Below are 46960 nucleotides of genomic sequence, written 5' to 3' on the forward strand. Positions count from 1 at the left end.
AAAATTACGATGATATTCTTTCAAAACGCAAGCGTACACCACTCATTACGTATGGTCATTATTTAAATGAACAAAAGAAAAAATACAAAAACGACCCGTTCAAAACGAGCAATTGGGCCTACGATGAGGAAAGTGATAGCTACACCTGTCCAAATCAGCAACCAGTTCAATTTAAATATCATTCGGTTCGCACGGATAAAACAGGATTCGAGCGTACGTTCAAAGTCTATGAGTGTGAGGACTGTACGGGCTGTCCACTTCTAAAAACTGTACGAAAGCGCAAGAAGGGAAAAATCGCCAACTCATGATTAATGAGAAATGGGAACAACAAAAAGAATATGTGAGAACGAAGCTTTCAGATGAAGAAACGGCTGCCATTTACCGCCAACGTAAAATGGACGTGGAGCCAGTTTTTGGATTCTTGAAGGCTAATTTAGGTTTCACTCGACTTTCAGTACGTGGAAAATTGAAAGTTGAAAACGAAATCGGCCTCGCATTAATGGCCGTGAATATACGAAAATATGCGGCAAGATGAGAAGGTCTTGTCCGCACATAACTGAAATCTAATGAAAAAAGTGAAATCGATGACACGATTTCACTTTTTTCATATAGAGAAGCTAGTTATGTCCCAGCCTCATTTCTTTATAGGGTCGTTTACTTCAATAAGGGAGCATTGTTTATTTATGGAATTATTTGGGTTTATGGGACATACCCTTCTACTAAAAGAGGAGTGATTGTGTGTTAAAAAAGATATTGATGATTGCTGGAATACTTATAGTAGGAATAACCATATTTAGTCTCTTAAATAAACCTTTAGAAGCCGATACTATTGTTGCAAATAAGGAGAACCAAAAGCCTTCAATTAGTAAAGAAGAAGATGAAGAAATATCAACAATGAAATTGGTAACCGAAAAGATTTATGAAAAATATGACACGTTGAAGTTTGTTGTGGGTACGTCTTCAAAGAAAGAGTTGAGAATTCAAGTTCAAGGGGACAAAAATGATTTTGATTCTATAAAAAATGACATTGAATTAATCGCCAAAGATGTAATTAATTCATCACCAATTAAAGAATTTAAAGTTATTGTCGAGTGGGTAGATATACCTGCTGTTAAAGGGAATATAAAAATAGAGAATAAAAACAAAGAACTGTCACTTTTAACACATACCTTGATGGTAGGCTTAAAACAATTCGATGTAATTGGGGATATTGGTACCGAATATCAAAAAAATATTACCATTCAAACATCATTAAAAGGAAACGGCGAAAAAGCACAGAAATCAGCTCTTGAAATTGAGGAGAAGGTAAATCAACTTTTAACATCAAAGGAACTAAGTTCAGTATCAAAAATTGAATCTTATAAGATAAGAATACTCAATACCGACGGTAAAGCTATAAATTAATTTTCAAACGGGGGGCATTTCTGCAACAGCAGCAGGAAAGCCTTTTGACTAACGAGCAGCTTTAGTTTAATATGGATAAGGAATTTGCAAAGTGGGAAACTAAAGGAAAAATGATAAGGTGGATGTTTTTGAATAAGATTATTGCCTTTCTAATTTGTTTTACTTTAGTAATTCCAACATCAGCTTACGCAAATCTTCCTACAAAGACTAAAGCAACAAGAGAGAATTTATTAGAGGATGCCGTGATAGATCTTTTACAACCACAAATGTATGAAGGTGTTCAAAAACATTATGGAACTACAAAACAAATAGCTTTCCATTGTTTAAGGGTTATTGAAATAAAAAAACTTGATCATCCTGGGTCTTGGCTATTTGAAGCTACTCTTGAAGGTGTAACTTATACAGGAGCCCATAACTCTCTTGATACTATTACAGTAACTGTTAAAAAGGATTGGGAAGACTTGAAATGGGTTTTAAAAGATTTTAAGGTCAGTTCAGTAAAGAAAAATCTAGAATGTAGAAGTCCAGCATAAACTTTATAAAAATGCTGCATTAATCCAAAGAGGATTAATGCTTTTTTGTGGAATTCTTGAACGGAAAATTGTGGAGTTTAATTTAACTACAGGGTTTTGTTTTATGAAAGTCAATTTGGAATTTAGTTTTAATCAGAGGGTAAGATACATACAAACTACTTCCAAAGGTGGCGATTACCACGAAAAAGTTAGTCTGGACAGTCACAATATATATAATGTTTACTGGATTATTTTCATCAACACAATTAGCAGTCGCAAGTTTTAAACCAACAATAAATGCACACGAAGTTTTATCCATTCAAGTAAACCGTTTAAACGGAGGGACTCGTAAATTTAAGTTTAGCGACGGATATGAAGAAGTAATTATAGGTAGGGTAGTAAAATGGATAAACACATCAAGTTCTACTGAAGGACCAACTGATTTAAAACTAGATAACACTCCCATCTCTAAATTAAAAATAAAAATGAAAAATGGGGAAGTTGCAACTATTGAACCTGCCTATAACTGTATATCTGAAAAACAAGCGAAAAAATGCACAATAGCAGATGGAGAGGTCATATATACCAAAAATAAAATGAAAGTTAGATTGAAATCATTAGAACTGTTTGATTGGATTTTAGTGGCATGGAAGTTTGAAAGTGTTGGTGCATCAAAAGATGAGTTGCTTGAAGAAACCTTATATACAAGATATTTTACCTATCTGGACAAATCTTATTTAGATTTTATTATGTGTCCTAAAATAGATAAAGTTGAAAGAATTAGTGGTGATACAAGGAGACATACCATCCATGCAAGTGCATTAAATTATAGTGCACATTACGGTGAAGAACCCTATGACAGAATTCATATTACATTGACCGATACTCCAGAAGATGGTGTTAATATAAACCAAGTTAAAATTGAAAAAGGTATTTCTGGAGAAGAAAGTCGTATCCAATGTAGACGAGAGGATTAAAGATTATTTTGCTAAACGGGTGCAAAAGCTTAACAATGGGGTTATCGAATGTGGCAGCTCTTATTCCGTAAAGGAGCAGGTTAAGAAAAAGTTGAAGTAATCTGGAGGACCAATGAATTGGAACCATTTTCTATAGGATTACTAATTATACTTACACCGTTAATCATATTAGGGGTTATTAAGGCTGATAGGGATATTAAGATTTTTGGTTATATGTTAATTCCAGCGTGCCTAGGTCAAGTATTAGCGATGGAATTTAACATTTCATATTTCTTTTTTATAGGATATGGCTTGTTTATTTTGATGTTCATATTTGGGACAATTAATATTTATAGAAAAGGAAATGAAACCTTAAGAGAAAGTCTTAGAAATGTTTTATGGGTATTGTTAATGGTTTTAGGAGGTTTTGCAATTCTTGTCCTTATACTAAAATTAATATAAGAAAAAATTGCAAAGGCTATTTCGCTGAATGTGAAACGGGTTTAGTAATATTATAACTATAAGAAATAATTTATTAAGCTAAAGGGTAGCGATTGCTGAACAAGCAGCAGTCGCCCCAGAATAGTTAACGATGTACAATAAGATACTATCAATGATTATAAAAGTAAGGAGGATATGGTTGCATACTTTATACACTTCAATTTCTTTTGAAACTTGGAGCATTTTGCTGTTCGTAGTAAGCACAATAATTCTAGGTGTAAATATATTAAAAAAACCTCAATTCAAAGGTATGTTGATTTTTTCATTAATCTTTTTCTATTGTCTTTCACTAATTGCATTTTCACATGGTAGAGTTTCTCAAGATGTAATGAAGTTAATTGATATTATACATGTAATCATATGGATTATTTGAAGTGGAACACTGGATTTCGATGCAGTAGCTCCTATTAATTCAACGGTATAAAATTTTCCTTTACTTAAATTGTTAACATCTGTAAAATTAAAACAAATTAAACAAATGCAATGAAGAGAAGAGTAGATAAACCTTATTCTTTCCAGAGAGCTCCGTTTTGCTGAAAAGGAGTAAGAATAGGTTATTGAACCAAGACTCTGAGCATCACATTGGAACCAATTGGGGATGGTGTGGCGGGTGCTCCCGTTACAGAGCTAAGGTATAAAATTGTACCTGATAAGATCAATATGGCGACATATTAATAAACTGGGGTGGCACCACGAAGATATAATCTCGTCCTCAAGACTTCATAGTCTTGGGGGTGGGATTTTTTTATTTTTGCATTTTTATAAAGGTGTTTGTCTTAACGAATAAGTATTGGGGGGAGTATATTGAATTTAAAGAATAGGCTTGCATCATGGAAATATCCATCAATCTTGTTAGTTGGAATTGGATTCTCAAATATCGGGGAATGGATCTATTTTATAGCCCTTAATTTAATTGTATTGGACATGACTGGTTCAGCTTTAGCTGTATCTGGTTTATACATCATTAAGCCATTAGCTACTTTATGTACGAACTTTTGGGCGGGAAGTCTAATAGATCGTTACAACAAAAGAAAGCTTATGGTTTTACTAGATATTATCAGGGCAATATTTATAGCCTTACTGCCATTATTTTCAGCAATATCTATAATCTATTTAATTGTATTTATTATTAATATAGCAAGTTCAATGTTTGGTCCAACCTCTATGACTTATATAACAAAATTAATTCCACAAGAACAACGGAAACAATTTAATTCTCTTCATAGCCTTATTACATCTGGTGCATTTTTAATAGGTCCAGCGGTAGCAGGAATGTTATTTTTAATTGGAACTCCAATATTTGCAATCTATATTAATGCTATTGCTTTACTCGTATCAGGTGTAATTACATTAGTTATGCCAGATATAGAGAAACAATCAACTTTCTCTTCTTCTAATAATAAAATCTCGTTGAAAGTAATTAGAAAGGATTTGTCAGCAGTATTTGAGTATAGCAGAGGGAACAAATATGTTATGATGATTTACTTATTGTTTAGTGGTGTTATGGTCATAATGGCAAGTGCTGTGGATTCCCTTGAAGCAGCTTTTGCTAAGGATGTGCTATCTTTGGCGGATAGTGAGTATGGTTTCTTAGTAACAATTGCTGGAGCAGGTATTGCTTTTGGTGCTTTAATTAACTCGTTATTTGTAAATAAAATTCACACCTCTGTTTTAATAGGTCTTGGTACTCTCCTAGTTTCAACGGGGTATATAATATATGCATTTTCAAGTACATTCTCCGTTGCAGCGATAGGATTTTTTACTCTTGCTTTTTTTATCGCTTATGCTAACACAGGTTTTCTAACCTTTTATCAGAACAATATTCCTGTTGATGTAATGGGGAGAATTGGAAGTGTTTATAGTCTAATTCAAGCTACTTTAGTTATAATAGCAACCAGCATTATGGGGATTGCTGCCCAGATAGCCTCCATTCAAGTGGTTGTTATTATAGGTGTTTTAGTCATGATGAGTTTATCCATTTTATTATTAATTATTTCATTATTCCCTTCAAGAAGTCATATTTTCCAATCTGAACCGATTGGAACTAAGGAAGCGTGAGTCCAAGAAGGATTATTGATTATCTAAGTTGAATTTATTAAGCTAACAGGCAGTATGTACTAATTAAGGACGTGATTATTCGGAAGTTGTTGATAAAAAACTTGTTGAATCAGTTATTAGATACCTTTGCATAAATGGAGAAATAAACGGGGTTAGATTTGGACCAACCTTACAAATCCTGTTATCTGGTATAGACGAACATAGAAAGGGTATAAAAGGACAAATTTACTTAAATGTAGAATCAAGATGGTGTATCTATGATGAATTGCCTAATGATTTTCCTATAAAAGATACTGATGTTGAAGAAATGGATAGAATTAAGGAGTTAGAAATATTAAACGAATTAAGTTATTCAGAAATTGTTGAACTAGGGTTAGGAGATACTATTCCTCACTTGATTTTTTCTTTAAAAATGGGAAATCTCTATTCGTTCATGGACATGATGATCAATATGAATCATGCCAAATGGGAGTTGCCTTTCAAGAGGGGAATACATGGTTAGTGGTTGCTTGTCCAGACGATGAAATTGCTGTATGGTGTCCAGATTCTTTTATTAAAAAGTTATAAAGGTAATGGGGTTTTATTCAAGTAACGGGGACGAATGTTGTTAACACTATGGGATCAGCTGCAGCTGATCCTTCTTTTTTAAAGGATTGGATATTTAATAAACAAGCGGTGGGGGTTATCGAGGTAGATACTTCTAAATCGTAAAAGTTCTCGTAGGCAAACAGGCTTTCTTGTCGACACTTAGACATATAGATTCATTAAATTGGAGGAAAAAACGATGGCAGAAGTTTTGTTGTTACACCATGTTTTAAAAGTGAATGTTATTTAAGTATAGGGGGGGCGCGCGACAAGTTTCTGTGATAAGCGCTTCAAGCGTGAAAACACAGGGAATTTACTAGATGAATTCTAACTTTACAAGGGAGGGTAGGACTGAAGGAACCATGCTTCCCGAAACTATCCCATCAATGCTCCTGCGTGCGTTAGGATTAATAGGTCATAGGGTGCGAAGCACCATACCGCGATTCACCAAACAGACGAAAAGGCTTCAAACGCTTACCTATTGCAAACTAGAATGGGACGATCGTCAATGAGACGACCTTTCTCTTTTGGCTTTTACAAGGTTAATTGGAATTTTATGTTGAAATTGTTATATATAAAATTATGATGTACCTTTGAACCGTTTAGTTGAAAATACGAGGGGGATAAAAGTGAATAAAAGTATAATATTACTTTTTGTTCTAATGTTTTTAGCCGGTTGTGTGAGTTTTGGTATTGAAGAGGAAGAGTCCTTTGTATTTTCCTACACTCGTAACTCCATAGTAGATGAGAATAAAGAGAGGGTAAATAACTGGTTAAACAATGTAAAAAAAGAAGTGAAAATTCATAGTCTTGGTACAATAAATGGGTATGAATATTTTTATGCCAGAGGTTTTAATGATGTTTTAGTAACATACCTGTTAGAGAAAAAACAAGAAAATCAATTTAGTCTTCTTAGAGCAAATTTTAAAAAAGGAAATGAAGACGATGAGATTTTAATTGAAGTTAAGTATAACCCCTCGCTTTGTTGTGACGGTACAGTAATAGATGATAGTTATACTGGCAAAGGACTAATACAATAAAAATTTAATTTTTACAAACAGGTGGGAGTATGGAATAAGAACAGACACTGATCCAAGCTGGATTTGTGCCTTTTACTGTTGCCGTGCCAAGGCAAGCCGTTAAGTGCTAACTGGTGAAAGTCCAGTCTAGGTAAGAACCAAGTCGCCTAGTAGCTAACAGGTATTGAACAAGGACGTATCACTTAAAGGGGGAAGAAAAATGGGTTGGATAATCATTGCTTCTGTTGCATATCTTCCGATTATATATAGGATTCATAGACGGTTAGATTATTTAGAAAAAGAAGTGAAAAGGTTAAAAGGAGAAAAGGATTACTGAACGTAACGGCTACCTGTCTTATTTCAGAAACTGGAAGTTTACCTTAAGAAGAGAGTTTGAGAACAAGCACTAAAACTCAAACAACAAATATCAGGGGGGAAGTAATTGGATATACATATTAGAGAAGCTACCAAAAATGATTATGATGTGGTTCATCAAATACAAAAACAAGTTCACGCGATTCATACAAAGGGAAGACCAGACCATTATAAAATGACTGATACAACGTTAGACAAGGAGTATTTCAACAACTTGATAGATGGAGAAAATACAAAGGTATTCTTGCTAGAAGTAGACCAACCAATCGCTTATACAATAATTACTATAAAAAATACAAAGGAAAGACCCATTCTAATTCCAAAGAAAGTTGTCTATATGGACGATTTTGGTGTCGATATGAAGTACAGAGGAAAAGGCTTCGGGAAAATATTCTTTGCAAAAATATTAGAGTACGCAAAGGGTATAGAAGCAGATTCATTAGAATTAGGGGTGTGGGAGTTTAACGAAAATGCTATAAAATTTTATGAATCAATGAATTTAAAGACAAAAATGAGACAGATGGAAATAGATTTATAAAACTCTCCTTGTTCTATTATGGGGCTCTACTGCAAGATGAAGTAGAGCCTTTAATTTTTATAACACTAAAAAGAAAAATAATGTTAATGCTATTTCCATTAAGTAAAGATTAGTTGACTAGTAGAGAAGGGATTAAGAGAATATAAAAATTGTCCTATTGTCCGTATTAATCGTACTTATGGACACAGTGGTAACGACAAGTTGTTCTGAGGTAGATAAGAAAGGAGAAAATATCCTTATTGTGAGGAACACAAGGAAGAAATCACTCCAATCTAGGCACCAATTTACGGAAGAGATAACTGAAATCATACTCATTAAAAAAATTTAAAACGATGACTGTTTTTTTAAACATAAAACGTCTTTAAAATGACAGGAGGTTGAAGATGAAGGTTGCATTTTAATATCAATACATTGTGAAAATGAAGCCTATGCCGAGTTAGTCAACTTAAATTCAAAACTCGTTTATAGGTAGCGCTAAATAAACTGAGGGGTTCCTATCTCAATGAGATTGGCGCACATGAGGTGTTTGTAAAGGCATGTAAAAAATAACATAATATGGAGGCATGTAGATGGAAGCAAAAATTGTAACGAAGAAAGAACTAAAACTAATAGGCAAGAAAGTTGTCGCGCCTGTTTCAAATCTTGGTAAAGAAGTTCCTCAAGCACAAAACATAGTGAGAACCAGTGAAATTCCTTTTCGCATTGAACCAAAAGGAATTATGGGAATTGGAAGCGTAAGGGATATTGTTGAGGACACCGAAATACATACAATATATATTGGTTCAGAAGTAAGTCATATAACAGAAGTTCCTAAGGGTTTTGAAGAACTAACTATTCCCGAGCAAAAATATGTTTCCTATACGTATATGGGGCCGATGGTGGATTGCTGGAAGGTGTATGGTGAGCTGTTTAACTGGATTGAAAAATCAGGTTATCAGATAAACCTAGACTCCTATTCAATTGAACATTATGACGAAAACCACAACTGGGACGATAAGCATACTCATGATAATCATTTGCACATCTATATTCCTATCCAATAATTTGCATAAACTGCTCGAAAGAAGGACAGCCCTCTTTTGAGCATGTTTTGATACAGAAATAACCGGAGCACCCATAGCTTTGATAAATCAACATACACAAAATGCTTAATACGATATTCATAATTTCGAAAGTAAATGGAATTCTCCGCTTTTAATAATGTGGAATCGTAATGGGTGATTACAATTTTGAGCATTTTTTAAAATGGGAAGAAAACTGAGCTAATAGTAAGCTAAACCAGCTAATAGTAAAATTTATCAACTATCCTGCCCCATTTGTTGAAGGAAAAATAATAAGTTAGAAACATACAAGCAGTGATTAAAATATGTTTACTCTTAGCTTATTGGCTTTTTTAGATCATTAGCATCTTATGAATAGAAAGAATAGAATAAGAAAAATTGAGTGGAAAATTCCAATATGGTTTAACAAAATGTCTGACGAATGGGAGAGTGGGAATATGCAAGATAGACTTTTAATAGGAGATAAATTGATTCAATGGGGTTCTTTAAGAGAATCACAAGATAGAAAAGATGTTATATTAATAAAAAATGGAATTGTAAAGAATGTAGGCACAACATATGAAAAAATAAGTTACCTATCAAACGATGGGTTTGAGTTTATACAAAGAGAACAAGTCCTTACTTCTGATGTATTGGGGGATAGAAAAGGAATAACCGTTGTAGAGAAAAATTCCTTTAAACCAATATCTTATACAAGTTATTCAAATGGAAAGGTGGATATTAAAACTATATATTTCGATGAGAAGGTACAAATCACAAAAAAATCTCAAGAAAAGTACATATACTTAACAGATAAAGAAGTTTTTGATTCATTTTCAGTTGAAATGATTCTTAGAGTTTTACCTTTAGAAGTTGGTTATATGGCTTCTCTTAATGCATTTAAAACACCTATTGAATCAGAAATAAAAATAACCGTTGAAGTAGTCGGTAAAGAACTTATTAATAATGGAGAAGATATATTACTAGATTCATGGAAATTAAAGACATACTTTGGAGAAACATTTCAGTATTATTGGGTTAGTGAAAAGTCAAAAGAATTACTAAAACAATCGTCGCAAATTGAAGATGGTGTATTTTTGGAATTTATAAGATGAAAAAGAATTCTACAAAATTAGGTCTTTAAATCATGAATTGGAGATGCTGTATACAGTTTTTTGTTGAACTAATTAGTAGCATTTGTTTAATTGAAAAAGTGATCAGCGATGCATGTCTTGTTTTTATAGGTGCGTAGTGGGATAAAGACTCTTCGGTCATTATGCTTTGTAATTATGTAAAAGCCCTTGGGAGGAATAAAAACTTGAATATAGAAATATCGAGCTTTACTGATAGAACAATCAAAGCCATTGATGTTATGAAGTTATATAATGATGTAGGTTGGTGGGAGGAAAGACAAGAACAAGATATTGAAGATATGTTGAACAAAGTACAATCAGTGGGTGCGTGGCAAGACGATACTCTTATTGGTTTTGCAAGAGCTGTTACAGATGGGAAATTTAGAGCGTATATTGAAGATGTGGTTATACATAGTTCATATCGTAAGGAAGGTATAGGTGAAAAGCTGGTATCAAAATTGTTAGATGAGCTTTCCCATATTGATATAATTAGTTTGTTTTGTGAAGAATATTTAATACCTTTTTATGAAATAAACAGTTTTAAATACAGCAAAACACAACTTGTAATGCATAGAAAATAATTGTTTCCACAATATCCTCTCTTGAACTTTATGAAAATAAACTTCTCTAACTGATAAAAAAGGAAATACCAAAGAAGGTCTACCTCAATTCGTTTTTTTAAAATGGAACATTGGTGTTTTTTACAATAAGTAACTTAGATTAATGATAATCACACAATTGTTAATTTTTCCTAATTAATAGTTCAATGCTTTTATTCAAGTATTATTAATCGTACAAGATAGGTTCGGAATTTTGTTCTGAGGGTTGTTCATTTGGCGATAAAAACATAAATGAGCGGGTAGAGAAAGAAGTATTGAAGAAAAAGGGATACACTGAATCAATTATTTTTAAGTTGCAAAAAGCACTCTCATCCAAAATAAACGGATGTAGAGTGCTTGTCTTTTTTATTCTATTTGATAAATAACTCTTATTCTTCCTCAATCTTAAATCTTTGAACGTCTTTTTCAAGGGCTTCACTAAACTCTCTTAATTGCTCAGCTGAACTCGTTACAATACCAAATGCGGTGACTTGTTCTTCTGAGGAAGAGCTAACTTGTTCACATGCAGCGGCTGACTGCTGGGACATGGCGGCTATTCCGTGAACATAGGTGATGACTTCATTCTTGCTTTCATAAATATTATTGATTTCTTTTCCAATTTGTTCAATGGAATTGGAAATGTTCGTAAACACATCTGAAATTGTATGGAAGGAGCCTACACTTTCAGTTACGATTTTACTTTGATTTTTCTGATTTTCTTTTGTAATTTCTACTTCTTGTACTGTTTTAGCAGATTGATCTAATATATTGATGATTGTATTTTTAATTTTTTCAGTTGCCTGCCTAGATTCATCTGCTAATTTTCTAACTTCTTCTGCCACAACGGCAAATCCTCTGCCGTGTTCTCCTGCTCGCGCAGCTTCAATACTAGCATTAAGAGCTAGTAAGTTCGTTTGATCGGAAATTTCAGTAATAGAATGAATCACTGTATTAATATCTCTGATCTTTTTATCTAAATCAATAATAGCATCACCAACAGTACTTAAATTTTGAGATGATGCTTCAAACGATTCATTAAGTTCCTGCATTTTATTAACACCACTTAGATTCGCTTCATCCGATTTAATGGATAGCTCCTTTATTGATAAAATTTGTTTACTTACTTCATCAACTTGCTTAGAAAGAGTAGTAATTAACGAATTTGTATTATCCGCTTCTGATGCTGTTTGAGATGCACCTGATGCAATTTCACCTATCGCCTTCGAAACTTCTTCACTTGATGCCATTGTTTCTTCTGCAACTGCACTTAGATTTTCAGATGAATCTTTTACTAGCTTAGTAGAATTTTTAACATTTAAGAGTATCTCCCTCATGTTATTCACCATGTCTTGAAAATGTATAGATAGCTGGCCTATTTCATCTTTCGAATAGTTTGTAATCGTAGTAGTTAAGTCACCTTTAGCAATCTCCGTAGTCTTATCTTTAAGATAAAGAAGAGGACGAGTAATACTTCTTGTTGCGAAATAACCAGCTCCTATCGCTAACACTAACGCAATCAAGCTTATTATAAACATTTGATTTTTTAATTTATTTACCGGTGCAAAAATAACTTCTGTAGGTTCATAGACAAGTAATCCCCAGCCTAAACCTTCAAAGTCGCCATAGCCGTCACTTTTTGCATAACCTATGATTGCGTCCTCACCAGCAGCAGTAGTTCCCGCTGCATAACCGATAGTACCTTTTTCATACGCAAGGAAGTCTTTAGCGATTCCTGAAGAATTGCTTACGTTTTCTTGCAGTACAACATCACGATTATGTCCACTCGTTGTATCTGCAAAAACTAAGCCATCATTGAGGATTAATTTTACTTGGGCTGATTGATTTAACGTCGTTATTTTATCTACAATTTCCCATACTAGTTCAATATTCAAATTGGCTTGTATCGCACCAATTGAAGCTCCATTTTCATTTTTAATTGGCATACATATTGACATAGAATGAATACCTAAGTCTTCATCGAAGGAGATATCCTTAAAAGTCAATCCCTTTTCCATTGTGTCATGAAACCATTGTTCATCATGCTGAACAAAGTCAGAAGCGCCGTCTGTTGTAAGTTCCACAATAAAACCATGCTTGTCCATTACTGCGAAATCTGTAAAATACCCTGTTTTTTCTAACTGATCGATAAGATGGTCTTGAAGATGAGGGATTCCCATTTTTTTTGTAGCACTTTGCTTTTCTTCTGCTTCTTTTGCTGTTAATAAATCAAGGCCTTTTTGTGAAGCAATGGTTGCAGATTCTTTTACAGAGTCAACAATGGTCGGTGAACTACTTAGTACTTCAACATCCTTGATTCTCTCAAAAAGGACCCTATCGATTTCTTCCATATTTGTTTCTGCTATGGCCTTTGTTTTTGCGCTTACTTCCTTTTCTAAGGATGATACTGAATTGTTGTACGTAAAAATTCCATTAATGATAATAGGTAATAGTGCAACAAGTACAAAATAAATAGTTAGCTTTGTCTTGATAGACTTATTCACATTTAAAAAATTTCTAATCTTAGACATATGTACTTTCCTCCTGTTCATAAATATCTTGGTTCTATACTTGCCAAACAATTCATTTGTACACCCTTACCCTCCAATATAGTAGAAGTATTTTATTAAAAGAGCACTCTCCATTCCTCCAAGCTGAAAAGAAGAGTGCTAGCTTTATCAAAATCTATTAATTCCTTAAATTTACAGTAAAAAAGAACTAGTTTTTGGAAAATGGATTAGAAAAACGTAGTAGTATTTTACTATTCATAGTATAGCAAACGTCCTCGAATGCTGACAATAGTGAAAATGTGAATAATAGTGAAACAATCGATATTTTGGGGATAGGGACTTAAGATCTAGGTATTTAGATGTGAAGTAAAAAGGTTGAACAGAGAAAAATACTGAATTGATTGTGAAACGTGAGTAGAATAAAATTATTAATGGAATAATTTTGGATAATGTTACAGCTTATGGAGGCAATTCCTTAATAAGGGAAGGGGACTTAATCTTGCTTTAATTTTTATTTATTTAGTTATTCATGCTATTTACACGGGGAAAAGGCTAAAATTTATAGTTAGACAAATTGGGTCAAGATAGTAGGGAGAATTAATTCACCTCGAAAATTCATTTTATCCAACCATTCTTTAATTAGTTTAGCTGCAGTACCTCCTTTTCTTATGGAACAAACGAAGCAGGATTGTTCAATATAAAGATTAAATTTATCTCAAGGGGGAATTTTATTATGGTATTAGATTTGAAAGATAATAAAAAGGCATTTATTCGACCATATGAAGAAAAAGATTTTAATAAAATACAAGGTTTAAACAAAGAAGAGGGATGGACTAATTTAGTAGATAATCACTTGAACACAAAGGAAGCATGGAAAAATTCAAATGTAGTATATGTTATTGAAACAGAGAGTCAAGAATTAATTGGGTATATAAGAGGCCTTAGTGATACTTTTATAAGCTTATTTATTTGTGAATTACTAATTGATAAAAAGTATAGGGGATTAGGATTAGGAAAAGAATTACTCCACTATGTACACAATATATATCCGAACACAAGGATTGAATTACTTGCAAATAGTTCATCTCGTTCATTTTATGAAGGTCTGGGTTTTCGTGCCTTTTATGGATTCAGGAAATCAAGCCAAGAATAAGGTTTATCTAATGGAGGCGAGTGCTCAATATTAATTAGAAGGTGAGTAGATGGACCAGATAAGGATTAAAGTGAATAACAAGAGTTTATATATTAACAATAGCAACAACATAGTGGGTGAAATATACATCGAAAAGAACGGATACATTTTCTTCCCAAAAGAAAAGTGGACTGACTTTGTTGTTGTAATACTTTCATGGTGGAACGAAAAACTTAGGTATTTTAAGTATGGAAATATCGGAGAAAGAATAGAGTTTGATTTTATGGAAGGATCTCTTTTGTTGAGATTGGAAAAGCTAAACCATCACGAAGTCAATATAAAAGGAATAAAGAGGAATTTGATTAACGAAGAAGTGTTATTTGAAGCTGAAACGCTTTTTAATGATTTAAAAAAGAGCTTAGTAACAGTTTCGAATTCTGTTATTGGTCATGCAAAATTAAAGGGTTGGGAAACTAATGAGTTAGCAGAACTTAAAAATCAGGCGAAATCCCTATTACATTAAAGGGCGCTAATCATTAAGAAGGAGATGGCTATCACAAAACCAATGGTATAGCTGGATTTGCAAGATTAGGACACGGTAAGGTTCTAGCCGATAACATAGAAACAATGGATGAAAATGAAGTGATTATATATGAGTTTCCTACAGGTAGTTAGTATGCTTACTCAAAAAAGAATAAAACTATTCGACCGTTGAATAAGTCTGTGCTAAAAGTTTAGTTACAATACCTATTCCATTAAAGAAATATCAAGAACAAATTGTAAATAGATATAAAGACTTGTCACCTCCTGGATATGGTGGGGGAGAAAATGCCGAAAACAATGAGAATAGTATTATAACTAAGTCGATGATTATTGCAGGCATTTCTGTTTTGTTGGCAGCATTAATAATATTTGTTAGACGGAATAAAATTTATTTTAAAACGAGGGATCATTAAGGCAATAGTGCAGCTACATATCAAAAGATATTCAACTACTATGTATAAGTTTGTGATGAAATGTACTAAAACATTGGTTGGGGGCTATCTTGAACAAGATAAAGTGATCAGCTGATGCTGTTCCTTTTGTTTTTTTAGGGTCGTTTAGTGAAAGAAGGGAGAGTATGAAAATGGTGAATGCCAGCCTTGAAACATAAAATAATTACCCTTCCCCTAAAATCAAATAATTTTGGGGTCCATATAGATAAGCAGGATTAGTTTTTTAAATCCTGCTCCTAATTTATTGCACCACTTTTTAAGTCGACTTCCTTTTTGGGTTTATCAAATATTCTTATCAATCCTATTGTTAATCTTACAATCCAAAATGAAAAAGTTAATGTGTAAAAAGAAATAAACCAGCTCCAATTTCCTTTATATTTAAGTAGCTTAGTGTTCTTTTCAATCCAAATTTCTATGACTATAATTGGTACACTTATATAAAAAGCTTTTAACATAATGTTTAAAATGTTTTTTGTACCATATGTTATTTGGTTATAAATTACACAAGCAATTGGAAAAAGAACCATATCAAATGCCAGGTTAACTTTAAATATTTTCGGAAGTAATCGAACAGGATATGAAACTTGCCCATATTTAACTACAAAAGAATCAAAGAAAATTGAATAGACCGCTTTTAATAAAAAAACTAACATCCATTCTTTTCGAGGTTGTTTTTTGAAGAAAATAGGTAAAAAAATCAATCCTAGAAATGTAAGTGTTCTTAAAATTTTAAGTTCACGCAAAAAAACACATCCTCCTTTCTGATTTAGGATGTGTTTTTTTTTGTATTAAATTCATATTACCCAATACCTTGCACGAGAATCTTACTAAATATCTTGCTAAAGCTTGACAGGATCAAGTCCCAAGGGGGGCGACATTCTACCCCGACTACCGTTAGTATAAGACCATATAAAAATAGATCAACCAGAAAATTCTGGCGAACCTTATATTACGAACAGGGGCATAAGTTTAACAAGGCGAACATTAAATTGATCGTCTTTTTCTTATTTGAAACTCAGGGTAAAAGTTTGAGGGTACAGAGTGGAACAGGGGGGTTCGATTTGGTAACGCTATTTTGTTGAAAATTGGTTATTAAAAAGAGAAAACAGGTATAATTGGACTCATACAGGAGTATTAATCCTTTATTTGAAGTGAAAAGAGGTGAGTGTAAATGGGTAAATTTGGATTATTTGGAAAGCTTATAGCAAAAGATGGCGAACGTGAAACATTAGTAAATATTCTTTTGGAAGCAGCAGAATCAATGGAAAATCTAGATGAGTGCGAAGTATATCTTGTTAATGTTTCTAGCGATGAACCTAATTCTGTGTTTGTTTATGAGGTATGGAAGGACGAGAATGCACATAAAGCCTCTTTATCATTGGAAGTAACTCAAACATTGATACAGCGGGCGAAACCTATTATTGCTGGAATGGAAAGGATTTCTACGTTGTTGCCAATAGGAGGCAAGTCTTTTACATAACTACCTTCTTATTAACGTAACGGGGCGATTGCTAAAAAGAGCAGTCGCTTTTGTGCTATTGAAGGGTTAGTTGAAAAACACTATGAAAAATATATTTGTTAATAAAAGATATATTAAGAAGGAATCAATATTGTCTTATGAAAACAACCACTCAAATAGACATAATAAATAAATTGAAAAATGTAATGAATGGAACGATTATTAGAAATGAATTTAGTCTTTGGGGATATCGGTGGGTAGAGAACTTCGACAGTAGAAATCTATTACTTCGAATGAAGATGAAATACATAATTACCTTGTCTTTCTTCTGCCAATTGAACTTAGAAGCGAGGCAGTAATAACAGAATGGATTGAAAGATAGATAGAGGGCATCCACATTCTCTTTGAAGACTAGAATCCTTAGGCTATACCGTTTCACTGTCAGAACCTAAGGTATCATGATCCAGTCCAAACTTGTTATCTAATAACCTACAAATCAGAAGCTCCTATTAAAAATGTATTGTTCTCTGTTGTTTAAAAATCATCTTCGCCTTAGGCTACGTTTTTTCTTTCCGTGTTAATGGATAATAGACGATATGTTACATCATATGAGCGACTATAATTCCTGCTCTCTTTTTACCTTTTCGTGCAGCTGTTCGACGATAGAGTGCACCTAGGTAGTATTTGAACCTTAAAGTAGAATCAGTAGTGCAGGTTCGAGTACAACATTTTCATTTGTCTGTGGTAATGCGTTGATTTTTGCACTTTTTAGGTGACTATTGGGGGCTCCAGAGATAATGTCAGGCGCTGGTCCAGGAGGATTAGAGCCTGTACATGTTGAATTAACTGGCAGGATAGTTGAGGAACGATTTATTATTAGGGCATATTGGTGGGGGATTGGGTTTAATGAATAAGATTATGCTCTTATTTTTAATGATAAGTATACTTCTAATTACTGCAAGTTGTTCAGGGAACAACTTAGAAGGAACTAAACCACCAATTCCTGTTGTTGCAATAGAGTCGGTTAAAATTCCTGTTGTAAGGGGAGGGTATTGTTGGTTTGAGTGTGCTGATGCTCCTGGTATTCCAGAGAGTGTTGAAAGAAAAGAACCAAAAGTAGTTGCAAAAAATGCTGGTATTAACATTACTTTTAATTACGAACCAAAACCGAGTAATATTCAAATAACTCGAATGAAAATAGGCGAAGAAGAATTGTATAACCAGTCATTGACAGTACCTTCTGAACAAGGAGTGTACTATTATGAAATAAATGCAAGATGGAACTATGATGATTTAAATGCTGACTCGTCCTACGCTTTTGTTATTGTAGTCAAATAGTGCATTAAAGGTCTATGTAATGTACATTTGATTTATTACACTTAAGAGTAAACGAGTTAATAGCTTGTCAACATTTAATAAAAGGACTAATAGAGTTCTTGAGAGAATGTGTCCAAGTAAACTCTATTTAAAAGTGTGCAGATAGCTATGCTTTAATGGATAAGAATGTATCTCTTTGTTAATACCGACTCACACACCTCGTTTGAGCAATACCCATTCTGAAGCGTTCCGTAACAAATATAGCTGAATATAAAGAGAATATTTTCGCAGTGCAGCTTAGAAGCTTTATAGAATAAATGGTTTTTAGGAGAAATAACGACGATATCTCGGAATTAAATGAAAATTCAAATTTGATAGAAATTGTTTGATTTATCAACTAATTCTCCCATTAATAGAATGGAAGTCCTATAATGGTAGAGTATGAAGAAAAGTTTGTTCATGTTACGTGAACAATTCATTTTGGGGGATATTAAATATGATAGATGTTAAAGTTCGATTGGAAAAAGACTTTATCGGTACGAAGGAAGTGCCGATTGATGCATATTACGGGATTCAAACATTACGTGCAGTAGAAAACTTTCCTATTACAGGGTATCGAATTCATGAAGAATTAATAAAGGCGATGGCCATGGTAAAGAAGGCAGCTGCCCTCGCAAATATGGACATAGGTAGACTTTATCCGGGGTTAGGGGAAGTGATTGTAAAAGCTGCTGATGAAATCATTGAAGGAAAATGGCATGATCAGTTTATTGTAGACCCCATTCAAGGCGGGGCAGGTACTTCAATCAATATGAATACGAATGAAGTCATTGCCAATCGAGCATTAGAACTACTTGGTAAGGAAAAAGGTGATTACTTTCAACTTAGTCCTAATACACATGTAAACATGGCACAATCTACAAACGATTCATTTCCTACAGCGATTCATATTTCTACGTTGGTGATGTTAGAAAAACTACTCTTAACGATGGAAAGCATGCATGCAGTATTTAAACAAAAAGCAAGAGAATTTGATAATGTCATTAAAATGGGGCGTACGCATTTGCAAGATGCTGTTCCGATTCGTCTTGGACAGGAATTCGAGGCATACTCCAGAGTAGTGGAGCGGGACATTCGTAGGGTGCAGAATTCAAAACAACATTTATATGAAGTGAATATGGGGGCGACCGCTGTTGGTACTGGGTTAAATGCAGATCCCAAGTATATCAAGATTGTGGTTCAGCATTTAGCTGAAATTAGTAATCTTCCGTTAGTAAACGCGGATCATCTTGTTGATGCAACTCAGAATACAGATGCCTATACAGAGGTTTCTGCAGCTTTAAAGGTTTGTATGATGAACATGTCTAAAATCGCCAACGATTTAAGACTAATGGCGTCAGGACCTCGTGTAGGTTTTAATGAGATAACGCTGCCAGCACGTCAACCTGGTTCATCTATTATGCCTGGTAAAGTAAATCCAGTCATGGCTGAACTTATTAATCAAGTTGCATTTCAAGTTATAGGAAACGATCATACCATTTGTCTCGCGTCAGAAGCAGGACAGCTTGAATTAAATGTGATGGAACCTGTCCTTGTATTTAACCTGATACAGTCAATTAGTATTATGAACAATGCCTTCCGAGTATTTACTGAAAACTGTCTTGCTGGAATTGAAGCAAATACAGAAAAGCTTAAACAAGATGTTGAAAGAAGCGTAGGAATCATTACGGCTGTTAACCCTCACCTTGGTTATGAAACTGTATCTAGAATCGCAAGAGAGGCAATCCTAACAGGTCATCCTATACGTGAACTATGTTTGAAATATGATGTCTTAACTGAGGAAGAGCTTGATTTAATATTGGATCCATTTGAAATGACCCATCCTGGAATTGCTGGAGCGGCATTATTGGATAAAAAATAGTTGATTTTAGACAAGAAATATAGCATTCATTCTTTTCATTAAGTAAGGGACTACAGCGTTGAAAACGTTGTAGTCTTTTTTGCTAATAGTTATAACTTCCATTACGTAAAGAAGAATCGCCTTCGTCCGAGAACTTGGTGCTAGCAAGATCTTTCTGGTGATAGGGATAATTGATGATAAATTTTAGACTCACCATTCATTTCAAACACTTTCCTTTAAAGTTTTTTACATTTACATCCAACTAGTACTATGATATTATTTTTGAAAAATAAATTATCTAAACCTGTAATGAAGAGAAAGAGAAGATAAAGTTATGTTCTTTACAGAGAGCTCCGTTAGCTGAAAAGGAATGAAGTCTCTGAGCATCACATTGGAATCTAAAGGAGGGTAATGTGACGTGTGCTCCCGTTAACGAGCTAAGGTATAAAAACAAGGTGTTATTAAGACTCCTTCAGTACCTGATAAGATTGATATGGTGACATATTAATAAACTGAGGTGGTACCGCGATCCTTTATCTCGCCCTCAAGACTAGGTTCTTGAGGGTGGGATTTTTTTCTTTAATAGATAATAAAAGTTAGTATTTAGGAGGAAGTAAATATGATTCCAATCATTGAAACGGATAGAGTTTTGTTAAGAGCATTCAATCCAGCAGATGCCCCTTTTGTTGAAGAATTAGCTGGAGATAAAAGAGTGGCAGAAACTACTCTTACTATTCCGCATCCATATCCAACTGGAAGTGCAATAAACTGGATTATGAATCATAAAAAGAGGGCGGATCAAAAGGAAAGCTATATTTTTGCTGTTGAAGAAAAAAAGGAAAGAAAATTAATTGGAACAGTCACTCTCCGTCTTGAAAATAGTCACAAAAGAGCAGAAATAGCTTATTGGTTTGGGGTTCCTTTTTGGGGAAAGGGCTATGCAACCGAAGCCGTTAGTAAGGTAATAGAATTTGGTTTTGATCGAATTGGTTTAAATAGAATATGGGCAACGGTTATGAAGAAAAATATTGCATCAAGTAAAGTTCTCATTAAAAATGGCTTTAACCATGAAGGTACGTTTCCTAAGCACGATTTAAAGTGGGGAAACTTTGAAGATGTAGAATACTATGGCTTGTTACATAATTCTTGTCATTATGCGAATTAGGTAGGCTAAGAAGTAACTTTTTCTTTATCAATAAACGGAAATTTAGCGTTTTGATATGAATTGAAGGGATTTGCTACTTTGGCTGTTGTACTTTTCACAGTATGTGTTAAGTAAGATGAAATTTGCTAAATGGAGGTGTGCTCCTTTAAATGGGGAAATTGTTCTTTTATAGTGATCAAGTCGTTGAATCTCCTGGTAATCGAAGAATGGATGAATTACTGTTTGATGGGATGCAGCCAGTAAATTGTAAGATTGGCTATATTCCTTCTACAGAGGACAAAGAAAGGAAGTATTTCGATAAAAAAGTGGAATATTATCGTGAGTACGGAATACAGAACTTTATTTTTTTTGATCTATATAGTGAATACAATCCATTGAAGATTAATGAATTACTTAGTTGTGATATTATCCATCTTTCCGCAGGAAACCCGATAGATTTTAGAAAAGCAATTAAAAATTGCGAAATGGATAAAGTTCTATGGGATTACTATAATCAAGGCGGAATCATTGCAGGTGTTAGTGGTGGTGCGGTTCAACTCGGAAAGTCCGCGAACGTATTTCAGTTGTTTATAGGAGCTTCTATAGATGAGAAATTAGACACATTAAACTTTGTGGGTTTCGAATTTTTACCCCATTACAATCGTTGGGATGACGATTTTATAAGAAAGGTTACTGATTACTCACAATCTACTAGAACCACAGTTTATGCTGGGAATGATGGAGATGGAATTATTGTAGAGGGTGATACCATCCAAATGATAGGTGACATAGTAGTGATTCATGATCAAAAATTGAAGTAGGTGTAATCAATTGGGCTGATGTTTTTTGTTCATTTGGTGCAGTGGATAAAGAAGATTTTTTCCAATCTGATTATAGAAAGAAATGATTTTTAATTTTACGCATTGGAGGTTTTACGGATGAGAAACGATGTGACTAATAAGGTTTATATTTTGTCTGGACCAGCTGGAGTTGGAAAATCGACGACTTCTAAAAAGCTCGTCACTAAGTTGAACCCTAGTGCGTTTATATCTGGCGACTACATAAGCCATATGCACATTAATGGACGAAAAAAACCCTGGGAAAGTGAAGAAGAAGTCTCTTTAATTTGGAATAATATATTATGTCTTACAAGAAATTTCCTTACTTATGGTAATAATGTCGTGATAGATTATGTTACATTTCCCAAAGAAGCACAATGGCTTTGTACCAATATAAAAGACCCAAATGTAGAAGTCAGATATGTAGTTTTATGGACTAATAAGGAAACCTTGGTCAAACGAGATAATTCGAGAATTCCAGAGGAGAGAATGGGTGAAAGAAGTATAATTTTAATGAATGAGTTTATTGAATCAAAAATAGAAGAACAACATTTCTTTGACACAAGTAACGTAAATATTGAAAATGTTGACTATGTTATTGAACAAATAATTACTAATAATAGATTTAAGTTGACCTAAAAATGGAAAAACAAATTCGGTTGGATAGATCTCTAGTTAAACAAAAGGGGTTGCAAAAGAAGGCATTATACATATCTCATTGAAAGCTTTTCTTATTTATTTCGTAATAGAACACATCCATACTAATTTGACGAATAAGGTGTACTATTGATTACAAACATATTTATTTATATCATAAACTTGGAAACTACAGCCTAACAATCTAAATAATATCTTGATTGTTGAGGATTAAATTAGAAATGAGGGATTGATACGAACATTCGAATTTTAGAAGAATCCGATGCAAGGGTCTACCAAAAGTTACGATTAGATGCATTGCAAAATAGTCCGGAAGCATTTGGATCCACGTATGAGAGAGAAGTGAATTTCGCACATGAAACCATTGTAGAACGTATTAAACCAACAAATGAGAAATTTGTATTAGGTGCTTTTAATGAACACGATTTACTCGTTGGCATTGTCACCTTCATTCGCGAGAGTGGTATGAAAATGGCTCATAAAGGTAATATTTTTGGAATGTATGTGTCCCCTGAGGTACGAGGCAAGAGAGTTGGGAAAGCACTCATTCTTGAATTAATCAAAAAAGTAAGAAGCTATGATGGTCTAGAACAAGTAAATTTAACAGTTGTATCAGATAATCAACCTGCCAAAAAGCTGTATAAGTCAGTAGGATTTGAAGTGTATGGTGTTGAAAGGAAGGCACTAAAGTTTAACAAACAATATTTTGACGAGGATCTTATGGTGTTATTTTTATAAAAAACATTTTCTTATGCGTTTCTACAAAAGTAGAGACGCATTTTTACTTCATATGATTTTCATTCATTTATGATTGCTTTTTAAACTTGTAAAAAATTTTTACTAGGGTACTTGACCTTAAACCTACTTCAACGTTTAGTATTAAATTGGTAAAACTTACCGAATATTTTGTATAATGAGGAGGAAATGTTTATGAGGTGCCAAGTAGTCTCGAAAGAATTCAAGGTTATAGGAATGAAAAATAAAGGATTGTATAAGGATTTTGGAGAGTTAGTACCTAAAGCAGCACAGATATTCTTAAGCATGGCTACTAATCTGCCAAACCATAGTGGAGTTGAAGTATCAATCTATGAACCGCCTAAAGAAAAAGGACAAGCAGACGGAATATTCTATGTAGGATTATTAGTAAATGAGGAAGCTGATTCAGTGCCTGAGGGTATGGAATATTTGTGTATTCGTCATGAGTTTGCAATGATCAGAGGGCAAGTATCAGAAATGGGCAAGCTGTATACAGATTTAGATAACTGGATTGCTAACCAAGGCTATCAGCATGAAAGTCCTGATCATTATATGGTTGAGGTGTATTTCCCAGTAGAAAATGGTACTGAAGAAGTCGAAGTACACATTCCTATTAAACGTGCATGTTAATTATGAAGGGAGTAGTTAGAATATGACATTCAGATGGGATGGCGGATTTATTATGGTGTCTTGGGATCATTTTGATGAAGGGGTCGATTGGTATACGACTCATTTTGGATGGTCATGCTTGGATAAAGTTATCACTCCAGTGGGGAAAAAGGCATTTTTAAAGATGCCGAGGTTAGGTGTTGTTACCTTAAAGTCTTTTGAATCAGACTTTGACCATTTCAAAGTTAGGAATAATGAAGAAGGATATGCTAGATTATGCTTTGAAACAATAGATTTAGAAGAAACTCTCGCTTATTTTGAGAAGGAAGGTATCCAAGTCTCAGAAATGGGAAATCTACCAACAGGCCAAAAAAGCTTCGATATCCTTGCCTTTGAAAATGCTAGAGTTACAGCGGTGTATAATCCTAGTCAAGATGGAGCGTTCACAGGGGTAAGATTGACCGGCTTTAGTGATCAGATCTGCATGAGGATAGGCGTTACGAATCTGGACAGATCCATAAAGTGGTATCAAGAACATGTAGGATTTTCATTAGTAGAAAGAGGTCAACAGTTTGCCCATATGAACGTGGAAGATGCTTATGATTGGAATGAATTAAAGCAGAAAGGCTATGATTCTATATTATTGGAAGAAATTCCATTGATTGAGTACAAAAAAAGCTCTCCATCTGTGCGTACCTATTTTGATGTTCGTCCCGAGTACTTTTCAAATACATATGAGGAGCTACAATCGAAAGGAATGGAATTGTCCGAGATAGCGGGGAACCCTCAAACTGGTTGGGCTGGTTTTCACTTTTACGACCCTGACGGAAATCAAATCAATGTATGGTCATATCCTCTACGCTAGGTTTAATGCATGTCGATGCCAATGACTATAAATGAATTCTCGGTACGTACGGGGTTAGCTGCTAGTACATTGAGATTTTATGATAAAAAGAACCTGTTGAAGCCCTCGCATCGATTAGATAATGGGTATCGTGTATATACGGATAATCAAATTTCTTCAGCGCTCATTATCCATTCACTTCGGCAAGCGGACGTAAGTATAGAAGATATTAAGCTATTTTTAGACTCTTCAGAGGAGGAGAAGAATCAGCTCATTTCGAAGTGGAAAAAAGAAGTAGAAGCGAAACTCACGTCTATTCAAGTAGCAAAACAGTACCTAGGCGGGATTCGTTCTAGAGAAAATCATGTCCATCTTATGAAGTGGGAAGAAAGAACAACCTTTATTTGGTTTAAGCATATTGTTCAAAGGAGAATTCATCCTTTTCAAGATGTTATGATAGCTGATGCTGAACAGGTCAAAATGCTAGGGGTGAACGTCCGGCCGGAGATATACATTCGGACGCTTGAATCAAAAGGTAACACAATGGTAGGGGAGATTGGCTTCATCTTGCAGAATGAAACACACTTTACTAAAAGAGACCATCACGAAGTGTACACCGAAGAGTTAGAACCTACATTATTCGCTACGATGGAATGCAATGTTACAGATCAGTTTGCGTGCTTTCAGTTTATTCATATGTTGCAAAAATTTGGATTTGTCACAAAAGGCTATAAATTAGAGAGATTTGAATCCGTTACGGATTGTACATTTAAATATCTAATACCATTACTTCAACATGGAAAAAACTAAAACGACGCATAATAAAAATAATCATATGCTTTATTTCTAGGATTGAACCTGAAAAAAGTTCAATCCTTTTCCTATCAGCTAATAGGAAAATAATACATGAGAAAGGACGATGGTTCTATTGAATTATGGGTTGGGGTAGAGGTGAATAATACAAGTTTTAAACATGATGAATGTCAAATTATAACCATTCCTAAGAGGCTGTATGCTAAGCTTGAATGCCGATGCTTTAGTAAAGAACAATTGGATGACCGATATACTTACTTGAATAATTGGATAAAGCAAGAAGGTTATCAAATTGACGAAGGATTTACTATTGAACCAAATCGTCTGACATCCTTTAACCCATTTGATATTCCAGCTGATGAGATTACGGCGTTTGATTTTGATCTATTATACCCCATAAAATAAGGAGTGTTGATTCATGAGTACATCTTTTATTGACCAAGTTCATTATATTAGAATTCCGGTTAAAGACTTACACAAATCCGCAGAGTGGTATACAGATTTGCTAGGTTTTCATTTATTAACCATTACAGAAGATCCATATGCTATCATAAAAATGAATGAAGGACCATTCTTACTAATTTTAGTTCCAACCGATGATGATACATATGCTCACTTTACCATAAAGGGTGAACCGGAATTTAGTATTGGCTTTACCAGTTCAAACTTAACTGAATTTCATCAACACCTTAAAAAACATAATGTGATAGTTGAGGATATAAAAGAAGACAACGGTCATTCTTACTTTCACTTTTATGATCCTAGTGGTAACAAGCTTCAAGCTCATTGGTAAAAATAAAAGTGGTAGCCATTTAAGAAGCTACCACTTTTTTTATTTTACTTCTGTATTGCTTTCTTTATATTATCTTGATGATAAGGTGAATCCTTCTCTTCACTTACAACACTAAAAGCATTCCCATCTGGATCATAAAAGTCAAAGCCCTTCATTAGTCCATAGTCATGTATATCAGATGTTTCTACACCATTTTGTTTTAGTTGATTGTAAGCGGGTTCGATGTCATCTACAACAAAATTATAATACACGTTCTTGCGCTTACCTTTAATTGCAAATTCTGTTGGTTGAACTTTATCAACCTTTATTAAAGCAAGACCGGTAGAGTCCCCTTTAAAAACATAACCAACACCGTGATCCATGCCATCTTCTTGCCACTCATCAACTTTAATTGCTCCTAGATTCAACTCATACCATTTTTTTGAACGAGCTAAATCAGTTACAGGAATAAAAATGCTACCTACTTTAAACATAAAAATTTCACTCTCCTTTTTATTTGTTCCTATACAAACGATTATAATAAAATAAAAGTTACATAATTTTCTAATATATTTTTTAGGAGGTCAAATGGAATTACAAATAAAAGAAATTACTTTAAAATTATATAAGTACTGTCTATCCATAACAGGTTCACAGTGGCTAGCTGAGGATATAGTTCAAGAAACACTTATTCGATTTATTAAACTCAAACAAAAAGAACCAGAACGAGAAATTAGCATCACTTTTTTATATACGGTGGCTAGGAATCTATTTATTGATGATAGGCGGAAAAAATCAGAAATTCTAACCGAACCGCACGAGTTATATGAAAGGAGCACAGATTTTATTGAATGGGATAGTTTACTAGAAATCTTATATAGTACACTTCCACTTCGTCAAGCAATGCTCATTACACTTAAAGATGTATTCCAATATACGTCTGAAGAAATGGCAGAGATGCTTAGGGTTAGCAATGAATCTATTAAAACTTCCCTACATCGAGCGAGAGCGATATTAAGAGAGAATTCAACTAGGCCACCGAAAAAGCAACAAACAAATTACACCTTAATCAAAGAATTCTCATTAGCCGTAAAAAGCTACCAGCCTTATAAAATCTTTTATTATTATCGATTATTAGAAACGGAAAACTATAACGTATTTAGTAAAAGAGAGGGAGGAGCACATGCAATTTATATAAGCGATCCCGATGGAAATATCCTTCAACTTGTTTCATAAACAAAGATAAAAAAATATTTTTTTATACCTTTTTGTGTTTTTTGTTAGATTTTTTGTTCCTCATGCATCTCTATTTAAGGAGGTGTCAAAAAGGATGAATTTTGAAAGAAGGGGATGAATATTCAATTATCACGCAGATTCAAGATGTACTAACTGACAGAATGGCAGTGAAGAAATCATTATTAGTCGAACAAGCAAGGAAGGGAAATCAAGAAGCGTTCAATGAATTAGTAAGATTACATCGAGCAAAGGCACAGGGATGGGCGTATTCCGTTACAAAGGATACATATTTAGCAGAAGATATTGTTCAAGAAGCCCTGTTTCGCGCATTTTTAAAGCTAGGAACACTTTTGGATATAAACAAGTTCACTCCTTGGCTCAAACAGATTGTACGTAATCAAGCTTATATGAAAGTAAGAAGAGCCGACCATAAACTCGAGAGCACGTTCACGTCCCTTCAACTTGAAAGTGGAAGTGCTCGCTCATCGCTATCATCAATGGATTGGGCGGACATCGACCAAATTCTTTCATATATCTCACGAAGGGCTTCCGAGCGAACCATCGATGGGGATCCCGAAGAGCATATGATGCGTTTAAGTGTGATTGAAGGGATATGCTCGTTGTTACAATGTTTAAGTAAACGGGAGAAAGAGTTCTTTGAAGCTTACTTTTTTGAGGATTTATCACCAGATGAGATTGCTGAGTTGTTCAATACGACAAAAGCAAATGTTTATACGACTATTTCCCGTTCAAGAGTAAAAGTACAAAAAGAGAGAATCCGTATTTGCATTCACCACTATGTACAGAGAAAAACTGACCGCGGTGCGGTAAAACGAAGAATCTTAATCAAGCCAGAAATATAAAGGGGAATCAAAAGTTGGAACGAAAAAAGAAGGATAGACCTGATTGCTGGTTAAAAACAAAGACCTCCGCTGCGGCAGCGATCCATGGGGCAGTTCAATACACTGACAAAAAGGATTTAAATCTAATTGATGTTATGGGTTTAACCGGACACGCATTCCGTATAAATATTGATCCAGTTGAGGTGAACGTAGCAGGGCCTACTTCATTGCCGGGGGGATATATTATTAGAAAAAACTTGAGTAATCTAGGATTTACGAGTAACTTAGCGGATTCAGAGGCACCGGTGAAACCTGAAAAGTTAGCACAGACGATTGAACTGATATCTGAATCGGTCGATAAAGGGATACCAGCCATTGTATTTGATTTGTTCATCCCCGAATTCGGGTTAATCTACGGTTATGATGATGACAAACAAGTGTTTTACGGTAAAGACAGTTCAAAAGACGGGGAGATTACGTATGAACAATTCGCTGATGTCACGGGTGTCCTCTATACGACAACGATTAGTGAGAGTCTACCCCACTCAAAATATGAGATGCTTCGAATGGCACTAGACACGATATTAGATCATGCACATGGACGGGAATGGCAGCATGTTTTTAAAAATCAATATGTAATCGGATTAGAAGCATATGATACATGGATCAAAGTGCTAGAAAAGGGATGTGCGGACCCGCACGGGAATTCTTATAACGCCCTAGTCGTATCAGATGCAAGGGAATTTGCCGTGAAGTTCTTACATGATCTCACCATTAAATGGAATGGAACGAATGTGGTGGAGAGAGGTGTAAGGAAGTTTGCAGCAGATGCAGAAAAACACTATGAAAAAGTGGCAGAAGCTCTCGTTGAGCTTCGAGAGATGTTTCCTTTCCCTCATGGAGGGGATCCATCAAATGAACTGGAAGCTAGTAAAGCCATTAATCTGTTAAAGAAAGCAAAAGCAGCAGAGATAGAAGGGATAAAATGTTTAGAAACATTAAGTGAGTTTATGAAAAACTACTATGCTGAAAAGTGGATTCATTAAGGGGGAAAAATGATGACAGTTAATTTGATTCAAGATGTTACAGTTAAAAAGCTGGAAGAATTAAAATTGGTAGGGTTTCGAGTGTTCTGTCCTGGAGATCAATATGCAACTGAAATCCCAAAGGCGACGAAACATTTAGAAGACCGGATAAATGAAATTAAACACGTAATAAATAGGGAGATTCAGTATGGTGCCTTCATAGTGGAAACTTCACATCAAGAAGATGATGGGTACTGGGTTTGTACGGAAGTGAAGGAATTTGAAAATGTCCCCGAAGGTATGGTAACTCTGACAATTCCGTCCCAGACATATGCGGCTTCAAGGTATACCGGATCAAATAAGCAAATCTTTTCTGCTTATGAGGAATTGCATAGATGGATGAAAGAAAATGGATACAAAAGAATGATGGACAAATGGCATGTTGAAGTTTTTACTTCGTGGAAGAATCCGAATGAACTAGATGTAGAATTATTGGATACGATTGAATCATAGAAAAAGAAAATGTGAGGGATTGAGAAAATGAGAGAGAAGCTTTATAGAGTAGGAACAACTTATATACCGGTAGCAGATGTAGAAAAGTCATCAGATTGGTACGTAACGAAGCTTGATGCGGAGTTAAGCTACAAGGATCAAGACAAAGCCATTTTAAATCTTGCAGAACAAAGTATTTTCCTTGTGAAGACAAATGGCAAACAAACATCAAACTTTATTGACTTTAATGGCAGGGAGCATTTTTCTTTAACGTTTGAAGTGAATGGTTTACAAGCTCTTGAGAACATGCACCGAGATTTTATGCAAAAGAATATAAAGGTTGGAGATATTGAAAACAGAGGACATTCAGGTAGAAACTTCGTCTTTTATGATTTAGAGGGTAATCTATTTGATGTATGGAGTGAACTAAGTCCAACCTTCAAAGAAAAATATCATATATTATGATGAAGGTATTGAATGATGCTGCGTTAATCCAATAAGGATTAGCGTTTTTTTGTATCTCTTCCTAGTTGGTGGAAAAATTAACCTATTTTAGAGGAGATCAATTTTATGTGTAGAACAACTATGAGTACAGCGGGATTTTCCATAAAATAGTTAATGATAGGAGTTTACTAAAAAATGTATGTTTCAACAGGGGAATTATCCAAACGCCTTAATATTTCAGTTAGAACCATTCGATACTACAATCAGATTGGACTTGTTCAACCATCAAAAATAGGGGGAGGAGGGAAAAGATTCTACTCAAAGGAGGATTGTTTGAAGCTTGAAAAGGTCTTACTATTAAAATCTCTTTCACTACCTCTTGAGGAAATTGGACAAATTGTAGCCGAACAATCTACTGAAAATATTTTAACTGGGCACAAGGCATATTTAGAACAACAGCTAAAGTCTATTAATAAGGCAATTGGGTACACCAATTCACTGTTAAATATAATGAAATTAGAAGGTACTCTTGATTTAGCAGATATTATAACTCTAATCGTTCCTTTACAAGAAAAACAGAATTGGGGTAAGTATTTTTCTATTGAAGAACAGGATATCTTACAGAAGAACCTTCCGAAGGTTGAGGAAAGTAACGTAGCTACAAGAAAATGGATTAATCTCATTAAACGAATTGAACTCTGTATTGAGGAAGGTATTTCTCCAAGGTCAAAACAGGCAAAGTTAATTATAGAGGATATGGACATTCTTTCAGAGGAGACGTTTCAGGGAGATAAAGAGCTCATGGATAAGTTCTGGGAAATTAGAAGGTCAGAGGAATCATCAAGCACTCTAAATTTATATCCAATCAATCCGGAAATAATAGAATTTATTGAGAAAGCGTATGAATAGCTTACTACCCTTTTTTACCCAAGGGCAGTAAGAATAATGGCAATCCCGTTAAAAATACCATGGATAATGATCCCTGGAATAACAGAACCTGATCGTTCATAGGTCCAGGCAAAAACTACTCCGGTTACAAAATTTACGGGTAGCGTGTTATAAGTGGGTATATGAACGACCATGAAAATAAATGAACTAATGAATATACTTACGGTTACACCATATTTGCCTCTTAAAAATCTATAAAGAAATCCGCGATAAAATATTTCTTCATATATAGGAGAGATAAGAGCTGCTGATATGAACCCTATGGTGAAATTGAGTGTTGTCAATTGGTTTTTTAAACTCTCTGTTTTTGCGTTCTCTGTTCCAATGCCAACTAGTAAATCTAACAATACGAACAGCCCAATACTTACGACTATTACCACGATCGTCCACCCAGCTATCGGTCCATAGTAACGAACCGGGAAACGCCTTATTCCCACTTCATTCCAACGAAGCCCTTTAGGCTTTAACGCTACTAAGTACAGGCTAATCATAAAGATAATGGACATAATAAATCCGGTTAGTGTTCCAGAATATAATTCATTTTTAAATAGAATAGTCATATAATTTTTAAGATGATATTCAACAAAAAATGGTACTAACACTAATACAATAAAGAGAAGCTGAAACAGTTCTTTCCATGTCCAAGGTGACTCGTTAAAAAAAACATCTACTTTATTCATAATGATGACCCCCTTCTTAAAAATTAGTTTACTGGGTGACGTTACGTAACCTGCAAGATGTATTTTTATATTCGTCTAGTTTTATCCCGTTCCAACTGGCGCTAAGACCCCCACTTCAAAACTTTAGATGAATCGAGAAGTTTAAGTGGGGGATAAGCGCCAGTAAGAACCCTGTATAGGAACACAGACTAAAGTCGCCACCTCCTGTGGCAACGTCTGTGTGACCCACAGTGTGGGCCGGGGCTAACAATCAGTGGGGATGAGGAAACCCCCCACTGATTGAAGTTTCACTTTATTTGAATTTACATGAATTTGAGGGGAGCCATAATATGGTATTCATGGCTAAAATGAAGAATGGTTTTTTATGGATTCTTATTATACATTGTTTTTTTCAAATGCTTCTTAGTGAAAAGCTATTAAACAAAGTGATCTACATTGTTTTAGCCAGTTTCATACTCATAAAGTCCATAATAAAAATTAGATTACTAATCAAAACAGACTGTTTGATTTATCAAACCCTACTAGGAAATACACCTATTATTACAAGGTGTTTTTATCCTAATCAAATTAGAAAAATACAATTAAAGAGAATGGGATGGTGGACAAAGGGCGCAGTAATAAAGGTGAACAAAGGAGTACATGTGAAAATTGTTCATTTTAGACCCGCTAGTATTTTTGAAGAACTTGAAAGATTTTCAAACGAGAAAAATATAGTACTAGAAAAAACGAAAGATTATAAACTATTAGAGAGGTAGTATGATTTATAAAACAGTAAATGTATGGAGGTAAAAAATCATGAGGGCAAAGGAAGTATTAGTCGCACAGCTAAAGGCTTGTCACAATGAAAACACTTGGTTTGTATCATTACTAAACTCCATTAAGGGACTTACCGAGGAACAAGCAGTATGGAAACCAACTGAAACAACAAATTCTATTTTCGAGATTATCAATCATTTAATATACTATAATCAACGTTATTTAAATCGATTTAAAGATCTAGATAACCCTCCGAAGGATGAAGACAATACGTTTCATAATCATGAAAAATTAACATGGAACGAAGCTGTTAAACGAATTAATGACATTATGTTTGAGTGGAAAATAGTTGTTCAAGAATCAGATGATAAGATACTTAATCAATGGGCATCTAGTATTGCTCACTTAACGATTCATACAACCTATCATGCTGGTCAAATTCTCTACATCAGGAAATTACAAGGCTCCTGGAATCCAGAAGACGGTGTGATTGGCTAAGTGTAATTCTTTGTAATAGGTGGATCACTTACAGATTTGGAATAGTATTAAGTTTTTTTTTGAACATTACTTAACCGTTTGGTTGAATAATGATGTTGCGTGTGTTATATTTAACCATGTGGTTGAGTATAGGTGTTGTATATGCTATATTTAACTACATGGTTAACCAAAAGAAAGAACATTTAGATGAAATTTTTCATGCTTTAGCGGATTCAACAAGAAGAGAAATAGTTCAAATGATTGCTCTAAAGGAAAGGACAGTTTCTGAGCTAGCTGAACCGTTTGATATGTCTTTGGCTGCAATATCAAAGCATATTAAGGTGTTAGAGCGAGCCAAATTAGTAAATAGGTACATAAATGGAAGAACTCACATTTGTCGTTTAAATGCTGAATCATTATCACTGGCGACACAATGGCTACATTTTTATGAAAAATATTGGAGTAATCGTTTTGATCTTCTTGAGAATGAGTTATTAAAAGTGGAAAAAGAAGAACATTAATTAGCGAAAGGAGTTTTTGGATGAGTAACTATTCAACAACTACATTAGTCATGACAAGGGTTTTTAATGTTTCAAGAGAAAAGGTTTTTGACGCATGGTTAAATCCAAAGATGATGAAGAAATGGCTCTTCACATTAGAAGGAACAAATAAGGTGGCCCAAAATGATCCTCAAGTAGGAGGTACTTGGGAGATTGTCGATCATCGTGACGGAAAAGATTATCGAGCAATCGGGGAGTACCTTGAGATTGATCCTCCGAAAAAGTTAGTGTTAACGTTTAAGATGCCACAGTTTAGTGATACCGTTGATACGATCACAGTACAGCTTAAAGAACTTGAACAGGGCTGTGAAATGACATTTACACAAGACATTATTGTTCCACATGAGGAAACTTGGACAGAGGCTGATATCGAGAAAGCTCTTGGTGAATATCACGATGGATCTGAACATGGTTGGAATTTGATGTTTATGGGTCTTAAGGAATTAGTAGAAACAGGACAGATTAGCTATAAAGGCTAGTGGAAATATAATGAGTAAAAATGCTTTAGCCTCCCTTCGGAAGCTAAAGCATTTTTACTGATGAAACTTTATTAGGTGGCAGCTGTACTATTAATGGAGGCGGACTGCAGCCTAGAGTAAAGTTAGAGACATAATGAAGTAAAGGAACAGCTATCGAATTATTATTGGTTTCAACTCATTCATGTCAATAAATTCAAGGACATACTCAGAGTTCACTTAATTAATTCCCCTTGTCTTTATCCTACATCTTACAAAAATCTTCTTAGTTAAAAACAGGTATTCAATTACATCCCATATACCATGTAGTACTTATTTTTATTGAAGTAACAAACTGATATGGTTGTAAATTGGAAATATATAAATCGCGTGAAACAACGATGTGAAACAAGAAAATTCGCACTAACCTCGCTCTAATTTTCCCAATACAACTCTTTTTCTCTTCATGTTAAATTAATAGAGAAAATTCTGAAAAAGGAGTTGGAGAGATGAAGAAAAAGAAGAATGTAATTTTTGCAACATTAACAACGGCTGCATTATTGGCATCGATAACACTTACTAGTCCTGGTAGTACGTCAGTTGCATCAAACGGGGAATTAAGCTTTGTAGAAATTAAACAATCTGAGGTGAATATGGAAAAGAAAAATGCTAGTGACGGTAAAGCAAAGTTTTTAATCGAAACCTCTGATGTTAAAATTCCAAACGGTATTAAGAAAAAACTTGAAACCGTTCCTGAAGGTAATACCTTATACGTTGTTCAATTTATTGGTCCAATTACAGAAGTGGACAAAGCTGCTTTATCAGCAACTGGAGTTGAAGTAGGTGACTATATTCCTGACTTCGCCTTTATTGTAGATGCAAAAGATGTAGATCTGGCTACAATTAGCGCCGTAACAAACGTAGAAACAGTTCAACCATTAAAACCACTTTATAAATTTGACCCAATATTATTTGAAAATGGAGCTTCTGGAATCATAAAAGCTACCATTCAAACATTAAAAGGTCAAAAACAAAAAATACAAGTACAGGGATTAGAAGATTTAATAAACTATAGTTATCAAAATGATATCGTCTTTATTGCCCAAGATTATGAATATAAGCTGCTGAATGATGAGGCTGCTAAAACTATTAAAGTAAGTACCGTAAAGGGTACATATGGTCTCGATGGCTCTGGGCAAACGGTCGCTGTAGCAGATACAGGACTAGACAGAGGTACAAATGATAGTACGATGCACGAAGCCTTTCAAGGTCATATTTCCTCCATATATGCATGGGGCCGTACAAATGATGCAAGTGATCCACATGGACACGGAACTCATGTTGCTGGCTCAGTATTAGGGGATGGTTCAGCTTCAAAAGGAATGGCACCTAAAGCAAACTTAATCTTCCAATCTATTATGGATAGTGCAGGAGGACTTGGAGGTTTACCTACGAATCTAGGTGACTTATTTACACAGGCAAAAAATGCAGGTGCGACTATTCATACGAATTCATGGGGTGCACCAGTAAACGGGGCGTATACAACAGATTCTAGACAGGTTGATGAGTATGTTTGGAATAACGACATGACTATTTTATTTGCAGCTGGTAACGAGGGCCCTTATTCAAGAACAATCAGTGCTCCAGGAACTGCTAAAAACGCCATTACTGTAGGAGCAACCGAAAACTATCGTCCGAGCTTCGGATCATATGCAGATAATGTCAATCACGTGGCGCAATTTTCATCCCGTGGTCCAACTTCAGATGGACGTATTAAGCCAGATGTCATGGCTCCTGGTACGTATATTCTTTCTGCAAGATCCGCTTTAGCTTCAGATAGCTCTTTCTGGGCAAATTATAACAGTAAGTATGCTTATATGGGTGGAACTTCAATGGCAACTCCGATTGTCGCAGGAAGTGTTGCCCTACTGCGTGAACACTTCGTGGAAAACCGCGGTGTGACACCGAAGCCTTCCCTTATTAAAGCATCTCTCGTTGCAGGTGCTGTAGATATTGGACTTGGCTACCCTAACAATAACCAAGGCTGGGGAAGAGTATCATTAGACCGTTCATTAAATATTGCACATGTCAATGAAACGAAGAGTCTAAGTACAGGTCAGAAAGCAACATATACATTTACAGCAGACGGTACAGATGCTCTTAAAGTTTCCCTAGTTTGGACTGACTATCCAGGAAGCACATCCGCTTCTACGACTTTAGTAAATGATCTGGATTTAATTATCACGTCCCCAAGTGGAAAGGTCTATATAGGAAATGACTTCTCAAACCCTTACAACAATAACTGGGATTATAAAAACAATGTAGAAAATGTATTTATTAATCTATCAGAAAGTGGCACGTACACAATCGAAGTTGATGCGTACAATGTACCATCCGGGTCCCAAGACTTTTCTATTGCTGTCTTGAACTAAAAATCGTCACCCCTCAATCACAAGATTGAGGGGTTTTTTCAATTATAAAGAAAGTATAAAAGTTTTCAGCAAGAGAATGGGATAGTGTCTTGGCACACAGAAAACCAACAGAACTTCCTATTTTTTATGCATCCTTTAGGGTGCTAACTTCTCGAACAGGCTCAATAAGAGCAAAAGAAAAAAACTTTCTATCTACTATACCATAATTGTAAAAATCTACTATTTTTGTTCTGGACACAAGTATATAAACATTAAAAACCTCCAATATCCAAATTTCTTAGAAAAATGGGGGGTTCTATAAATTGAATATAGTTCAAAGCTGAATATCTTTTCTTTTAATCAAAAGTCTTAATATAGTTATTAAATTCTAATGTAATAGGAGGGATTTCATCTTTAATTTGGCTCTCACCTGTTATTACAGTTATAGAATAGTCTTTACCTTCTACCAGGTTTTTCAATGGCAATTCTCCAATTTTAGACCATAAGATTTCTCGTGGTTTTTTATTTGAAATTTCTTCAACTACTATTGTATCTAATACATCGACGCCTTGTATCTCAACATTTTTTAGTATGTCTACATCATTAGTCTTTTCTAATATATAAAATTTGATATTAAAGTGTACTTTTTCTTGGAATTTTTGTTGGTAGACTATTGTTTGTTTAACTATAGGTTCCTTAATATAAGACACATATATTAGATAACTACATAACAATAGTAATAAAAAGAATCCACTAATTATTGAATATTTTTTCAAATAAGCCCTCCTTTAAAGACTCACTTAGTAACCTGTTATGTTTATCTTATCATACAAATTATAGACTTTATGTTTAATTATTCCATTTTCAGGTAAGTTTGATTAAATGTACTTTATTGTATTAGTTGTACTTACTGTATGAAATAATTTAACTGAACTCCGTATGGAATAAAGCTTATTGCTGTTTCAACTGTATATCCAATTCCCACATTAATTACATAAGGACCCATTTGTGTAATTGTCTCCTTGCTTACCGATTTAAAACTTGCCCCATTTCCTGTAACTGCACCATTATAATGAGTGCTACCTTCTCCTTATTTGCTGAGATTTTCGTGTATCTTTGTCTAGACTAAGATTTCAAATTGGGTAGATTTCACCTCTCCAACTCATCCTCATTAATGGTTCTAGAGATCATTTGATTAGGAGTAAATAAGCAAGAGCATGTTCACCATAAATTTCTTTGTACCCACTCTATCTACTAATCGTAACTATCCTAGTTCGCATGCCTTTACACGAATTTCATTTTCACTATGTCCTAAAGCCCTTGCTAAGTGATATCTACAAATTTTTTTAGTGGTACTAAAAAAAATGTGCATCGAGCATCAGATTTTTTTGTTTCCGGAGATATTAAAAAGTGCAGTGCTTTCATATTGATTAGGTAGATTTACATATTCTTTTGTCATACAACTGTTACATTTGTAATATTTAGAACGACCATTAAAGACAGCAGCCATATTATCTTGAAATAGATGGTTCATTATAGGGCTTTTCACAATGATGGTAATTTACTATCTAGTATTTTAAAAGATGAAAAGTGTATGGTCCCTAATGGATATAATAGGCTTTTAGGAATCAAGATGAGCTCTATTTCTATGACCAGTTTAATATAATCGTAAAGCTATGTTAACCAAGGATCCGTCTTTTTTTTGTACAATGAAAAGGACTATTTTATTTGGATTGAGGGATGATTTGTGCAGGAAAACATTTATGAGCTAGAAGACTTATTTAAGATGTTAGATTCTTTGCTTCGAGAACCATCACACTTTTGGGATGATTTTTATTTAAATCGTGAAAAGAACATTCCGTTTTTTGTGAATGCACCTGACGAAAATTTAGTGAGTTATTTTAACAATCAAATTATCACATCAGGTAAGGTGCTAGAATTAGGGTGTGGTCCAGGCAGAAATGCAATCTACTTTGCTGAAAAAGGGTGCTTTATTGATGCAGTAGATCTTTCAAGCGAAAGTCTGAAATGGGCAAGTGAAAGAGCTTATGAAAGAAACATCAGTGTGAATTTTATTCATAAAAACATTTTTGAGTTAGACATCGAAGAAAATACATACGACATTATATATGATTCTGGCTGTTTTCATCATATTGCTCCCCATCGTAGAATGAGTTACCTTCACTTAGTGAAACGAGCCCTGAAACCAAATGGTTATTTTGCTATGACTAGTTTTATTCCAAATGGTAAGTATGGTGGGGCAGATATATCTGATTGGGAGGTATATCAGCACAGGAGCCTAAAGGGAGGGCTAGGGTATTCAGAAGAAAAGTTAAGGGCAATTTTTAAAGATTTTAAGGAAATAGAAATAAGAAAAATGAAGAAAGTAGAGGGTCGTAGTGACATGTTCGGTGTAGATGGGCTAATGACTTCCTTATTTCAAAAGATTTAGTTTTGTTGTTATTTTGTTATTGACTGCAGGCAATTAAGCGTAAATAGGCTTCTGATATGTAAAACCCTTCTCTCGAAAGAGAAGGGTTTTACAGTTATGGAGTGAAAAAAACCTGTGTGTAATGAGGCGTTACTCCATTATCAAAATAGGTGCCAATACCAACATGTGTATGAGAGGGTCTTAACATATTTTCACGGTGTCCTGTAGAATTCATCCAGCCTTCTGTGGCATCAATACCATTCGTATATCCCTTTGCGATGTTTTCTCCCCAGCTGGATAGGTATAATCCATCTCTTTGAAGGCGATCACCAGGATTTTCTCCCAATAAGTTGTAATGAGAAAAGTACTTATTTAATCCCATATCCTTACTATGTTTAAATGCAGTATCCGCTACCTTATCATCCCATGCTACAGACTCAAGCCCGAATTTATTTCGATAACTATTGGTTATATCGAAAGAAAGATAATTATCAGATTCAAAAAGATTAGTCGGTATTTCATAACCTTCAAAGTCAAAGCGTTCAATCATGAGTGCACGAACCGGAATAAGAGAATCGTGTACTTCGTAAAAATAATTGATAGCCAGGTTGTCTACCATAAAATAGTTATTTTTTATAGAATAATTAATAGCAGGGTCTCCAAAGCTTGAAGTAATCTGTTCGTGAAACAGTGCTAACGGCATGTCATTCTTTTCAACCTTGAACCAATCTTGTTGATTTGAATATAGTAATGCAGCTTCATCATTTACGTCGTAGCCTACAATCATAAAATCTTCGTAATTGTCGTTATAGTATGTATGAAGTTTTAAGCCTTGAAAGTCAAAAGTGATGCGTTTAGGTTCTCCTATTTTCTCTTCAATTTTGGCACGTTGGTCGTACATTTCAATACCGAAAATTGAAAAGTTATATACCTCTTGTCCCACTACTTTTAAGACTTCGTTCTCAAGCTCACTTTCCAATAGTCGATATAAGAAAACAGCCCCTTGAGCTCTTGTTAATGTATCGTTTGGCTTATAAGAGTAGTACGTCTTAGGATAATATCCATTTTCATCAGGATAACCAGTTGAAAGATTATGGTCATATAACCATTGTATTGCTTCTTCCTCCGTCATTTCCTTTGCCGTTATGCCTTCTGCTAATAATAATGCCGTATCTCCCCTACGAATGGGTTGATCATACTTTAAAGGATCATTAGAGACACTTAAATGATATTGCTCAGCTAATGAATACTGAGCTACTGCCCAATGGCCAATATTATTTGTTCTATTTTGTAGTTGGTGTAATTCTTCAGGAATAAAATATCTAAAATACATCGTTAAATACTGTGCTTCCGTTAAAGTGTGATTCGGCTTTAACAGCCTCTCATCGGAATATCCTTTCATAATCCCATGATTAACTGCCCATTTTATCCCTTCTGCCCAGTATTGCGTAGCATCGTAATCCTTGTAGTCAGTCGCAGAAAGTTCACTCGCGCTAGTCGCTGAGGATAGATTCATACTTACCATAATTGCAAGGATAAGAGCGTATAATTTCTTCATCGTTTTCCTCCTTTGTTTGAAAAGTTATATACTAGTTTACTATAACCGTAGTTATCTAAGTATATAATAGATATTATTCTAATTAGTTCAAAAGAGGAATTATATGAAAATGATAGAAATATAGAAGTGATTCAACTAAAAATTTGGAAGGACTGATTCACATTTGTTTACAATTATTGAACAGTTCTCATATCACATATTAGTAATATTACTTCCGTTATTTTCCTACCACTTATTTATGAGAGAAGAACAGAGTAGCCGAAGTCGTATTCGTTCAAAGTTTTTTCTAGTTTTGTTCATCATGCTCATATTTACCATGCAAAATCCAATCTATTTTTCTGATGAATATCACTATGATTTTAGAGTCATTCCCATTATTTTAGGGGTCTTTTTTGGAGGAATTAGGCCTGGGATTGGATTAATTATAGTTATGCTAGTGTACCGATTCTCTTTGGGTGACCATGAGTTCTCCATTGCGTTGTTAAATTATTCTATTGCTGCCTGTATCATCATTTTACTTAAAAGGAAAATAGAAGTTTTTACATTGAAGAGTCAACTACTTATACTAACATGTATTTATTTCCTTATTACATTTACAAGAGCAATCAGCCTTATTTATGTGAAACATTTTGATTTACTAGTGTTTATTAGCCTCTACTCCTTAATAACATGGGCACTTTTAGTCATGATCGTCTATATTATCAACAATGTAGACATGCAAATAGAAAATCAGAAACATATCCAGGTAGCAGAGCGATTAAACACAGTAAGTCAGTTAGCGGCTTCCATAGCTCATGAAGTGAGAAACCCTATGACCGCGATAAAAGGTTTTCTGCAGCTCATAAGGAAAGACACGAACTTAACCGAAGAACAAATAAAATATATTGATATATCTTTGGATGAATTAAAGCGGACTGAAGCGATAATAAATGATTATTTGTCTCTCTCCAAGCCATCTAAAAAAGACTCAAATACTCGGTTAAACATTTCTTCAGAATTAAAATCGATTACGGAAGTTATAACATCGTATACAAATACGAACACAATTGCGATTTCTTCTACCATTGAAGAAGAATTATATTGTAAAGGAAAAAGAAATGAATTTAAGCAAGCAATCATTAATATTATGAAAAATAGTGTAGAAGCAATAGGTGCAAACGGCAATCTAACCGTCAAAGCATATAAAAGAAGTAATAAAGTTTATATAGATATAAAAGATGATGGAATAGGAATGACGAAAAAACAAACAGAGCAGTTAGGTACACCCTATTATTCCACAAAGGATAAAGGAACAGGTGTTGGATTAACGATTACATACAGGATTATTAGAGAAATGAATGGTGATATATTGGTTCAAAGTACAAAAGGGGTAGGGACTGTATTTACGGTCGCGTTACCTTTTGATAAATAACTCCATTTCCATTTTCCATACATGGTTAATACGAGTAGTTATTCGAGGGGAGGTAGTCTATTTTTATTCCATATGAGCATCTAAATGTTATGTCTTAAAATGTAAAAGAATGGAGGACTAAAACGATGTCAAATATTCAGTCTAAGTTATCCACGAAGGATGAAGAACTATTACAACTGGCAAAGTTAACATTAGACCGTTATGAAATCAATGTTAAAGAAGTGTTCTACTTAGTTGAAGAAACAAATATCTTCTTTAAGGTAATGGATCAATCGGGGAATTCATACGCATTAAAACTATTCCAAGAAGAGTCTAGTACATTAGAGGATAACCTAGCAGAAATTTTCATGATCAATCTTGTCACAAAAAATAGTAATATATCTCTTCCATCGGTAATACAGGCAAAGGACGGCAGCTACGTTCAATTCATTAACTCAAGGCGACTAGCCCTCTATACGTGGCTAGAGGGGGATGATTTTTCTGGTAAGGAAAGTGATGAACTCTTTATAAAATTCGGTGAACTAACTGCTCAGTTGCATCAGTCAACATATGGTGTGTCAATTCCGGATACTGTTTCTCCCAAAAGATGGGATAAGGTTTTTTATTATAATGGGGAAACAGCTGTCTACAAAAACGAAGAATACAAAAACGTTCTAACAGCTGAATACTATGAACTGATGGATAAAATTATCCCATTTTTAGACAAAGCATTATTATCTTATTATCAAAAAAATGAACAGCATATTCAATTGATTCATGCAGATCTGAACCCTTGGAATGTAAAAGTTTACGAGGATGAATTACGTATTCTTGATTTTGAGGAAGCTTTACTTGGTCTACCGGTTCATGATATTTCAATCATGTTATACTATTATGACTATGAGGAGAACATAGATTTTGATAGGGTTAAAAAGCTCTATTTTCAAGGATACGAAAAGGTGTGTCCTTTACCTTCGTTTACTGATTATGACATTGACCTGCTCATGACAGCAAGAAGAATTAATTTCTTAAATTATATTCTGTTACTCAGTGATAACCCCGAAAGCTTTATTACGACTAATATTCAACGGGTAAATGACTTTATTAATAAATATAATATCCAACTACCGTAAGTCGATAAGGATGATGAAAGTCACATTAAGTGCATTGTAGCTTGAAAAATGTAATTTTATGTTATCTACCTATTGACAAATAATAAAGAATTGCATATCCTTATTTAAACCAATCATTCGGAAAAATTCGTTGACGAGAAAGAGTAAATATGGAATCTGATCTACAGAGAGTTGACACTTGGTGAAAGTCAATGTTCAGACCATATTGAAAATCCTCTCTGAGAAGCAAAGCTGAAGTAAGTAAGCTTTGACGGTATCCTACCGTTAAAAGGGACACGTATGATAGTACGTTGTATGAGCGCTATGTATCCGTATTTATTAAGTAGGATTCATAGAAGTAAGGTGGTAACGCGAGATAAACTCGTCCTTATTATAGGGGCGAGTTTTTTTATTTTACTCAACATTAGGAGGGGAATGAATATGAAAAGAGTGAATGTAAATGAAAGTCCTGCTGAGAGGGAGAGGCGTATTCAAAAGCTGTGGAATGAACAAAATGTTTTCCAACAATCTGTTACAAAACAGGAAGGGAAAGAAACCTTTGTATTTTATGAAGGCCCTCCTACAGCAAATGGACTTCCCCATGCGGGACATGTGTTAGGGAGAGTCATTAAAGATTTTGTTGCGCGTTATAAGACGATGACTGGATATCAAGTAAAGCGTAAAGCAGGGTGGGATACTCATGGACTCCCAGTTGAATTAGGTGTGGAAAAACAGCTGGGCATCTCTGGAAAAAGTGATATAGAAAAATACGGTGTGGAGAAATTTATTGAAAAGTGTAAGGATAGTGTATTTGAATATGAAAAACAGTGGAGAACATTTACGGAGAAAATTGGATATTGGGTAGACATGGAGGATCCTTATATTACCTTAGATAACAAATATATCGAATCTGTCTGGTATATCTTATCTACAATCCATCAAAAAGGATTGCTCTACAAGGGGCATCGAGTAACACCTTACTGTCCAAGCTGTCAGACTTCGTTAAGTTCACATGAAGTTGCACAAGGATATAAGGATGTGAAGGATCTATCTGTCACAGCAAAATTTAAGATTAAGGATACAGACAATGAATACATTCTCGGCTGGACAACGACGCCTTGGACGCTTCCAGCTAATGTCGCTCTGGCCGTTCATTCAGAATTAAATTATGTAAAGGTGCTACAAAACGAAGAAGTATATGTAGTAGCGGAAGATCGGTTAAACGATGTGATAAAAGGTGAATATACATTGCTTAGTACTCATAAAGGAAAGGATCTACTTGGCTTATCCTATATTCCTCCATTTCCATATGTTCAGGTAAGTAAAGGGAATAAAGTGGTCGAAGGTCAATTTGTTACTAACAAAAGTGGAACTGGAATTGTTCATATAGCTCCTGCCTATGGAGAAGATGACTACCAAGTAGTTATGGAAAATGGCTTTGATTTTGTGAATGTAGTGAATCAAGCTGGTTGTTATACAAGTGAGGCAGGCGAGCTACAAGGAAAGTTTGTGAAAGATTGTGATGTTGAAATCATAAAGATGTTAGCTAATAATGGACTATTGTTTGATAAAGAAAAGTATGAGCATAGCTATCCTCATTGCTGGCGGTGTGATTCTCCATTGTTGTACTACGCAATGGAAGGTTGGTTTATTAAAACAACTGCTATCAAAGATGTAATGAAGAAAAATAATGATTCAGTCGAGTGGTATCCAGAGCATATGAAAAATGGTCGCTTCGGAAACTTCTTAGATAACATGGTTGATTGGAATCTCGGCCGGAATCGCTATTGGGGTACTCCGCTGAATGTATGGGTATGTCACTCTTGTGATCATCAATATGCTCCTTCAAGTATTGAGGATATGAGGAAACATGCAAAGAGTGATGTCCCACAAGATATTGAACTGCATAAACCTTATGTGGATCAAGTTGTACTAAGCTGTTCATGCTGTGGTGATGATATGTTTCGAACAAAGGAAGTAATCGATGTTTGGTTCGATAGCGGTTCCATGCCCTTTGCCCAATATCATTATCCTTTTGAAAATAAAGATGAGTTTGATTCACAATTTCCAGCAGATGTCATTGCTGAAGGTGTGGATCAAACGAGAGGATGGTTCTACAGTCTACTAGCTGTTTCATCATTAATTACTGGAAAGGCACCATACAAAAGGGTTTTATCACTCGGGCATATTTTAGATGAAAATGGACGTAAGATGTCCAAGAGTAAAGGCAATGTAATCGATCCTATGGAATTGATGGATGAGTTTGGCGCAGATGCATTAAGATGGGCTCTTTTGTCAGATAGTGCTCCTTGGAATAATAAGAAGTTCTCCAAGCAAGTAGTGAATCAAGCGAAGTCAAAGGTCGTGGATACATTAGTCAATATCCATTCATTCTATACTCTTTATGCAGAAATCGATCAATTTGATCCAGCTAATGAAGAGAAAGGAACACAATCTCTATTAGACAAGTGGGTATTATCTAGGTTAAATACCGTTATTAAAAAGGTAAAGGGTTATTTAGACGAGTTTGAGTTTACGAATGCTGCCAGGGAATTATTCCTTTTTGTGGATGAATTAAGTAATTGGTATATCAGAAGATCTCGTGACAGGTTTTGGAGTGAGGGGATGAGTGATGACAAACTAGCAGCTTATCATACACTTTATGAAGTGTTAGTTAAACTAAGCCAATTATTAGCACCATTCATCCCATTTATCGCAGAAGATATCTATATGAATTTAACAGGTAAGAGTGTTCACCTATCAGATTTTCCTGCTTCAGAAGAGGAAGTCATGAATCGTCAACTTGAACAAGAAATGGATTCTGTTCTTCAAATCGTTGAACTTGCAAGATCGATTAGAAATTCAACGGGTATCAAAACAAAGCAACCACTCTCTGAACTTTTAATATTGTCAAATAGTAACGAGAATATTGAGTTTCTAAGTGGCTACTCAAGTATCATTAAAGACGAGGTAAATGTAAAGGAAATTGTAACAGATGCATCAGCTGAAGTCTTCAAGTATTCACTGAAGCTAAATTATTCTACTGCAGGTTCAAAATTAGGAAAAGAATCGAATCAAGTAAACCATTTCTTACGAAAACTAGATGCAAAAGAGTCTTTGGAGGTTGTAGAAAATGGATTTGTACTTATCACACTTCCTAATGGTGATGAGGTTCGCATTGATCTAACAGATATTCTAGTTGAAAAAAATACAGAGGAGCACATGGAACTAGGTGCAAACCGAGACTATACCGTTATGCTTAATACTTTGATAAGTGACGAATTAAAAAAGGAGGGTCTTGCAAGAGAATTTATCCGAGCTGTTCAGAATTATAGAAAAGAACTAAACCTACCTGTTGAGAAGAGAGTCAATGTAATAATTGATGTAAATAGTCGATTCGAGGAGGTCATTAACACTTATGAAAGCTTGTTAAGGCAAAACCTCTTGGTGAATAGTTTTGCTTTTGGTGTGAAAGAAGATATGAACTATGTGACAATTGAAAATCAACAAGTAGGAATATCGTTTACAACTTAAGTAATAAGACCCCTAATGAGTATTGGGGGTCTTATTTATAAGATAAGCGTACAATGTCAAATACTTTTTTTTAGTTTTAGGGTAACTCAAATACACTTACTGTAATATCCTTTTTTTACAAGTAACAATTAACCAAGTTATCTAT

At 34.6% G+C, this 46960-nt stretch carries 46 protein-coding genes, 2 pseudogenes and 2 other annotated features; of the genes and pseudogenes, 41 read left to right on the plus strand and 7 right to left on the minus strand.

What is annotated here, in order from left to right:
- The 12 genes and pseudogenes from ACFSCX_RS20270 to ACFSCX_RS20325 all read left to right on the plus strand — a co-directional run.
- Nucleotides 1-535 (plus strand): annotated as a pseudogene (locus ACFSCX_RS20270) (transposase); the annotation flags it as partial.
- A gap of 203 nt (nucleotides 536-738) precedes the next feature.
- On the plus strand, nucleotides 739-1404 hold the full coding sequence (locus ACFSCX_RS20275) for a hypothetical protein (RefSeq protein WP_377930079.1): 666 nt from the start codon (nucleotides 739-741) through the stop codon (nucleotides 1402-1404).
- 128 nt (nucleotides 1405-1532) lie between these two features.
- Entirely contained in the window at nucleotides 1533-1937 is a 405-nt protein-coding gene (locus ACFSCX_RS20280; RefSeq protein ID WP_377930080.1) for a DUF3888 domain-containing protein, read from the plus strand.
- Nucleotides 1938-2152: 215 nt separating this feature from the next.
- Nucleotides 2153-2893, plus strand: coding sequence for a hypothetical protein (locus ACFSCX_RS20285; RefSeq protein WP_377930081.1), 741 nt, complete (start codon nucleotides 2153-2155; stop codon nucleotides 2891-2893).
- 117 nt (nucleotides 2894-3010) lie between these two features.
- Entirely contained in the window at nucleotides 3011-3334 is a 324-nt protein-coding gene (locus ACFSCX_RS20290; protein WP_377930082.1) for a hypothetical protein, read from the plus strand.
- Between the two features lie 513 nt (nucleotides 3335-3847).
- Nucleotides 3848-4090, plus strand: a binding site (T-box leader).
- A gap of 84 nt (nucleotides 4091-4174) precedes the next feature.
- A complete protein-coding gene (locus tag ACFSCX_RS20295; RefSeq protein ID WP_377930122.1) occupies nucleotides 4175-5431 on the plus strand; it encodes an MFS transporter in 1257 nt (418 codons plus the stop codon).
- Nucleotides 5432-5696: 265 nt separating this feature from the next.
- A complete protein-coding gene (locus ACFSCX_RS20300; protein ID WP_377930083.1) occupies nucleotides 5697-5933 on the plus strand; it encodes a hypothetical protein in 237 nt (78 codons plus the stop codon).
- A gap of 712 nt (nucleotides 5934-6645) precedes the next feature.
- Nucleotides 6646-7056, plus strand: coding sequence for a hypothetical protein (locus ACFSCX_RS20305; protein WP_377930084.1), 411 nt, complete (start codon nucleotides 6646-6648; stop codon nucleotides 7054-7056).
- 421 nt (nucleotides 7057-7477) lie between these two features.
- A complete protein-coding gene (locus ACFSCX_RS20310; protein ID WP_377930085.1) occupies nucleotides 7478-7948 on the plus strand; it encodes a GNAT family N-acetyltransferase in 471 nt (156 codons plus the stop codon).
- Between the two features lie 569 nt (nucleotides 7949-8517).
- Nucleotides 8518-8991, plus strand: a complete 474-nt coding sequence (locus tag ACFSCX_RS20315) for a GyrI-like domain-containing protein (protein ID WP_377930086.1) — start codon at nucleotides 8518-8520, stop codon at nucleotides 8989-8991.
- A 455-nt stretch (nucleotides 8992-9446) separates the two neighbouring features.
- Nucleotides 9447-10103, plus strand: coding sequence for a DUF3108 domain-containing protein (locus ACFSCX_RS20320; RefSeq protein WP_377930087.1), 657 nt, complete (start codon nucleotides 9447-9449; stop codon nucleotides 10101-10103).
- 257 nt (nucleotides 10104-10360) lie between these two features.
- Nucleotides 10361-10702, plus strand: coding sequence for a GNAT family N-acetyltransferase (locus ACFSCX_RS20325; protein WP_377930123.1), 342 nt, complete (start codon nucleotides 10361-10363; stop codon nucleotides 10700-10702).
- A 407-nt stretch (nucleotides 10703-11109) separates the two neighbouring features.
- Here ACFSCX_RS20325 and ACFSCX_RS20330 read toward each other — a convergent pair whose 3' ends face one another.
- A complete protein-coding gene (locus ACFSCX_RS20330; RefSeq protein WP_377930124.1) occupies nucleotides 11110-12066 on the minus strand; it encodes a methyl-accepting chemotaxis protein in 957 nt (318 codons plus the stop codon).
- Nucleotides 12058-13269 (minus strand): annotated as a pseudogene (locus ACFSCX_RS20335) (cache domain-containing protein); the annotation flags it as partial. The gene ACFSCX_RS20330 and the pseudogene ACFSCX_RS20335, both read right to left, overlap by 9 nt.
- A 691-nt stretch (nucleotides 13270-13960) precedes the next feature.
- On the opposite strand from ACFSCX_RS20335, the gene ACFSCX_RS20340 reads away from it, so the two are divergent.
- Together ACFSCX_RS20340 and ACFSCX_RS20345 are read left to right on the plus strand one after the other, a co-directional pair.
- Entirely contained in the window at nucleotides 13961-14380 is a 420-nt protein-coding gene (locus ACFSCX_RS20340; protein WP_377930088.1) for a GNAT family N-acetyltransferase, read from the plus strand.
- Between the two features lie 49 nt (nucleotides 14381-14429).
- Entirely contained in the window at nucleotides 14430-14882 is a 453-nt protein-coding gene (locus ACFSCX_RS20345) for a hypothetical protein (protein WP_377930089.1), read from the plus strand.
- A gap of 708 nt (nucleotides 14883-15590) precedes the next feature.
- On the opposite strand, the gene ACFSCX_RS20350 is transcribed toward ACFSCX_RS20345, so the two are convergent.
- Entirely contained in the window at nucleotides 15591-16097 is a 507-nt protein-coding gene (locus ACFSCX_RS20350) for a CBO0543 family protein (RefSeq protein ID WP_377930090.1), read from the minus strand.
- Between the two features lie 428 nt (nucleotides 16098-16525).
- Here ACFSCX_RS20350 and ACFSCX_RS20355 point away from each other — a divergent pair, with 428 nt between their 5' ends.
- The 12 genes from ACFSCX_RS20355 to ACFSCX_RS20410 all read left to right on the plus strand — a co-directional run bounded on the left by ACFSCX_RS20355 (nucleotide 16526) and on the right by ACFSCX_RS20410 (nucleotide 26485).
- Complete coding sequence (locus ACFSCX_RS20355; protein ID WP_377930091.1) at nucleotides 16526-16834, plus strand: putative quinol monooxygenase; 309 nt, start codon at nucleotides 16526-16528, stop codon at nucleotides 16832-16834.
- An 885-nt stretch (nucleotides 16835-17719) separates the two neighbouring features.
- The gene (locus ACFSCX_RS20360) at nucleotides 17720-18151 is read left to right on the plus strand and encodes a hypothetical protein (protein ID WP_377930092.1); all 432 of its coding nucleotides are present in this window, start codon (nucleotides 17720-17722) and stop codon (nucleotides 18149-18151) included.
- 475 nt (nucleotides 18152-18626) lie between these two features.
- Nucleotides 18627-20051 carry an aspartate ammonia-lyase gene (gene aspA, locus ACFSCX_RS20365; protein WP_377930093.1) on the plus strand — a complete coding sequence of 475 codons (1425 nt, stop codon included), beginning with the start codon at nucleotides 18627-18629 and terminating at the stop codon, nucleotides 20049-20051.
- Nucleotides 20052-20649: 598 nt separating this feature from the next.
- The gene (locus tag ACFSCX_RS20370; RefSeq protein WP_377930094.1) at nucleotides 20650-21195 is read left to right on the plus strand and encodes a GNAT family N-acetyltransferase; all 546 of its coding nucleotides are present in this window, start codon (nucleotides 20650-20652) and stop codon (nucleotides 21193-21195) included.
- A gap of 149 nt (nucleotides 21196-21344) precedes the next feature.
- Nucleotides 21345-21995 carry a Type 1 glutamine amidotransferase-like domain-containing protein gene (locus ACFSCX_RS20375; protein ID WP_377930095.1) on the plus strand — a complete coding sequence of 217 codons (651 nt, stop codon included), beginning with the start codon at nucleotides 21345-21347 and terminating at the stop codon, nucleotides 21993-21995.
- A gap of 117 nt (nucleotides 21996-22112) precedes the next feature.
- Nucleotides 22113-22652 carry an AAA family ATPase gene (locus ACFSCX_RS20380; RefSeq protein ID WP_377930096.1) on the plus strand — a complete coding sequence of 180 codons (540 nt, stop codon included), beginning with the start codon at nucleotides 22113-22115 and terminating at the stop codon, nucleotides 22650-22652.
- Nucleotides 22653-22916: 264 nt separating this feature from the next.
- Nucleotides 22917-23408, plus strand: coding sequence for a GNAT family N-acetyltransferase (locus ACFSCX_RS20385; RefSeq protein WP_377930125.1), 492 nt, complete (start codon nucleotides 22917-22919; stop codon nucleotides 23406-23408).
- A 192-nt stretch (nucleotides 23409-23600) separates the two neighbouring features.
- The gene (locus ACFSCX_RS20390; RefSeq protein WP_377930097.1) at nucleotides 23601-24056 is read left to right on the plus strand and encodes a GyrI-like domain-containing protein; all 456 of its coding nucleotides are present in this window, start codon (nucleotides 23601-23603) and stop codon (nucleotides 24054-24056) included.
- 22 nt (nucleotides 24057-24078) lie between these two features.
- A complete protein-coding gene (locus ACFSCX_RS20395) occupies nucleotides 24079-24900 on the plus strand; it encodes a VOC family protein (RefSeq protein WP_377930098.1) in 822 nt (273 codons plus the stop codon).
- A gap of 9 nt (nucleotides 24901-24909) precedes the next feature.
- Nucleotides 24910-25689, plus strand: a complete 780-nt coding sequence (locus ACFSCX_RS20400) for a helix-turn-helix domain-containing protein (RefSeq protein WP_377930099.1) — start codon at nucleotides 24910-24912, stop codon at nucleotides 25687-25689.
- Between the two features lie 96 nt (nucleotides 25690-25785).
- Nucleotides 25786-26097: an effector binding domain-containing protein gene (locus tag ACFSCX_RS20405; protein WP_377930100.1), complete on the plus strand. Its 312-nt coding sequence runs from the start codon at nucleotides 25786-25788 to the stop codon at nucleotides 26095-26097.
- Between the two features lie 13 nt (nucleotides 26098-26110).
- Nucleotides 26111-26485: a VOC family protein gene (locus ACFSCX_RS20410; RefSeq protein WP_377930101.1), complete on the plus strand. Its 375-nt coding sequence runs from the start codon at nucleotides 26111-26113 to the stop codon at nucleotides 26483-26485.
- A gap of 44 nt (nucleotides 26486-26529) precedes the next feature.
- Here the strand turns inward: ACFSCX_RS20410 and ACFSCX_RS20415 are convergent, their stop codons facing one another.
- Nucleotides 26530-26958 (minus strand): VOC family protein, encoded by a 429-nt coding sequence (locus ACFSCX_RS20415; protein WP_377930102.1) that lies wholly within the window; start codon nucleotides 26956-26958, stop codon nucleotides 26530-26532.
- Between the two features lie 94 nt (nucleotides 26959-27052).
- Here ACFSCX_RS20415 and ACFSCX_RS20420 point away from each other — a divergent pair, with 94 nt between their 5' ends.
- The 6 genes from ACFSCX_RS20420 to ACFSCX_RS20445 all read left to right on the plus strand — a co-directional run bounded on the left by ACFSCX_RS20420 (nucleotide 27053) and on the right by ACFSCX_RS20445 (nucleotide 31412).
- Nucleotides 27053-27700 carry an RNA polymerase sigma factor gene (locus ACFSCX_RS20420; RefSeq protein WP_377930103.1) on the plus strand — a complete coding sequence of 216 codons (648 nt, stop codon included), beginning with the start codon at nucleotides 27053-27055 and terminating at the stop codon, nucleotides 27698-27700.
- A 101-nt stretch (nucleotides 27701-27801) separates the two neighbouring features.
- Entirely contained in the window at nucleotides 27802-28563 is a 762-nt protein-coding gene (locus tag ACFSCX_RS20425; protein ID WP_377930105.1) for an RNA polymerase sigma factor, read from the plus strand.
- Nucleotides 28564-28577: 14 nt separating this feature from the next.
- Nucleotides 28578-29588, plus strand: a complete 1011-nt coding sequence (locus ACFSCX_RS20430) for a hypothetical protein (protein WP_377930106.1) — start codon at nucleotides 28578-28580, stop codon at nucleotides 29586-29588.
- 12 nt (nucleotides 29589-29600) lie between these two features.
- The gene (locus tag ACFSCX_RS20435; RefSeq protein WP_377930107.1) at nucleotides 29601-30080 is read left to right on the plus strand and encodes a GyrI-like domain-containing protein; all 480 of its coding nucleotides are present in this window, start codon (nucleotides 29601-29603) and stop codon (nucleotides 30078-30080) included.
- A gap of 27 nt (nucleotides 30081-30107) precedes the next feature.
- Nucleotides 30108-30524 carry a VOC family protein gene (locus ACFSCX_RS20440; RefSeq protein ID WP_377930108.1) on the plus strand — a complete coding sequence of 139 codons (417 nt, stop codon included), beginning with the start codon at nucleotides 30108-30110 and terminating at the stop codon, nucleotides 30522-30524.
- 174 nt (nucleotides 30525-30698) lie between these two features.
- The gene (locus ACFSCX_RS20445) at nucleotides 30699-31412 is read left to right on the plus strand and encodes a MerR family transcriptional regulator (RefSeq protein ID WP_377930109.1); all 714 of its coding nucleotides are present in this window, start codon (nucleotides 30699-30701) and stop codon (nucleotides 31410-31412) included.
- Between the two features lie 14 nt (nucleotides 31413-31426).
- Here the strand turns inward: ACFSCX_RS20445 and ACFSCX_RS20450 are convergent, their stop codons facing one another.
- Nucleotides 31427-32131 (minus strand): CPBP family intramembrane glutamic endopeptidase, encoded by a 705-nt coding sequence (locus ACFSCX_RS20450; RefSeq protein ID WP_377930110.1) that lies wholly within the window; start codon nucleotides 32129-32131, stop codon nucleotides 31427-31429.
- Between the two features lie 329 nt (nucleotides 32132-32460).
- On the opposite strand from ACFSCX_RS20450, the gene ACFSCX_RS20455 reads away from it, so the two are divergent.
- The 5 genes from ACFSCX_RS20455 to ACFSCX_RS20475 all read left to right on the plus strand — a co-directional run bounded on the left by ACFSCX_RS20455 (nucleotide 32461) and on the right by ACFSCX_RS20475 (nucleotide 36811).
- Nucleotides 32461-32886, plus strand: coding sequence for a hypothetical protein (locus tag ACFSCX_RS20455; protein ID WP_377930111.1), 426 nt, complete (start codon nucleotides 32461-32463; stop codon nucleotides 32884-32886).
- Nucleotides 32887-32926: 40 nt separating this feature from the next.
- Entirely contained in the window at nucleotides 32927-33385 is a 459-nt protein-coding gene (locus ACFSCX_RS20460; protein ID WP_377930112.1) for a DinB family protein, read from the plus strand.
- A gap of 92 nt (nucleotides 33386-33477) precedes the next feature.
- A complete protein-coding gene (locus ACFSCX_RS20465; protein WP_377930113.1) occupies nucleotides 33478-33885 on the plus strand; it encodes an ArsR/SmtB family transcription factor in 408 nt (135 codons plus the stop codon).
- A 20-nt stretch (nucleotides 33886-33905) separates the two neighbouring features.
- The gene (locus tag ACFSCX_RS20470) at nucleotides 33906-34403 is read left to right on the plus strand and encodes an SRPBCC family protein (RefSeq protein ID WP_377930114.1); all 498 of its coding nucleotides are present in this window, start codon (nucleotides 33906-33908) and stop codon (nucleotides 34401-34403) included.
- 485 nt (nucleotides 34404-34888) lie between these two features.
- Nucleotides 34889-36811 carry a S8 family serine peptidase gene (locus tag ACFSCX_RS20475; RefSeq protein WP_377930115.1) on the plus strand — a complete coding sequence of 641 codons (1923 nt, stop codon included), beginning with the start codon at nucleotides 34889-34891 and terminating at the stop codon, nucleotides 36809-36811.
- 335 nt (nucleotides 36812-37146) lie between these two features.
- Here ACFSCX_RS20475 and ACFSCX_RS20480 read toward each other — a convergent pair whose 3' ends face one another.
- Nucleotides 37147-37566: a hypothetical protein gene (locus tag ACFSCX_RS20480; protein WP_377930116.1), complete on the minus strand. Its 420-nt coding sequence runs from the start codon at nucleotides 37564-37566 to the stop codon at nucleotides 37147-37149.
- A gap of 971 nt (nucleotides 37567-38537) precedes the next feature.
- Here ACFSCX_RS20480 and ACFSCX_RS20485 point away from each other — a divergent pair.
- On the plus strand, nucleotides 38538-39242 hold the full coding sequence (locus ACFSCX_RS20485; protein ID WP_377930117.1) for a class I SAM-dependent methyltransferase: 705 nt from the start codon (nucleotides 38538-38540) through the stop codon (nucleotides 39240-39242).
- Between the two features lie 94 nt (nucleotides 39243-39336).
- Here ACFSCX_RS20485 and ACFSCX_RS20490 read toward each other — a convergent pair whose 3' ends face one another.
- Entirely contained in the window at nucleotides 39337-40779 is a 1443-nt protein-coding gene (locus ACFSCX_RS20490) for a CAP domain-containing protein (RefSeq protein ID WP_377930118.1), read from the minus strand.
- Between the two features lie 163 nt (nucleotides 40780-40942).
- On the opposite strand from ACFSCX_RS20490, the gene ACFSCX_RS20495 reads away from it, so the two are divergent.
- The 3 genes from ACFSCX_RS20495 to ileS all read left to right on the plus strand — a co-directional run bounded on the left by ACFSCX_RS20495 (nucleotide 40943) and on the right by ileS (nucleotide 46815).
- The gene (locus ACFSCX_RS20495) at nucleotides 40943-42190 is read left to right on the plus strand and encodes an ATP-binding protein (protein ID WP_377930119.1); all 1248 of its coding nucleotides are present in this window, start codon (nucleotides 40943-40945) and stop codon (nucleotides 42188-42190) included.
- A 125-nt stretch (nucleotides 42191-42315) separates the two neighbouring features.
- On the plus strand, nucleotides 42316-43302 hold the full coding sequence (locus ACFSCX_RS20500) for a phosphotransferase enzyme family protein (protein ID WP_377930120.1): 987 nt from the start codon (nucleotides 42316-42318) through the stop codon (nucleotides 43300-43302).
- Between the two features lie 121 nt (nucleotides 43303-43423).
- Nucleotides 43424-43674 (plus strand) — a binding site (T-box leader).
- A 48-nt stretch (nucleotides 43675-43722) separates the two neighbouring features.
- The gene (gene ileS / locus ACFSCX_RS20505; protein ID WP_377930121.1) at nucleotides 43723-46815 is read left to right on the plus strand and encodes an isoleucine--tRNA ligase; all 3093 of its coding nucleotides are present in this window, start codon (nucleotides 43723-43725) and stop codon (nucleotides 46813-46815) included.
- The last annotated feature ends 145 nt before the right edge of the window (nucleotides 46816-46960 follow it).

This window comes from Bacillus salitolerans, assembly GCF_042680805.1.
GTDB classification, from domain to species: domain Bacteria; phylum Bacillota; class Bacilli; order Bacillales; family SA4; genus Bacillus_CJ; species Bacillus_CJ salitolerans.

Bases quoted from the DNA above. Each gene is read 5' to 3' on its own strand.
- ACFSCX_RS20285 (WP_377930081.1), top strand. From the start codon at position 2,153: ATGTTTACTGGATTATTTTCATCAACACAATTAGCAGTCGCAAGTTTT.
- ACFSCX_RS20315 (WP_377930086.1), top strand. From the start codon at position 8,518: ATGGAAGCAAAAATTGTAACGAAGAAAGAACTAAAACTAATAGGCAAG.
- ACFSCX_RS20320 (WP_377930087.1), top strand. From the start codon at position 9,447: ATGCAAGATAGACTTTTAATAGGAGATAAATTGATTCAATGGGGTTCT.
- ACFSCX_RS20325 (WP_377930123.1), top strand. From the start codon at position 10,361: ATGAAGTTATATAATGATGTAGGTTGGTGGGAGGAAAGACAAGAACAA.
- ACFSCX_RS20330 (WP_377930124.1), bottom strand. From the start codon at position 12,066: ATGGTGAATAACATGAGGGAGATACTCTTAAATGTTAAAAATTCTACT.
- ACFSCX_RS20340 (WP_377930088.1), top strand. From the start codon at position 13,961: ATGGTATTAGATTTGAAAGATAATAAAAAGGCATTTATTCGACCATAT.
- ACFSCX_RS20345 (WP_377930089.1), top strand. From the start codon at position 14,430: ATGGACCAGATAAGGATTAAAGTGAATAACAAGAGTTTATATATTAAC.
- ACFSCX_RS20355 (WP_377930091.1), top strand. From the start codon at position 16,526: ATGGGTAAATTTGGATTATTTGGAAAGCTTATAGCAAAAGATGGCGAA.
- ACFSCX_RS20360 (WP_377930092.1), top strand. From the start codon at position 17,720: ATGAATAAGATTATGCTCTTATTTTTAATGATAAGTATACTTCTAATT.
- aspA (WP_377930093.1), top strand. From the start codon at position 18,627: ATGATAGATGTTAAAGTTCGATTGGAAAAAGACTTTATCGGTACGAAG.
- ACFSCX_RS20370 (WP_377930094.1), top strand. From the start codon at position 20,650: ATGATTCCAATCATTGAAACGGATAGAGTTTTGTTAAGAGCATTCAAT.
- ACFSCX_RS20375 (WP_377930095.1), top strand. From the start codon at position 21,345: ATGGGGAAATTGTTCTTTTATAGTGATCAAGTCGTTGAATCTCCTGGT.
- ACFSCX_RS20380 (WP_377930096.1), top strand. From the start codon at position 22,113: ATGAGAAACGATGTGACTAATAAGGTTTATATTTTGTCTGGACCAGCT.
- ACFSCX_RS20390 (WP_377930097.1), top strand. From the start codon at position 23,601: ATGAGGTGCCAAGTAGTCTCGAAAGAATTCAAGGTTATAGGAATGAAA.
- ACFSCX_RS20395 (WP_377930098.1), top strand. From the start codon at position 24,079: ATGACATTCAGATGGGATGGCGGATTTATTATGGTGTCTTGGGATCAT.
- ACFSCX_RS20400 (WP_377930099.1), top strand. From the start codon at position 24,910: ATGTCGATGCCAATGACTATAAATGAATTCTCGGTACGTACGGGGTTA.
- ACFSCX_RS20405 (WP_377930100.1), top strand. From the start codon at position 25,786: ATGAGAAAGGACGATGGTTCTATTGAATTATGGGTTGGGGTAGAGGTG.
- ACFSCX_RS20410 (WP_377930101.1), top strand. From the start codon at position 26,111: ATGAGTACATCTTTTATTGACCAAGTTCATTATATTAGAATTCCGGTT.
- ACFSCX_RS20415 (WP_377930102.1), bottom strand. From the start codon at position 26,958: ATGTTTAAAGTAGGTAGCATTTTTATTCCTGTAACTGATTTAGCTCGT.
- ACFSCX_RS20420 (WP_377930103.1), top strand. From the start codon at position 27,053: ATGGAATTACAAATAAAAGAAATTACTTTAAAATTATATAAGTACTGT.
- ACFSCX_RS20435 (WP_377930107.1), top strand. From the start codon at position 29,601: ATGACAGTTAATTTGATTCAAGATGTTACAGTTAAAAAGCTGGAAGAA.
- ACFSCX_RS20440 (WP_377930108.1), top strand. From the start codon at position 30,108: ATGAGAGAGAAGCTTTATAGAGTAGGAACAACTTATATACCGGTAGCA.
- ACFSCX_RS20445 (WP_377930109.1), top strand. From the start codon at position 30,699: ATGTATGTTTCAACAGGGGAATTATCCAAACGCCTTAATATTTCAGTT.
- ACFSCX_RS20450 (WP_377930110.1), bottom strand. From the start codon at position 32,131: ATGAATAAAGTAGATGTTTTTTTTAACGAGTCACCTTGGACATGGAAA.
- ACFSCX_RS20455 (WP_377930111.1), top strand. From the start codon at position 32,461: ATGGTATTCATGGCTAAAATGAAGAATGGTTTTTTATGGATTCTTATT.
- ACFSCX_RS20460 (WP_377930112.1), top strand. From the start codon at position 32,927: ATGAGGGCAAAGGAAGTATTAGTCGCACAGCTAAAGGCTTGTCACAAT.
- ACFSCX_RS20465 (WP_377930113.1), top strand. From the start codon at position 33,478: ATGTTGCGTGTGTTATATTTAACCATGTGGTTGAGTATAGGTGTTGTA.
- ACFSCX_RS20470 (WP_377930114.1), top strand. From the start codon at position 33,906: ATGAGTAACTATTCAACAACTACATTAGTCATGACAAGGGTTTTTAAT.
- ACFSCX_RS20475 (WP_377930115.1), top strand. From the start codon at position 34,889: ATGAAGAAAAAGAAGAATGTAATTTTTGCAACATTAACAACGGCTGCA.
- ACFSCX_RS20490 (WP_377930118.1), bottom strand. From the start codon at position 40,779: ATGAAGAAATTATACGCTCTTATCCTTGCAATTATGGTAAGTATGAAT.
- ACFSCX_RS20500 (WP_377930120.1), top strand. From the start codon at position 42,316: ATGTCAAATATTCAGTCTAAGTTATCCACGAAGGATGAAGAACTATTA.
- ileS (WP_377930121.1), top strand. From the start codon at position 43,723: ATGAAAAGAGTGAATGTAAATGAAAGTCCTGCTGAGAGGGAGAGGCGT.